Origin of the sequence: Pseudomonas sp. MSSRFD41 (assembly GCF_014230245.1) — a bacterium.
GTDB lineage: Bacteria > Pseudomonadota > Gammaproteobacteria > Pseudomonadales > Pseudomonadaceae > Aquipseudomonas > Aquipseudomonas piscis.
In genome coordinates, this window is sequence record NZ_JACKZK010000013.1 from 57,672 (window position 1) to 114,701 (window position 57,030).

50 protein-coding genes (1 of these 50 cut by a window edge) are annotated in these 57,030 nt (G+C 64.7%); 35 read left to right on the forward strand and 15 right to left on the reverse strand.

Annotated elements, in window-relative coordinates; all coding sequences use genetic code 11:
- The first annotated feature begins 58 nt into the window (after positions 1-58).
- The 9 genes from H7A76_RS19570 to H7A76_RS19610 all read left to right on the forward strand — a co-directional run bounded on the left by H7A76_RS19570 (position 59) and on the right by H7A76_RS19610 (position 14,082).
- Positions 59-679, forward strand: a complete 621-nt coding sequence (locus tag H7A76_RS19570; RefSeq protein WP_185700018.1) for a YjfI family protein — start codon at positions 59-61, stop codon at positions 677-679.
- Between the two features lie 15 nt (positions 680-694).
- Positions 695-1,390 carry a PspA/IM30 family protein gene (locus tag H7A76_RS19575; RefSeq protein WP_185700019.1) on the forward strand — a complete coding sequence of 232 codons (696 nt, stop codon included), beginning with the start codon at positions 695-697 and terminating at the stop codon, positions 1,388-1,390.
- 66 nt (positions 1,391-1,456) lie between these two features.
- Positions 1,457-2,098 carry an OB-fold-containig protein gene (locus tag H7A76_RS19580; RefSeq protein ID WP_185700020.1) on the forward strand — a complete coding sequence of 214 codons (642 nt, stop codon included), beginning with the start codon at positions 1,457-1,459 and terminating at the stop codon, positions 2,096-2,098.
- A gap of 36 nt (positions 2,099-2,134) precedes the next feature.
- Positions 2,135-4,207, forward strand: a complete 2,073-nt coding sequence (locus tag H7A76_RS19585; protein ID WP_185700021.1) for a flotillin family protein — start codon at positions 2,135-2,137, stop codon at positions 4,205-4,207.
- Positions 4,208-4,355: 148 nt separating this feature from the next.
- A complete protein-coding gene (locus tag H7A76_RS19590; RefSeq protein WP_185700022.1) occupies positions 4,356-9,503 on the forward strand; it encodes a DNA repair ATPase in 5,148 nt (1,715 codons plus the stop codon).
- Positions 9,504-9,539: 36 nt separating this feature from the next.
- Positions 9,540-10,229: a phospholipase D-like domain-containing protein gene (locus H7A76_RS19595; protein ID WP_185700023.1), complete on the forward strand. Its 690-nt coding sequence runs from the start codon at positions 9,540-9,542 to the stop codon at positions 10,227-10,229.
- 104 nt (positions 10,230-10,333) lie between these two features.
- Positions 10,334-10,876, forward strand: a complete 543-nt coding sequence (locus H7A76_RS19600; RefSeq protein WP_185700024.1) for a YaeQ family protein — start codon at positions 10,334-10,336, stop codon at positions 10,874-10,876.
- Between the two features lie 60 nt (positions 10,877-10,936).
- Positions 10,937-12,646 (forward strand): single-stranded-DNA-specific exonuclease RecJ, encoded by a 1,710-nt coding sequence (gene recJ / locus H7A76_RS19605; protein ID WP_185700025.1) that lies wholly within the window; start codon positions 10,937-10,939, stop codon positions 12,644-12,646.
- Positions 12,647-12,975: 329 nt separating this feature from the next.
- Positions 12,976-14,082: an NADH:flavin oxidoreductase/NADH oxidase gene (locus tag H7A76_RS19610; RefSeq protein ID WP_185700026.1), complete on the forward strand. Its 1,107-nt coding sequence runs from the start codon at positions 12,976-12,978 to the stop codon at positions 14,080-14,082.
- Positions 14,083-14,148: 66 nt separating this feature from the next.
- On the opposite strand, the gene H7A76_RS19615 is transcribed toward H7A76_RS19610, so the two are convergent.
- Positions 14,149-15,774, reverse strand: coding sequence for a glucan biosynthesis protein D (locus tag H7A76_RS19615; protein WP_185700027.1), 1,626 nt, complete (start codon positions 15,772-15,774; stop codon positions 14,149-14,151).
- Between the two features lie 201 nt (positions 15,775-15,975).
- Between H7A76_RS19615 and H7A76_RS19620 the strand changes: the two genes are divergently transcribed.
- Positions 15,976-16,509: a GNAT family N-acetyltransferase gene (locus H7A76_RS19620; protein WP_185700028.1), complete on the forward strand. Its 534-nt coding sequence runs from the start codon at positions 15,976-15,978 to the stop codon at positions 16,507-16,509.
- Here the strand turns inward: H7A76_RS19620 and H7A76_RS19625 are convergent.
- From H7A76_RS19625 to H7A76_RS19640, 4 genes are all read right to left on the reverse strand, one after another.
- Positions 16,506-17,699: a DUF418 domain-containing protein gene (locus H7A76_RS19625; protein ID WP_185700029.1), complete on the reverse strand. Its 1,194-nt coding sequence runs from the start codon at positions 17,697-17,699 to the stop codon at positions 16,506-16,508. The genes H7A76_RS19620 and H7A76_RS19625 overlap by 4 nt on opposite strands.
- A gap of 2 nt (positions 17,700-17,701) precedes the next feature.
- On the reverse strand, positions 17,702-18,298 hold the full coding sequence (locus H7A76_RS19630; protein WP_185700030.1) for a TetR/AcrR family transcriptional regulator: 597 nt from the start codon (positions 18,296-18,298) through the stop codon (positions 17,702-17,704).
- Positions 18,299-18,432: 134 nt separating this feature from the next.
- Positions 18,433-19,452 carry a hypothetical protein gene (locus H7A76_RS19635; protein ID WP_185700031.1) on the reverse strand — a complete coding sequence of 340 codons (1,020 nt, stop codon included), beginning with the start codon at positions 19,450-19,452 and terminating at the stop codon, positions 18,433-18,435.
- Complete coding sequence (locus H7A76_RS19640; protein WP_260498026.1) at positions 19,442-19,894, reverse strand: hypothetical protein; 453 nt, start codon at positions 19,892-19,894, stop codon at positions 19,442-19,444. Before H7A76_RS19640 ends, H7A76_RS19635 begins: the two co-directional genes overlap by 11 nt.
- Before the next feature lie 232 nt (positions 19,895-20,126).
- Here H7A76_RS19640 and H7A76_RS19645 point away from each other — a divergent pair, with 232 nt between their 5' ends.
- The 14 genes from H7A76_RS19645 to H7A76_RS19710 all read left to right on the forward strand — a co-directional run bounded on the left by H7A76_RS19645 (position 20,127) and on the right by H7A76_RS19710 (position 35,959).
- Complete coding sequence (locus H7A76_RS19645; RefSeq protein ID WP_185700032.1) at positions 20,127-20,852, forward strand: tellurite resistance TerB family protein; 726 nt, start codon at positions 20,127-20,129, stop codon at positions 20,850-20,852.
- Between the two features lie 262 nt (positions 20,853-21,114).
- Positions 21,115-22,677 (forward strand): methyl-accepting chemotaxis protein, encoded by a 1,563-nt coding sequence (locus tag H7A76_RS19650; protein ID WP_409299477.1) that lies wholly within the window; start codon positions 21,115-21,117, stop codon positions 22,675-22,677.
- Positions 22,677-23,213, forward strand: a complete 537-nt coding sequence (locus H7A76_RS19655; RefSeq protein WP_185700034.1) for a chemotaxis protein CheW — start codon at positions 22,677-22,679, stop codon at positions 23,211-23,213. Before H7A76_RS19650 ends, H7A76_RS19655 begins: the two co-directional genes overlap by 1 nt.
- Positions 23,210-24,484 carry a protein-glutamate O-methyltransferase CheR gene (locus H7A76_RS19660; protein WP_185700035.1) on the forward strand — a complete coding sequence of 425 codons (1,275 nt, stop codon included), beginning with the start codon at positions 23,210-23,212 and terminating at the stop codon, positions 24,482-24,484. Before H7A76_RS19655 ends, H7A76_RS19660 begins: the two co-directional genes overlap by 4 nt.
- Complete coding sequence (locus tag H7A76_RS19665; RefSeq protein ID WP_185700036.1) at positions 24,481-25,167, forward strand: chemotaxis protein CheW; 687 nt, start codon at positions 24,481-24,483, stop codon at positions 25,165-25,167. Before H7A76_RS19660 ends, H7A76_RS19665 begins: the two co-directional genes overlap by 4 nt.
- A complete protein-coding gene (locus H7A76_RS19670; RefSeq protein ID WP_185700037.1) occupies positions 25,164-27,500 on the forward strand; it encodes a hybrid sensor histidine kinase/response regulator in 2,337 nt (778 codons plus the stop codon). Before H7A76_RS19665 ends, H7A76_RS19670 begins: the two co-directional genes overlap by 4 nt.
- Entirely contained in the window at positions 27,497-28,507 is a 1,011-nt protein-coding gene (locus H7A76_RS19675) for a chemotaxis response regulator protein-glutamate methylesterase (RefSeq protein WP_185700038.1), read from the forward strand. Before H7A76_RS19670 ends, H7A76_RS19675 begins: the two co-directional genes overlap by 4 nt.
- A 48-nt stretch (positions 28,508-28,555) precedes the next feature.
- Positions 28,556-29,557, forward strand: coding sequence for a PleD family two-component system response regulator (locus tag H7A76_RS19680; protein ID WP_053134414.1), 1,002 nt, complete (start codon positions 28,556-28,558; stop codon positions 29,555-29,557).
- 105 nt (positions 29,558-29,662) lie between these two features.
- Positions 29,663-30,758 (forward strand): peptide chain release factor 2 gene (gene prfB / locus H7A76_RS19685; protein WP_185700039.1). Its coding sequence is split into 2 segments (ribosomal slippage): positions 29,663-29,734 and positions 29,736-30,758, totalling 1,095 coding nucleotides; the frame shifts between segments, so codons are not numbered across the junction.
- Positions 30,759-30,849: 91 nt separating this feature from the next.
- A complete protein-coding gene (gene lysS, locus H7A76_RS19690) occupies positions 30,850-32,352 on the forward strand; it encodes a lysine--tRNA ligase (protein ID WP_185700040.1) in 1,503 nt (500 codons plus the stop codon).
- A 105-nt stretch (positions 32,353-32,457) separates the two neighbouring features.
- Positions 32,458-33,174 carry a TetR family transcriptional regulator gene (locus tag H7A76_RS19695; protein WP_185700041.1) on the forward strand — a complete coding sequence of 239 codons (717 nt, stop codon included), beginning with the start codon at positions 32,458-32,460 and terminating at the stop codon, positions 33,172-33,174.
- 134 nt (positions 33,175-33,308) lie between these two features.
- Positions 33,309-34,586 carry a flavohemoglobin expression-modulating QEGLA motif protein gene (locus H7A76_RS19700; protein ID WP_409299473.1) on the forward strand — a complete coding sequence of 426 codons (1,278 nt, stop codon included), beginning with the start codon at positions 33,309-33,311 and terminating at the stop codon, positions 34,584-34,586.
- 123 nt (positions 34,587-34,709) lie between these two features.
- On the forward strand, positions 34,710-35,636 hold the full coding sequence (locus H7A76_RS19705; protein ID WP_185700042.1) for an alpha/beta hydrolase: 927 nt from the start codon (positions 34,710-34,712) through the stop codon (positions 35,634-35,636).
- Positions 35,633-35,959 carry a hypothetical protein gene (locus H7A76_RS19710; RefSeq protein WP_185700043.1) on the forward strand — a complete coding sequence of 109 codons (327 nt, stop codon included), beginning with the start codon at positions 35,633-35,635 and terminating at the stop codon, positions 35,957-35,959. The genes H7A76_RS19705 and H7A76_RS19710 overlap by 4 nt, the downstream gene beginning before the upstream one ends.
- Positions 35,960-36,061: 102 nt before the next feature.
- Here H7A76_RS19710 and H7A76_RS19715 read toward each other — a convergent pair whose 3' ends face one another.
- From H7A76_RS19715 to H7A76_RS19725, 3 genes are all read right to left on the reverse strand, one after another.
- On the reverse strand, positions 36,062-36,844 hold the full coding sequence (locus H7A76_RS19715; RefSeq protein ID WP_185700044.1) for an OmpA family protein: 783 nt from the start codon (positions 36,842-36,844) through the stop codon (positions 36,062-36,064).
- Positions 36,845-36,893: 49 nt separating this feature from the next.
- Positions 36,894-37,307, reverse strand: a complete 414-nt coding sequence (locus H7A76_RS19720; RefSeq protein WP_058433424.1) for a DUF4398 domain-containing protein — start codon at positions 37,305-37,307, stop codon at positions 36,894-36,896.
- 274 nt (positions 37,308-37,581) lie between these two features.
- Positions 37,582-37,926, reverse strand: a complete 345-nt coding sequence (locus tag H7A76_RS19725) for a pilin assembly protein (protein WP_185700045.1) — start codon at positions 37,924-37,926, stop codon at positions 37,582-37,584.
- A 203-nt stretch (positions 37,927-38,129) separates the two neighbouring features.
- On the opposite strand from H7A76_RS19725, the gene ppc reads away from it, so the two are divergent.
- The 7 genes from ppc to H7A76_RS19760 all read left to right on the forward strand — a co-directional run bounded on the left by ppc (position 38,130) and on the right by H7A76_RS19760 (position 45,379).
- Positions 38,130-40,760, forward strand: coding sequence for a phosphoenolpyruvate carboxylase (ppc, locus tag H7A76_RS19730; protein WP_185700046.1), 2,631 nt, complete (start codon positions 38,130-38,132; stop codon positions 40,758-40,760).
- 289 nt (positions 40,761-41,049) lie between these two features.
- Positions 41,050-41,697 (forward strand): adenylate kinase, encoded by a 648-nt coding sequence (gene adk / locus H7A76_RS19735; RefSeq protein ID WP_185700047.1) that lies wholly within the window; start codon positions 41,050-41,052, stop codon positions 41,695-41,697.
- A gap of 88 nt (positions 41,698-41,785) precedes the next feature.
- On the forward strand, positions 41,786-42,460 hold the full coding sequence (gene tsaB / locus H7A76_RS19740; protein WP_185700048.1) for a tRNA (adenosine(37)-N6)-threonylcarbamoyltransferase complex dimerization subunit type 1 TsaB: 675 nt from the start codon (positions 41,786-41,788) through the stop codon (positions 42,458-42,460).
- 187 nt (positions 42,461-42,647) lie between these two features.
- Positions 42,648-42,947, forward strand: a complete 300-nt coding sequence (locus H7A76_RS19745) for a hypothetical protein (protein WP_185700049.1) — start codon at positions 42,648-42,650, stop codon at positions 42,945-42,947.
- A complete protein-coding gene (locus tag H7A76_RS19750) occupies positions 42,944-43,804 on the forward strand; it encodes a DUF72 domain-containing protein (protein ID WP_185700116.1) in 861 nt (286 codons plus the stop codon). Before H7A76_RS19745 ends, H7A76_RS19750 begins: the two co-directional genes overlap by 4 nt.
- A gap of 29 nt (positions 43,805-43,833) precedes the next feature.
- Positions 43,834-44,667, forward strand: coding sequence for an oxaloacetate decarboxylase (locus H7A76_RS19755; protein ID WP_185700050.1), 834 nt, complete (start codon positions 43,834-43,836; stop codon positions 44,665-44,667).
- Between the two features lie 13 nt (positions 44,668-44,680).
- Entirely contained in the window at positions 44,681-45,379 is a 699-nt protein-coding gene (locus H7A76_RS19760; RefSeq protein ID WP_185700051.1) for an extensin family protein, read from the forward strand.
- A 9-nt stretch (positions 45,380-45,388) separates the two neighbouring features.
- Here H7A76_RS19760 and H7A76_RS19765 read toward each other — a convergent pair whose 3' ends face one another.
- The gene (locus H7A76_RS19765; protein ID WP_185700052.1) at positions 45,389-46,006 is read right to left on the reverse strand and encodes an energy transducer TonB; all 618 of its coding nucleotides are present in this window, start codon (positions 46,004-46,006) and stop codon (positions 45,389-45,391) included.
- A 93-nt stretch (positions 46,007-46,099) separates the two neighbouring features.
- Between H7A76_RS19765 and H7A76_RS19770 the strand changes: the two genes are divergently transcribed.
- On the forward strand, positions 46,100-46,882 hold the full coding sequence (locus tag H7A76_RS19770; RefSeq protein WP_185700053.1) for a class I SAM-dependent methyltransferase: 783 nt from the start codon (positions 46,100-46,102) through the stop codon (positions 46,880-46,882).
- A 15-nt stretch (positions 46,883-46,897) separates the two neighbouring features.
- Here the strand turns inward: H7A76_RS19770 and H7A76_RS19775 are convergent, their stop codons facing one another.
- Entirely contained in the window at positions 46,898-47,542 is a 645-nt protein-coding gene (locus H7A76_RS19775; protein ID WP_185700054.1) for a TetR/AcrR family transcriptional regulator, read from the reverse strand.
- 94 nt (positions 47,543-47,636) lie between these two features.
- On the opposite strand from H7A76_RS19775, the gene H7A76_RS19780 reads away from it, so the two are divergent.
- Complete coding sequence (locus tag H7A76_RS19780) at positions 47,637-48,725, forward strand: efflux RND transporter periplasmic adaptor subunit (protein ID WP_185700055.1); 1,089 nt, start codon at positions 47,637-47,639, stop codon at positions 48,723-48,725.
- A gap of 6 nt (positions 48,726-48,731) precedes the next feature.
- The gene (locus H7A76_RS19785; RefSeq protein WP_185700056.1) at positions 48,732-51,788 is read left to right on the forward strand and encodes an efflux RND transporter permease subunit; all 3,057 of its coding nucleotides are present in this window, start codon (positions 48,732-48,734) and stop codon (positions 51,786-51,788) included.
- Positions 51,789-51,843: 55 nt separating this feature from the next.
- Here the strand turns inward: H7A76_RS19785 and H7A76_RS19790 are convergent, their stop codons facing one another.
- The 3 genes from H7A76_RS19790 to plsB are packed head-to-tail and all read right to left on the reverse strand — an operon-like array spanning position 51,844 to position 55,512.
- Positions 51,844-52,533: a DUF4197 domain-containing protein gene (locus H7A76_RS19790; protein WP_085596164.1), complete on the reverse strand. Its 690-nt coding sequence runs from the start codon at positions 52,531-52,533 to the stop codon at positions 51,844-51,846.
- Between the two features lie 24 nt (positions 52,534-52,557).
- The gene (locus tag H7A76_RS19795; RefSeq protein ID WP_185700057.1) at positions 52,558-52,956 is read right to left on the reverse strand and encodes a YbaY family lipoprotein; all 399 of its coding nucleotides are present in this window, start codon (positions 52,954-52,956) and stop codon (positions 52,558-52,560) included.
- Positions 52,957-53,007: 51 nt separating this feature from the next.
- Positions 53,008-55,512, reverse strand: coding sequence for a glycerol-3-phosphate 1-O-acyltransferase PlsB (gene plsB, locus H7A76_RS19800; protein ID WP_185700058.1), 2,505 nt, complete (start codon positions 55,510-55,512; stop codon positions 53,008-53,010).
- Between the two features lie 388 nt (positions 55,513-55,900).
- Here plsB and H7A76_RS19805 point away from each other — a divergent pair, with 388 nt between their 5' ends.
- A complete protein-coding gene (locus H7A76_RS19805; RefSeq protein ID WP_022642562.1) occupies positions 55,901-56,110 on the forward strand; it encodes a cold-shock protein in 210 nt (69 codons plus the stop codon).
- A 94-nt stretch (positions 56,111-56,204) separates the two neighbouring features.
- Here the strand turns inward: H7A76_RS19805 and H7A76_RS19810 are convergent, their stop codons facing one another.
- Positions 56,205-56,582, reverse strand: coding sequence for a hypothetical protein (locus H7A76_RS19810; protein WP_022642563.1), 378 nt, complete (start codon positions 56,580-56,582; stop codon positions 56,205-56,207).
- Between the two features lie 85 nt (positions 56,583-56,667).
- A protein-coding gene (locus H7A76_RS19815; protein WP_185700059.1) for a putative RNA methyltransferase crosses the window boundary here: on the reverse strand, positions 56,668-57,030 show its 3' end. 447 nt of this gene lie beyond the right edge of the window; 363 of the gene's 810 nt are visible here — the last part of the coding sequence; its start codon lies off the right edge, out of view; it ends in the stop codon at positions 56,668-56,670.

The window sequence follows — 57,030 nt, forward strand, 5'->3', positions numbered from 1 at the left end:
TCAAAAATTACATGTGATGAATTGTGATCATTACATGTGATGTTTTAGTCTGTGCGTCATGGAAAACAAATCCTCAGCCCATTACCAACGTTTGTTCCGCCAGCGCCTGCGTGACCAGGGCCTGGTGAAAAAGGAAGTCTGGATACTGCCGGAGAACGCCAAGGCGTTGCTGGCGGTTGAACGCCAACTGCGCCAGCCCTGCCAGGGGCTGGTTCCTGTGGAAAAGGATGGAGAAATGAGCATGCCGCAGATCTGGAATGCCCGATCGCTGTGCCAGGCCCTGGCGGCCACCGAGTTGTTCACTGGCGGTGAAGCCAGCGTCGAGCTGCTCGAAGGCGCCGAGCCGAGCTTGCACGTGACCATGCGCGAATACGGCGACCTGCCGTTGTTCGTCGCGGTGTCCGGCGAGCAGATCCTGGTGGAAGCACTGCTCTGGCCGCAGAGCGAAGTCACCGACGTAGCCGCGTTCAACGAGGAAGTGCTGCTCAGCCGCCAGCTCTTCCCGCTGTCGAGCATCGGCCTGGAGACTGGCCCCGCAGGCGAGCGTTTCTACATGATGTTCGGCGCCCTGAGCGCCACCTCGATCCTCTCCAATGTGCTCTACGAGATCGAAACCCTGGCCGGCAACGTGATCAGGGCCACCGAGGCCTATGAAGGCTACCTGAAGGCTCAGGCCTGACCTGGAGGAATGCACATGAACGTATGGAGCAAGCTGCTCACTGCCCTGCGCGGTGGCGCCAACGAGGCGGGCGAGGCCCTGGTGGACAGCCAGGCCCTGCGGATTCTCGATCAGGAAATCCGTGACGCCGACCAGGAGCTGCGCAAATCCAAGGAAGCCCTGGCCGAGATCATGGCCCGGCAGAAGCTCGCCGCCGAGCGCGCCGACGCCACCGCGGCCAAGGTCGCCGAATACGAGAGCTATGCGCTCAAGGCCCTGGAAGCAGGCAATGAAAGCCTGGCCCAGGAAGTGGCGCAGAAGATCGCCAACCTGGAAAACGACCTGGTGGTGGAGCGCGAGCAGGCCGACGGGTTCGCCGCCAGCGTCGCCCAGTTGCGCAAGGCCGTGACCCAGGCCGAAGGCAACATTAAGCATTTGAAACAACAGGTCGATACGGTGAAGGCCACCGAAAGCGTGCAGAAGGCCCAGCAGGCCGTGGCCCAGCGCTATGGCGGCTCGCAGAGCAAGTTGCACACTGCGGTGGAGTCGCTGGAGCGGATCAAGCAGAAGCAGGCCGAGCGCGCGGCGAAAATGCAAGCCGCGGCCGAACTGGCCAGCACTGGCAGCCCCGACGATGCCCTGGATGCCAAGCTGCGCGAAGCCGGAATCGTCGCCGGCAGCACCAGTGCCGACAACGTGCTGGCGCGTTTGAAGGACCGTAGCAAGTCCTGATTCATCGTTGTGTGTCAGGGGCGGGGCCGATGGGCCTTGCCCGGCTTTTTCAGGGATAGGAAAGCAATGGAAATCTTCCTGCGGACAGTCTTGTCGTTCCCCACCGTGCTGTTCAGCTTCATGCTCTGCCTGGCGGTGATCTACTGGGCCGTGGTCGCCATGGGTTTGCTCGAGGTGGACCTCCTGGATTTCGAGGCCGACTCGCTGCTCGACGGCGCCCACAGCGCCGAAGGCCTGGCCGGGCTGCTGATCAAGTTCAAGCTCAACGGCGTACCGGTCACCCTGGTGCTGACCCTGCTGATGTTCTTCAGCTGGTTCCTGGCGTATTTCACCGAACTCTACATTTTCAGCCAGCTGCCCCTGGGTTGGCTGCGTTATCCCCTGGGCCTGCTGCTGGCGGTGCTCGCGCTGTTCCTGGCGGCGCCCCTCAGTGCGGCGATCTGCGCTCCGTTGCGCCCGCTGTTTCACAAGATGGAAGCCACCAGCAGCAAGTCTGTGCTGGGGCAGACTGCCGTAGTGCGCAGTGGCCGGGTCACCCTGGAGCATGGCGAAGCCGTGCTCGAGGACGGTGGCGCGGGGCTGATCCTGCGGGTGCGTGCCGATGAGGCACGGGCATTCAAACGCGGCGACCGAGTCGTGTTGCTGGAGTATCTGGAGGCGCAACACGCCTATCGGGTCATTACCGAGGACGAGTTTCGCGGCCTCTGAGCCCGGCCTCCCTCAGAATCAAAGGAGATTGATTGCATGAACTTACCGTCGCTGCTGCCCATCCTGCTCGGGCTCGGCCTTGTCGTCCTGGTGGTCTTCGGCCTGCTGGCCCTGTTCAAGGCCTTCTACATCAAGGTCCCACAGGGCACGGCCCTGATCGTCAACGACATGTCTTCCACGCCCAAGGTGCATTTCACCGGTGCCCTGGTGTACCCGGTGATCCACCTCAAGGAATTCATGCGTATCTCGTTGATCACCCTGGAGGTCGATCGGCGGGCCAAGGACGGGCTGATCTGCCGCGACAACATGCGTGCCGACATCACCGTGGCTTTCTACCTGCGGGTCAACGAAACCCAGGAAGACGTGCTCAAGGTGGCCAAGGCCATCGGCGTCGACCGGGCTTCCGATCGTTCGGCGGTCAATGAGCTGTTCAACGCCAAGTTCTCCGAAGCCCTGAAGACCGTGGGCAAGCAGTTCGACTTCGTCCAGCTGTTCGAGAACCGCCAGGACTTCCGTGATCGGATCATCGAGATCATCGGCAACGACCTCAACGGTTATGTGCTCGAAGACGTGGCCATCGATTACCTGGAGCAAACCGCCAAGCATTCCCTGGACCCGAGCAACATCCTCGACGCCGAGGGTATCCGCAAGATCACCGAGCTGACCGCGACCCAGAACGTCATCACCAACGAGCTGGAGCGCAACCAGGAGCTGGCGATCCAGAAGAAGAACGTCGAGACCCGCGAGGCCTCCCTGGCCCTGGAGCGCCAGCAGGCCGATGCCGAGGCCCGGCAGAAGCGCGAGATCGAGACCATCCGTGCCCGCGAGGAAGCCGAGACCGCCAAGGTCAAGGAAGAAGAGCGGCTGAAGGCCGAGCAGGCGCGGATCCAGTCCCAGCAGGAAATCGACGTGCGCACCGAGAACCACCAGCGTGAAGTCGAAGTGGCCCAGCAGAACCGCCAGCGTGCCGTGGTCATCGAGGTGGAGAAAGTCACCCGCGCCAAGGACCTGGAAGTGGTGGCCCGCGAGCGCGAAGTGGAGCTGCAACGCATCGAGAAGGAAAAGGCCCTGGAAGAACAGCGCAAGAACATCGCCACGGTGATCCGCGAGCGCGTGGCGGTCGAGAAGACCGTGGCCCAGGAAGAAGAGCGCATCAAGGAAGTGCGTGAAGTGTCCGAGGCCGAGCGCGCCAAGCAGGTGGTGGTGATCCAGGCCCAGGCCGAAGCCGAGCAGGACCTGGTGCGCCAGGTCAAGCAGGCCGAGGCCGACGAAACCCGCTCCAAGCACAAGGCGGTGGAAATCAACAACCTGGCCCAGGCCGAGCTGGAAGCCGCGGCCAAGCAGGCCGAGGCCAAGAAGCGCCTGGCCGAAGGCCTGGAAGCCGAACGTGCGGCGCCTGGCCTGGCCGATGCGCGGGTACTGGAAGTCTCCGCCGCGGCCCAGGAGAAAGAAGGCCTGGCCCTGGCCCGGGTGCGTGCCGAGCAGTTGATCGCCGAGGCCCGTGGCGAACAGGAAAAAGGCCTGGCCGACGCCCGGGTGCTGGAAGCCCAGGCTGCCGCCAAGGAAAAGGACGGCCTGGCCGACGCCAAGGTCCTGGAAGAGAAACTCGGTGCCCAGGCCCGTGGCGAAGAACAACTGGGCGCGGCCAAGGCCAAGGCCACCAAGGACCTGGGTTCGGCCGAAGCCGAGGTGCTGCTGCAGCGCCTGAACGCCGAGGCCGAAGGCCTGGGCAAGAAGTTCGGTGCCCTGGATGCCCTCAGCGACAGCGCTCGCCAGCACGAAGAGTTCCGCATGCAACTGGAGAAGAACTTCGAGGAAGCGATGGCCGCCATCGCCGCCAACAAGGACATCGCCAAGGAACAGGCCGAAGTGCTGTCCGCCGCCCTCAGCAAGGCCAAGATCGAGATCGTCGGAGGCGAGGGCGACTTCTTCAACTCCTTCGCCAAGTCGCTGTCGGTGGGCAAGGCCATCGAGGGCGTGGTGGGCAAGAGCCCGGTGGTCCAGGACGTCCTGGCACGCCTGCTCAACGGCAAGACCGCACCGGCCGTAGCCGCCGAGCTGGCTGCCGCCGCCGCGCGCAAGGTCGAGGCACCCTCTGCCGAAGCCTGAAATACCTGAACCCAGCTCCTGATGCACCGGTAGCCGCTGTCTTGGGCAGCGGCTACCGGGTGGGCTCCAGGGGTTGAGTCCGGGTACCGGGAGCCGGGTTCCAGGCTCCCGCTTTTTTGCACACCGCCGTAGATCCAGGAAGGCCACGATGTCGGACGCTCAAGTTGCAACTCCCCCGCAGGACGTATTGGACAAGGCTGTCGCCGAAGGCGGCGCCTACGAGGTGCTGCAAAAGCGCCTGCAGGACCAGGGCCAACGCCTGCGTGCCACCACGGACAGTCTCAACCAGAAGCGTCTCGACGAGTTCGGCAACAGCCGCATGGAAGTGGTCGGGCGGGTGCGCATCCGTACCGAGAACAACTGCATTGCCCGGGACATCGTCCAGGTCGGCGACTGCCTGCTGTTCGGCTACAACGTGTTCATCGGCCTGAAGAAGGAAACCAGCGTCGCCGACGTGTTTTCCCTGTACCGGCTGGTGGAGGAGGGCGAGGGCTACGAAGCCGAGTCCGTGCCCCTGGAAGGCAGCTTCCTGGGAGCCCAGGGCTTCCTCAACGATTTCAACGAGCTGTACACCTATTACAAGAACACCCGCCTGCTGCAGCTGGCGATTCGCGATGGCAAGCTCCTGGCCAGTTTCCAGATCGGCGAGCGAGTCACCGATGTGCGGGTGTTCCGCTGGTCGATCTCGGCGGATGGCCGGGACGTGCGCTACATCGACAACCGGGGTGAGCGAGACATCGCCCTGCCGGCGCCCTTCGACTTCGAATGGAAGAAGGCCACCCGCGAGATGGTGGTCGAGGGTCGTTTCCCGCACCTGAACATCCTCGACACGGTGTTCGTCGAGACCATCGGCGGCGACCTGACCATCAAGGTCGAGAACAATACCGAGTCGGGCCTGGGCATCTACCGCGAAGAAGTACTGGACAAGACCCAGTCCCTGGACGACTCGCAGATCGAGTTCGCCCGCCTGGGCAGCCTGATCCTGCTCAAGGTCCTGCCGTATCGCGAAGAGCAGTGGCGCTACCTGGTGTTCAACAGCCTGACTCGCCAGGTGGAGCGCATCGACGCCATGGGCCTGGCCTGCGTCCAGCTGCCGGAGGACCACGGGATCATCTTCCCCGGTGGCTACTACCTGCAAAGCGGCGAGTACAAGACCTTCGAGCAGTCCATGGACGGCATGCGCTTCAAGCGCTCGGTCCGTTCGCCCAACGGTGAGGATGTGCAGTACATCTTCTACCACCCGGAGCAGGGGCGCTCGGTACTGCTGACCTACAACATGATCAACCGCCAGCTGCAGAACCCGCTGTTCGGCCATGGTTATGCGCGCCTGGAAGACGGGCGCATGGTGATCTTCGCCGCCGAGGGCGACGAGCCGACCCGGGTCCATCCGATGCAGGTCTGGCAGACCCCGTTCTTTACCGAGGAATACGCCGCGCGGCAACCGGCCCGCAGCGGCTTCCTGGGACGCATCGGCAACGCCGAGCTGGTGCGCAGCGTTTCCGACCTCTATGACCTGTGCCGCGAGATCGACACCCCGGCGGTCTCGGTCCAGCGCTACTCGCTGCTGTGCCAGAACACCCGGCGCCTGTTCGACGTGTACCACTGGCTGGGCAGCGCCGAGCTCGATGGCCTGGCGCCGCTGCTGCGCGAAGTGGCCGCCACCTCGGAACTGGTGCTGGACGAATACGAGAAGGTCGAGAGCATCCGGCGCCAGTCGGAACAGGCCATGGTAGCCGCCGAGGCCAAGCACAAAGCCCTGCTCGATGGCTTGCTGGTGGACAGCTGGGACCAGGTGCAGAGCTTCGTCGATGCCCTGAACGGCATCACCGCCCAGCGCGGGCTACTGCTGACCATCCGCGACTATCGCTACATCGACGTGGCCCGCATCGACGCCATGGAGGCCGAGCTGCTCAAGGCCCAGGAGCGTACCGCCGCTGGCACCGCGACCTTCCTGGCCAGCGAACAGGCCCTGCTGCCCTTGGTCAGCCAGCTGGAAAACCTCGATGCCCAGGCCCAGAAGGCCGAGACCGTGGCCCAGCTCGGCGAGCCCCTGGGCGCCCTGCAAGCCATGGCCGGCGACCTGGACATGCTCTCCAGCCTGATGGCTTCGCTGCAGATCGACGATGCCACCCAGCGCACCCGGATCATCGAATCCATTTCGCAGATCTACGCCCGGCTGAACCAGGCCAAGGCCCGCGCCGAACAGCGGCGCAAGGGCCTGGGCTCGACCGAGACCGTGGCGCAGTTCGGTGCCCAGTTCAAACTCTTCAGCCAGGGCATCACCAACGCCCTGGCCCAGGCCCAGGACCCCGAGCGTTGCGACGAGCAACTGTCACGGTTGCTGGTGCAACTGGAGGAGCTGGAAAGCCGCTTCGGCGACCACGAGCAGTTCCTCGGCGACATCCTCGGCAAGCGCGAGGAGTTGCTGGAGACCTTCGAGGCCCACAAGCAGTCGCTGCTCGATGAGCGCCAGCGCAAGGCCCAGGGCCTGCTGGACGCGGCGCGGCGGATTCTCGACAGCCTGGGCCGGCGCACCGCCCGCTTCACCCAGGCCGAGGAGCTCAACGCGTTCTTCGCCGCCGACCCGCTGATCCTCAAGTTGCGGGAGTTGGCCGAGCGCTTGCGCGAGCTCAAGGACAGCGTCAAGGCCGATGACGTCGAGGCGCGCCTCAAGGGTGCCCGGGACCAGGCCGTGCGCGCCCTGCGAGACAAGACCGAGCTGTTCGAGGAAGGCGGCAATGTCATCAAGCTGGGGCCGCGCCATCGTTTCAGCGTCAACACCCAGGAGCTGGACCTGACCCTGATGCCCCGGGGCGACGAGCTCTACCTGCACCTGACCGGCACCGATTTCCTCGAACCCCTGCAAGACCCCGAGCTGGACGCCCTGCGCGACTTCTGGCAGGTGGCCCTGGAGTCGGAATCGCCACAGTTGTATCGCGCCGAATACCTGGCCGGACAGGTGCTGGACGCAGCGGACCGTGGCCAGGACGGCCTGAGCCTGGAACTCCTCAAGCCGCTGCTGGCCCACCCAGAGGAGCTGGCCCGGGTGATCCGCGACTTCGCGGCGCCACGCTACAAGGAAGGCTACGAGAAGGGCATCCACGACCACGACGCGGCGGCGATCCTCCTGCAATTGCTGCCCCTGCGCGACAGTGCCGGACTGTTGGCCCATGGCCCGGCGGCCCGGGCCTTTGCCGCGCTCTACTGGGAGCGCCAGCAGGCCGAGCCGCAACCCCGGCAATGGGTGGAGCGTGCCCGTACCAGCCGGCACATCCAGCAGCTGTTCGGCCGGCGCGAGGGGTTGCTGCAATTGCAGGCGGAAATCCTCGTGGCCCTCGAAGACTGGCACCGGATGCAGGGCTTCGCCGTGGCCCCCGAGCTGTTGCCCGAGGCCGCCGAGTACCTGGTGCAAGAGTTGGCGGCGGACCGTGTGGAGTTCACCTTCAGCAAATATGCCCGGCAATTGCAGGAGGCCCTGGCCCTGCGCCTGCAAGGCGCGCGGATGTGGGACGACTACCAGCAGGCCCTGGCGCGCCTGGTCGAGCGCCCCGCAGCGCAGTGGGCGTTGACCGGCAACTGGCTGGCGGCCTTGTGCGCCGAGGGCGAGTTCGCCCCGCTGGCCGGCTACGTGCCCGAGGCCGTGGCGCTGTCGCTGCTGGGCGAGGGCTTTGCCCGACGGTTCACCGAGGTCGACCTGCGTTTTACCGTGGACAACCTGATGGGCGAGCACCCACGCATCGAGGAGCGCAGCCTGGCGCTGACGGTGGACGGTTTCTTTGCCCGCCTGCGCGCTCATCGCGAAACCTTCCTGCCAGGCCTGCAGCGTTACCAGAACCTGCGCCAGGGCATCATCGCTGGTGAACGTGCGGCCCTGCGCTTGAGCGAGTTCAAGCCTCGGCCACTGAGTTCGTTCGTGCGCAACAAGCTGATCAACGACGTCTACCTGGGCTTCATCGGTGACAACCTGGCCAAGCAGATGGGCACCGTGGGCGAGAACAAGCGCACCGACCTGATGGGCCTGTTGATGCTGATTTCGCCACCGGGCTACGGCAAGACCACCCTGATGGAGTATGTGGCCCACCGCCTGGGCCTGATCTTCATGAAGATCAATGGCCCGGCCCTGGGCCACCAGGTGCGCTCTCTGGACCCGGCCCAGGCGCCGGACGCCACTTCGCGCCAGGAGCTGGAGAAGCTCAACCTGGCCCTGGAGATGGGCAACAACGTGATGCTCTATGTCGACGACATCCAGCACACCCATCCCGAGTTCCTGCAGAAATTCATCTCGCTGTGCGACGGCACCCGGCGCATCGAAGGCGTATGGAAGGGCGGGACCAAGACCTACGACATGCGCGGCAAGAAGTTCTGCGTGGTGATGTCGGGCAACCCGTACACCGAGTCCGGCGAGGTGTTCAAGATCCCCGACATGCTGGCCAACCGGGCCGACATCTATAACTTGGGCGACACCCTGGGCGGCATGCAGGAGGCCTTCGCCCTGAGCTACATCGAGAACGGCCTGACCTCCAACCCGGTGCTGGCGCCGCTGGCCACTCGCGACATGGCCGACGTCTACCGTTTCGTCGCCAAGGCCGAGGGCAAGGCCTTCTCCAGCAACGAACTGAGCCACAGCTACAGCGGTGCCGAGATCAACGAGATCACCACCACCCTGCAACGCCTGATGCAGGTGCGCGACGTGGTGCTGCGGGTCAACCAGCAGTACATCGCCAGCGCCGCCCAGGCCGACCAGTACCGCACCGAGCCGCCGTTCAAGCTGCAAGGCAGCTACCGCAACATGAACAAGATGGCGGAAAAGATCTCGGCGGTGATGAACGATGCCGAACTCCTGCAACTGATCGCCGACCACTACCAGGGCGAATCCCAGCTGCTGACCACCGGCGCCGAGGAGAACCTGCTCAAGCTCGCCGAGCTGCGCGGCAACCAGACCCCGGAGCAGGGCGAGCGCTGGACGCAGATCAAGCGCGACTTCGTGCGCAATCGCTCCATGGGCGGCAGCGACAGCGATGTCGGCACCCGCGTGGTGGCCCAGCTCAACGACCTGGTGGAAGGCGTGCGCGGCCTGGCCCGGCCCACGGAGCAGCACAGGGTGCGCGAGGTGCTGGAGAATCTCTCTGAGCAGTTGCAGAGCAGCTTCCTGCCGCTGGTCCAGGTGATGCACAAGAAGATCGATGTCGATCTGCACAGCCATCAGCGCATCGGCGATATCGCCCAGCGCCTCGATGAGCTGAGCCGCATGCTCAGCCACGGTGATGTGCCCACCCTCAAGGACCCCCAACCGTAGGAGCCGGCTTGCCGGCGAACACCCAAGGATCAGCACATGGATTTTGCCCACCTGGACCAGCAACTGCGCGACAGCCTGCAGGACCTGAAACTGAGTAACGAAGAACGGGACGAGCTGCGCCAGCTGGGCAGCGAATTGGGCAGCGACCAGGTGCGCTACCTGCGCAACCGGGCCTTTGATCTGGTGCGCGAACTGGCGCTGGCAGACAGCGCCAACGTGCTGCCGGCGCTGAAATGGCTGGAGCAAGTAGTCAAGACCCTGGACACCCACAGCGCCCCGGTACGTGACATGGCCAGCGCCCACTTCAGCCCCGGCGAGGATTGCCGGCGCAAGATCCGCGAGCTGTGCCGCCAGGCCCGCGCCTCGGTGGATATCTGCGTGTTCACCATTTCCGATGACCAACTGAGCGACGAGATTCGCGCCTGCCACCAGCGCGGCGTGGCGGTGCGGGTGATCAGCGACAGTGAAAAGCAGTTCGATGTCGGCAGCGATATCGCCGCGCTACGGGAAGCCGGAGTGCCGGTGCGCATCGACGACACGCCGTTCCACATGCACCACAAGTTCGCCCTGTTCGATGGCCGCACCTTGCTCAATGGCAGCTTCAACTGGACCCGCAGCGCCACCACCGGCAATGAGGAAAACCTGCTGGTGATCGACCACCCGCAACTGGTGGCCAGCTACCTCAAGGAGTTCAACGAGCTCTGGGAGCGCTACGCGCCTCGTTGAAGGCGGGCCAATGGGAATTGGTCGCCGAGCCGGTCAGCGGTCGGGCAGGGCGGCGGGTTTCGGGTTAGACTTGCCGCCTTTTCGCATACTCAAGAAGCCCGCACATGGCCCAGCCGTCCACCACCTATAAATTCGAACTGAACCTCACCGACCTCGACCGCGGGGTCTACGAAAGCGTCAAGCAGACCATCGCCCGCCACCCTTCGGAAACCGAAGAGCGCATGACCGTGCGTCTGCTGGCCTACGCCCTCTGGTACAACGAGCAGCTGTCGTTCGGGCGCGGCCTGTCGGAAGTGGATGAGCCGGCCCTGTGGGAAAAAAGCCTGGACGACCGCGTGCTGCACTGGATCGAAGTCGGCCAGCCGGATGCCGAGCGCCTGACCTGGTGCTCGCGCCGTACCGAGCGCACCAGCCTGCTGGCCTACGGCAGTCTGCGGGTGTGGCAGACCCGGGTGGTGGATGCGGTGAAGAACCTGAAGAACCTCAACATCGCCGGTGTGCCCCAGGACGTGCTGGAGACCCTGGCCAAGGACATGCCACGGGTGATCAAGTGGGATGTGATGATCAGCGAAGGCACCCTCTTCGTCACCGACGATCGCGGCCAGCATGAAGTGCAGCTGGAATGGTTGCTGGGCGAGCGCGGCTAAGCCTTCGCTCCCCCCGTTCCTGATCGATCCACCGTATCCAAGAGAAGCTGTCGTTAGCCCATGCGTATCGAACCCCGTGAATTGCCCGCCGTCCTGCCCTTTCTCGGCGACCTGCCGCCGTTGCTGACCCGCCTCTACGCCGCCCGTGGCGTGCAGACGGTGGATGAGCTGGACAAGAGCCTGGCACGGCTGATCCCGTTCCAGCAGCTCAAGGGCATCGACGCCGCGGTGGACCTGCTGGTGACCGCCCTGGATCAGCGCCAGCGCATCCTCATCGTCGGCGACTTCGATGCCGACGGCGCCACCGCCAGCACCGTCGGCCTGCTGGGCCTGCGCCTGCTGGGCGCGGCCCATGTCGACTACCTGGTGCCCAACCGCTTCGAATACGGCTACGGCCTGACTCCGGAAATCGTCGCGGTGGCCCTGCAGCGCCAGCCGCAGTTGCTGATCACCGTGGACAACGGCATCTCCAGCGTCGATGGCGTGGCCGCAGCCAAGGCCGCCGGGCTCAAGGTGCTGGTCACCGACCACCACTTGCCGGGCCCGGAACTGCCGGCGGCGGACGCCATCGTCAACCCCAACCAGCCGGGCTGCGAGTTTCCCAGCAAGGCCCTGGCCGGGGTCGGGGTGATCTTCTATGTGCTGATGGCGCTGCGTGCGCGCCTGCGCAGCCTGGGCCGCTACGAGAGCCGGCCGCAACCGAATATCGGCGAGCTGCTGGACCTGGTGGCCCTGGGCAGCGTGGCGGATGTGGTGCCGCTGGATGCCAACAACCGCATCCTGGTGCACCAGGGCCTGGAGCGGATTCGCGCCGGTCGCGCCCGGCCGGGGCTCAAGGCGATCCTGGAAGTGGCCAAGCGCGACCATTCGCGCATCACCTCCACCGACCTGGGGTTCATCCTCGGGCCTCGGCTGAACGCCGCCGGGCGCTTGGACGACATGAGCCTGGGCATCGAGTGCCTGCTCAGCGACGATGCGTCGGCGGCGCGGGCCATGGCCGCCCAGCTCGATGAGCTGAACCAGGACCGCAAGTCCATCGAGCAGGGCATGCAGCGCGAAGCCCTGGCCCAGCTCAAGGAGCTGCCGGTGGAATCGATGCCGTTCGGCCTGTGCCTGTTCGATGCCGATTGGCACCAGGGAGTGATCGGGATCCTCGCCTCGCGCCTGAAGGAGCGTTACCACCGGCCAACCATCGCTTTTGCCGACGCTGGCGACGGCATGCTCAAGGGCTCTGCGCGTTCGGTGCCGGGCTTCCATATCCGTGACGCCCTGGACGCGGTGGCCGCCCGTCATCCACACCTGATCAGCAAGTTCGGTGGCCACGCCATGGCCGCCGGCCTGTCGCTGCCGGAGCAGAACTTCCCGGCCTTCGCCGAGGCTTTCGATGAGGAGGTGCGGCGCCAGCTCAACGAGGAAGACCTTACCGGGCGCCTGCTGTCGGACGGCACCCTGGCCGTGGAGGAGTTCCACCTGGAACTGGCCCGCGCCCTGCGCCACGCCGGGCCTTGGGGCCAGCACTTTCCCGAGCCGATGTTCCATGGGGTGTTCGAGCTGGTGGAGCAGCGCATCGTCGGCGAACGCCACCTGAAGGTGGTGTTGCGCAGCGAATGCGGCTCGCTGAAGCTGGACGGCATCGCCTTCGGCATCGACCGCGAGGTCTGGCCCAACCCGACCATCCGCTGGGTGGAGCTGGCCTACAAGCTCGACCTCAACGAGTTCCGTGGCCAGGAAACCGTGCAACTGATGATCGCCCACATCGAGCCGCGCTGACGCGCCCTGTAGCCGCTGCCGAGCCTGCGAGGTTGCGACCGGTCGCGCAGCGGCCGCCGATCGCCCGATGCCCGCTGCGCGGTCATGCGCAGCCTGCGGCAGCGGCTACACGAAGCGATGCGCGGCCAGCGCCAGGGTTTTTCGTCCCGCTAGCGATCAGGAACCCTGCTTCGGCCAATGTTGTCGTCTAGGCTGTTAGGACTGTCTGATTGGCCTTGTGACGTTTTGTCCTTTTCTCTTCCCGCGGGGGCGGGCGCTTCGATTTCGCAGTCACTCGTCGACCGTTCAAACAGATCCCTGGAGCCTGACCACTGACCGAGAGGTGCCCCATGAGTCTGCTGCTTGAACCCTATACCCTGCGTCAACTGACCTTGATCAACCGCATTGCCGTGTCGCCCATGTGCCAGTACTCGTCGGTGGACGGGCTGGCCAATGACTGGCACCTGGTGCACCTGGGCAGCCGTGCCGTGGGCGGCGCCGGGCTGGTCTTCACCGAGGCCACGGCGGTCACCGCCGACGGCCGGATCACCGCCCAGGACCTGGGGCTGTGGAACGACGAGCAGATCGAACCCTTGCGCCGCATCACCCGTTTCATCAGCGCCCAGGGGGCCGTCGCCGGCATCCAGCTGGCCCACGCCGGGCGCAGGGCCAGCACCCACCGGCCCTGGCTCGGCAAGTCCGGCAGCGTCAAGCCCGAGGACGGCGGCTGGGTCCCGGTAGGGCCGTCGCGGATCGCCTTCGACCCCCAGCACACGCCACCGACGCCACTGGACGAGCACCAGATCGCCGATGTCGTCCAGGCCTTCGTCGCCGCGGCCCAGCGCGCCCTGGAGGCCGGCTTCAAGGTGGTGGAGGTGCACGCCGCCCACGGTTATCTGCTGCACCAGTTCCTCTCGCCCCTGAGCAACCAGCGCCAGGACCGCTACGGTGGTTCGTTCGAGAACCGTATCCGCCTGGTATTGGAGGTGACCGAGGCGGTACGCCGGGTCTGGCCGCAGGAGCTGCCGCTGTTCGTGCGGGTCTCGGCCACCGACTGGGTGGAAGACGGCTGGAACCCCGACGAAACCGTGGAGCTGGCCAGGCGTCTCAAGGAGCTGGGGGTGGACCTGATCGACGTGTCGTCCGGTGGTACGGCGGCCAATGCCGAGATCCCCACCGGCCCCGGTTACCAGACGCGCTTCGCCGAGCGCGTGCGCAAGGAGTCGGGGATCGCCACCGGCACCGTGGGCATGATCACCGAGCCGGCCCAGGCCGAGCACATCCTGCGTACCTGCCAGGCGGATATCATCCTGCTGGCCCGGGAGCTGCTGCGCGATCCCTACTGGCCGCTGCATGCCGACGACGATTTGGGCGGGCGCAACGCCACCTGGCCGGCGCAGTACCAGCGGGCGACCCACAGGGACCAGCCGATCCACGAATCGGACCTGCGGGACTGAGCGTTTGCAGGCAAGAAAAACCGGCCAGTCAAGGAAGTGGTAGGGGATCACCTCGCCGTTGGGGCATCAGGGGTACTTGCGTTTCTCCGGCGCCGGCGGGAAGTACTGGTACAGCCAGGTCTCGCTCAGGGTGCGGTCGTTGGTGCGGATGAACAGCCGCAGTTCCACCGGGTCCACGCTGTCGTTGGTGGGGTACCAGTCGAAGAGGATGCGGTAGCCCTTGATCTCGTCCAGCACCAGTACGCTGAAGTCCTTGACCTGGCCGTTGGAGGCGGTGACCACCGGCTCGATGCCGGTGCCCGCCGGCAGGCGATCGAGGCCGCCGCCGGTGAAGTCCACGGCGAAGCGCCGCGCCCAGACAGGCGGATAGTGTTCGCCCGGGGCCCAGCCCTCGACGAAGCCGCCCATGCCCGAACGGGTGGCGTGGACCCGCGCCAGGGGCGTGCCCACCGGCGGCAGGGCGCTCCAGTAGAGCTTGTAGCCGTAGTTCAGCGAGTCGCCGGCGGCCACCGGTTTCTTCGGCGTCCAGAAGGCCACGATGTTGTCCATGGTCTCGCCGGTGGTGGGGATCTCCAGCAGGTCGACGCTGCCTTCGCCCCAGGCGGTGGTGGGTTCGACCCACAGGCTCGGGCGACGGCTGTACCAGTCCACGGTGTCCTGGTAGCTGGCGAAGTCATGGTCGGTCTGCACCAGGCCGAAGCCTTTCGGGTCCTTGTCGGCGAAGGCGTTGAACTGCAGGGTCGCCGGGTTGTTCAGCGGCCGGCAGATCCATTCGCCGTTGCCGCGCCACATGGCCAGGCGGTCGGAGTCGTGGATCTGCGGGTGGATGGTGTCGCACATGCGCCGCTCGTGGGTGCCGCAGCTGAACATGCTGGTCATCGGCGCGATGCCCAGTTGCTCGATGGCGGTACGCGCATTGACGTGGGCATCGACCTCCATCACCACGCGCTCGGCCTGGCAGTCGATGTCGAAGCGGTAAGCACCGGTGGCGCTCGGCGAATCCAGCAGGGCATGGACCACGAAGCGGGTGCTGTCCTTGTCCGGGGTCTCGAACCAGAACTGGGTGAAGTCGGGGAACTCCTCGCGATGCTTGGCGTAGGTATCGATGGCCAGGCCCCGGGCCGAGAGGCCGTACTGGCCGGTGGCGTCCACCGCGCGGAAGTAGCTGGCGCCGAGGAACGACACCACGTCGTGTCTATCCAGCTCCGGCGCCTTGAACAGCTTGAACCCGGCGAAACCCAGGTCACCCTTGAGCTGCGAGGTATCGACGCGGGTGTTCTGGTAGTTGAACAGCGGCGGCCGGAAGTGCACCTCCCGCGACAGGCGGGTCTTGGGGTCGACGCTGTGCATGCGCACCGGCTGGCGAAAGCCCATGCCCACATGGAAGAACTGCACGTCGAGCTGGCCGTTCAGGTCATTCCACAGCGAGTGCCTGGCGTCGTACTGGATGGCGTTGAAGTCCTGCGGGGTCATCTGCGCCAAGGTCGGCGGCAGCACCTGCTTGGTGTCCACGTACGGCTTGGCGGCCAGTTGCTTGGCCTGGGCCTTGAGGCGCTCGAAGTCGAATGCCTGTGCCTCGCCATCGGCGGCGCCAGTGCCGGCCCAGGCTCGGGTAGCCAGGAGGCCGCTGGCCGAAAGGCCGGTATAGGCCGCCAGGGCCATGGACGCTTTGAGGAGATTCCTACGATGCATGGGTAAGCCTTGTACAGGGAAAGATCCGCAGCCGTTCTTGGCCGCTCGGGGGGATCGCGTGGATGAGGTCCGGCCATGCCGTTGGCCGAACCCGTCTGACCTTAAACAGATGCCGCGTAGAATAATCGGTTCGCCTGGGGCAGAAAAATGATTAGCTTGTGTCCATAGGTAACGACTTAACCAGCCCTAGGAAATTGCCCCATGCTGTGCCTGCGACCACTTGTCGAAGACGACATCGCCTTGCTCAAGACCATCGACCGTGCCGAACTCATCGATGAGTTCTACCGCCTGGAGGATGGAAGGCTGGTGCGTTATGCCCAGCATGAAGTGGTGACCGGTTGGCCAGCCGGGGAAGCCGAGCATGACGAAGTGATCTTGCAGCAGTGTTACCAGCGTGGCGGCTGGCTGCATGGGGCCTTCGACGACACCCGGCTGGTGGCGGCGGCGGTGGTGGACTGCCTGCCCATCGCCAGTGCCGGGCTGCAGCTGCGCCAGCTCAAGTTCCTGCATGTGAGCCAGGGTTGGCGCGGGCTTGGCCTGGGCCGACAATTGTTCGCCCTGGCCCGGGAGCAGGCCCTGGCCATGGGCGGCCAGGGCTTGTACGTGTCGGCCACGCCGTCGCGGCATACCGTGGATTTCTACCAGGGCCTGGGTTGCCAGTTGCTGGACGTCCCGGATCCGGAGCTGTTGCGCCTGGAGCCCGAGGACATTCACCTGTACCTGCGCCTGGCCTAAATCTGCCTGGGTTTGCCCCAGCTCGGCCAGGCGCCGATGGTCACCGCGCGCAGCAGCCATTCGCAGGGGCCGTACTGGTGATGGCGCAGCCACAGGGCGCTGAGCTGCATCTGCACCAGGTAGATGGCGATCACCACCGGCGGCAAGGCCAGCGGTGGCAAATGGTTGATCAACCCCAGCCCGTAACCGGTGAACAGCAGGCAGAGGATCAGCGATTGCAACAGGTAGTTACTCAGGGACATGCGCCCCAGGGGCGCCAGGCGCCGGCACAGGCGCTGGCCAAGGGATGAGTCGAAGGCCTTGAGCAGTAGCATGGCGTAGCTGGCCGAGAGCAAGGGCGCGGTCAACTGGCTGAGGCCATAGCCGATCAATTCCAGGCCACCACCCGGGGCATAAGCGGCCCAGTAGCCGTAGAGCAGGGCGCCGCCCAGGCCCAGGGGCAGGGTGAACGCCAGCAGCCATGGCAACCTGGGCCCGAAGCGATAGGGCGCCACCAGCAGCTCCTTGCGTCCGGCCACGTAGCCCAGCAGGAACATCGCCAGGGTGCTGGGGCCTTGCAGCAGCCACAGGGCCGAGGCGGTGTCCGACAGGTGCGAAGCGTTGTAGGCCAGGGTGTCCAGGGCACTGCCGCCCAGGGCCAGGTCCTTGAGCAGCGATTCACCGTCGGCCTTGCCTGTGTAGAGGCCGATCTCCAGCAGTTCGGCGCCCAGCAGCAGGAACATCAGCGCGCTGGCGATCACCAGCAGCAGCGCCAGCCTTGCGGCCCATTTGGCCGATAGCCCGCGCAGCGCCAGCAGGATCAAACCGAGCCAGGCATACAGCGAGAGGATCTCGCCATAGAACAGCAGCGCGCCGTGCACCAGGCCGATGACCAACAGGGCCAGTTGCCGGCGCAACATGCGTGGCACGAAGGACGCCCCCGAGCGTTCGGCGGAGCTCATCTGCAAGGTGAAACTGTAGCCGAACAGGAAGGAGAACAGCAGGTAGAACTTGGCCTCGAAGAGGACCGACACCAGCCAGCGCACCAGGTGATCGAGGGCGCTGGAATAGGCCGGGTTGCTGGTCGGCGCAGCGTAGTAGGGGTCGGCGAAGGACCAGATGTTCACTGCCAGGATGCCCAGCAGGGCGAATCCGCGCAGGGCGTCCACGTGCTGCAGGCGGGTCGGTGCCAGGCTTTCGGGTTGGGCCATGTTCAGTCTCCTTGCAGCAGATGTAGGGCCAGTTGCCTCAAGACCGGAGCCTGGGCCTGGGGAGAGAACTGTGGGTCGACGGCGATGCGGGTGAACAGCCCGTCGATCAGCGCGGCCAGCCAGGTGGCGGCCTGCTCGGCGCACAGTTGGGGCCGGGTCAGGCCTTGTGCGCTGGCCTGGCGTACCAGCGCCGCCAGGCCGTCGCGCAGCACCAGGTCGTTGTGCCGGGCGTGCCATGCGATGTCCAGGTCGCGATGGCTGAGGGCGGCGATTTCCAGGGCCAGGCCGGTGTAGTGCGGATCTTCGGCCAGTTGGCAGACGTGCTGGAGAAACCCCAGCAGGGCCGAAAGCGGTGCCTGCTCCAGCAACAACTGGTCCATGGCCTGCTGGATTTCCTGGCCTTCACGGGTGATCAACGCCAATAGCAGCGCTTGCTTGCTGGGGAAGTAGTGAAACAGGTTGCCGGCACTCATATCGGCCCGCAGGCAGATGTCCGCGGTGCGGGTGGCGGCATAGCCGCTTTCGGCGAAGCAGCGGGCAGCGGCATCGAGCAGCACGTTGCACCGGGCTTCTCGTTGCGCAAGGTTGGCGGGACGCATTCAATGGGCCTTTTAGTTAATTGAGCGGCCACTCAATTAACTCCGGCGCGCAGGTACCGGGCAATGCAATTCTTGTTAAAAAGCGTCAACGAGGCCCGGGACCGGCATCGGCCTGATCCCGGTTTCGAGGTCGTTCAGCCTTGCTGCCGGGCCGGCTCCGACAGGCACTGGACTGGCTGCTTGGGCAGTTGACCCTGGCTGGTGCTCCAGGTCAGGGGCGAGAGGCTGGGCAGGTAGTCGCGTTGCAGCGCTTGCTGGTAGCAGGCCACGGCCCGGTCCGGGTCCCTGGTGCCCCAGCGTCCGCTGGCCAGTGCGCTGCCGAGGGTGTTGTAGAGAACGCCTGCATCCAGCTTGCGCAGTGCCTGCATGACCACCGCTTCGGCCTTGATAGGGTCCTGGCAGCCTTCTTCCGGGCCATTGGCGTGCGGGTCGCAGTAGTACATGGACAGCATCAAGGCGGCCTCGGCGTCGCTCTGGGCGTAGGGCAGCAGCAACTCCTCCGGCTCCCCTGGCTTGAGTTCCGGGGCCATGCCCGAGTATCCCAGGCTCACCGCTTGTACGGCGGCATTGGCGGAACCGTGGCGGGCGGCATCCAGCAAGATGCGCTGGCCCAGTTCGAAGAAATAAGCGGTCAGCGGATACTGCTCGCGAGCACCGTAGTCCAGGAACAGCTCGGCCTTGCGTACCTGGCGCTGGACCTCGGTCTCGCCTGGCGGTGCCTTCTGGTCCAGCAGGTCGCCCATGGACCATTGCTCCACCCGGACCAGTTGCCAGCAGCTGTCCTTCTCGAAGACGAAGGCCTGGAGCACATCGCCCTGGGCGTCGTGCACCACCAGGGTCTGGTCTTCCCAGAAAGTCCGCAGGTCGCTCCGGGCCTGGGCCTGGGGGGCGAGCAGGGTCGGTTGCGGACGCTTGGCGCCGTACAGCTTGTGTCGGGTGGTGATTGCCCGGCCTCGTTCGTCATAGACCACGCGTTGCTCGACCATGGGCGAGCGGCTGAACGCTTGTTGCAACTCGGGGCTGCTGGCAAAGGCCTGGGCGAAGGTCGGCAGGTCCGCGGATGGGCATGCCACCGGTTCGGCGCGAAGGCCTTGGGCGGCGCAGGCGAGCACCAGGACCAGGGCGGCCAGGCCGTACTTGCGATCAATGGGCATGGGCCAGCTCCAGGCGCTCGAAGCGTTGGCACAGCCTTTGTGTCAGCCAGACGGCCAGCAGTGGCGGCACTGCGCTCAAGAAGCAGTAGACAGAGCCGCGTACCGGATTCTCGGGAAATAGTGCCCAGATATTGAACAGCACCAGGGCGGCCACCAGGCCCAGCTTGAACTTCCGATTGGGCAGCAGGGCCAGCAGGGCACTGACCAGGATCAGCAGGAAAAACGAGAATTGCGCCATCGGTTCCACCACCGCTGGATTGACCAGCTTGCGATACAGCGGGATGCCCCAGGCGTGGGCCAGGTAGAACAGCAGTACCGGCAGCGAGTGGACCGCCAGGCCGATGCCGATGCGGATGACTTGATCGCGGTTGCCGTGGTCGTGGTTCAGACGACGGGCTCGCTGGCGTTCCAGCGAGGCCTTGATGGGGGTATGACGGGACATGGCACGTCCTTACTGCCGGAGGTGTCTAGGAGGGCCGGTCATGGGCACCGGGGGTTCATGGCGGCGGATAGTGCCGCAACTCCAGGCGCTAATCCAGCGCGGCAAAGCGCTGCTGGCAAGACTGGGTGGACGCAACATCCAGAAGCATTATCGTCCCCTGGGACCGGGCACTTCTCTCTAGGCTTGCAGCCTCAGATGTCGACGTACACTCGTTTTTCCTGGGAGGTGGCAGATGAATACCCGTGGCTTGCTCGACCAACTCTTGAAATCGGGCCAGGAGCTTTTGCAGAACAAGGCAGGGGCGGTCCCGCAAGCCAAGCCCCAGGGCGATCCGGTGGGCCTGGGCGCCTTGCTTGGCGGCAAGACCGGCAACCTGGGCGGCTTGCTTTCCGGGGCTGGTGGCGGTGCGCTGGCCGCTGGGGCCATGGGCTTGTTGCTAGGCAACAAGAAGGCCCGCAACTTCGGCGGCAAGGCGCTGGCCTATGGTGGCCTGGCCGCGCTCGGGGTGCTGGCCTACAAGGCCTACGGCAACTGGCAGGCACAACAGGCTGGCGCACCGGGCAATGAGCCGCAGACCCTCGATCGCCTGCCGGCGCAGCAGGCCGAACAGCACAGCCAGGCGATCCTCAAGGCCCTGGTGGCGGCGGCCAAGGCCGATGGCCATGTGGATGAGCGCGAGCGGACGCTGATCGAAGGCGAGTTCAGCAAGCTGGACGATGATCCGCAGTTGCAGCGCTGGCTGCACGCCGAACTGAACAAACCGCTGGACCCGGCGGATGTGGCGCGGGCCGCCAGTACTGCGGAAATGGCCGCCGAGATGTACCTGGCCAGCCTGCTGTTGGTGGATGACCAGCACTTCATGGAAAAGGCCTACCTGGAGGAGCTGGCGCGCCAACTGCAGTTGGCACCGGGGCTCAAGGCCGAACTGGAACGGCAGGCACGCCAAGACGTGGCCTGAGGCAACGAACGGCCACGGATGGCGGTTTTGCCGAAGGAATTGCCGAAGTGCCCGTGCAGGGCGGGTGGGCCTGTGCAATATCGCTATCCAGGGCGGCTGAGCCCATTGAGCAAAAGTCCTGCCTGTGTCGTTAAACCACCCATAAACCCGGATCGTCCTCGGCTATACTCCCTCCATTTTTGAATGGGTTCGAGGGCTGGCTGTGAAGAACTGGACGTTGCGCCAACGCATTTTGGCGAGCTTTGCGGTGATCATCACCATCATGCTGCTGATGGTCGTCGTCTCGTACTCGCGGCTGTTGAAGATCGAGGCCGGAGAGGAGCGCATGCGTTCCGATGCCATCCCGGGGGTCTATTTCAGTTCGATGATCCGTGGCTCGTGGGTCGACAGCTACTTGCGTACCCAGGCCATTCTCGGCCTGGACGAGGGCAAGGGGGTCACGGCGCAGGACGAGGCCGACTTCAAGGGTTTCGAACAGCGCCTGCAGAAGTACATGGCCAGCTATAAGGAAACCCTTCGTGGAGAGAGCGACCTAAGGGAGTTCAACGAGTTCGAAACGCACCATCAGAACCTCCTCGCTATCCTCGTCAACATTCTGGACCTGCATCGGCGTAACCAGAATGCCGAAGCCATCCGCCTGTTCAATGAACAAATGACCCCCACCTGGGTTGCCGGCCGGATGAAGCTCAACGAAATCATCGAAGAGAACAAGGGCGTGGCCGATTCGGCCGCCGCGCAGATCGATGACGCGGTGCTTGCCGCCAAGGTCAGCATGGGGGGTTCGCTGCTGGTGGCGATCCTGGCGGCCGGCCTGTGCGGCCTGTTGCTGATGCGGGCGATCATGTCGCCGATGAAGCGTATCGTCGACATCCTGGAAATCATGCGCACCGGCGACCTGAGCGGTCGCTTGAACCTGGAGCGCAAGGACGAGTTCGGCGCGGTGGAAACCGGCTTCAACGACATGATGAGCGAACTGGCGAGCCTGGTATCCCAGGCACAGCGCTCGTCGGTGCAGGTCACCACCTCGGTGACCGAGATCGCCGCCACGTCCAAGCAGCAGCAGGCCACGGCCACCGAGACCGCTGCCACCACCACCGAGATCGGCGCCACCTCGCGGGAAATCGCCGCTACTTCGCGGGACCTGGTGCGCACCATGACCGAAGTCTCCAGTGCCGCCGACCAGGCCTCGGTGCTCGCCGGCTCGGGCCAGCAGGGGCTGGCGCGGATGGAAGACACCATGCATTCGGTGATGGGCGCGGCGGATCTGGTGAATGCCAAGCTGGCGATCCTCAACGAGAAGGCCGGCAACATCAACCAAGTGGTGGTGACCATCGTCAAGGTTGCCGACCAGACCAACCTGCTGTCGCTCAACGCCGCTATCGAAGCGGAGAAAGCCGGCGAGTACGGGCGCGGTTTTGCCGTGGTGGCCACGGAAGTGCGGCGCCTGGCGGACCAGACGGCGGTCGCGACCTATGACATCGAGCAGATGGTTCGCGAGATCCAGTCGGCGGTGTCGGCAGGCGTCATGGGCATGGACAAGTTCTCCGAGGAGGTCCGTCGCGGCATGGCCGAAGTGCAGCAGGTGGGCGAGCAGCTGTCGCAGATCATCCACCAGGTTCAGGCCCTGGCGCCTCGGGTACTGATGGTCAACGAAGGCATGCAGGCCCAAGCCACCGGCGCCGAGCAGATCAACCACGCGCTGGTGCAGTTGGGCGATGCCAGCAGCCAGACCGTCGAGTCCCTGCGCCAGGCCAGCTTCGCCATCGATGAGCTGAGCCAGGTGGCCGTGGGACTGCGTGGCGGCGTTTCGCGTTTCAAAGTCTGATGGACGAACTCGCGCACAAGCGCCATGGCGCTGCCGGGGCCAAGAGCGTCCTGTTCCTGGTCTTTCGCATCGGCGATGAGCGCTATGCGCTGCGCGCCCTGGACGTGGTGGAGGTGTTGCCGCGCCTGCAGCTCAAGCCGATTGCCCAGTCCCCGGCCTGGGTGGCCGGGGTTTTCGCTTACCGCGGCGTGGTGGTCCCGGTCGTCGACCTGTGCCAGCTGACCTTCGGCCGTCCGGCACAACAGCGCACCAGCACGCGGCTGGTGCTGGTGCACTATCACGGCGCTGCCGGGCAACCGGCCCGGGTACTGGGGCTGTTGCTGGAGCAGGCCAACGACACCTTGCGCTGCGACCCGGCGCGGTTCCAGCCCTATGGCCTGGACAACTCCCAGGCACCCTACCTGGGACCGGTGCTGGAGGATGAGCAGGGCCTGCTGCAGTGGGTGCGGGTCGACGACCTGCTGGGAGCGCCGGTCCGCGACCTGCTGTTTCCCAATCCGCCGCTGGACCCGGCCGCGCTCGAGGAGCCTCGATGAGCGGCGAACAGCGGTTCTTCGATTTCCTCAAGGAGCGCATCGGCCTGGACGTCGCTTCGGTGGGGCCGGCGATCATCGAGCGGGCGCTGCGTCAGCGCTGCAATGCCTTGTATATCCATGGCAGCGACGAGTACTGGCAGCGGCTGCAGGGCTCGCGGGAAGAACAGCAGGCCCTGATCGAGGCGGTGATCGTTCCCGAGACCTGGTTCTTCCGTTATCCGGAATCCTTCTCCACCCTGGTCAAGCTGGCCGCTGCACGCCTGGCCCAGCTCAAGGGCCTGCGTGGCCTGCGCTTGTTGAGCCTGCCCTGTTCCACTGGCGAGGAGCCCTATTCGATCGCCATGGCCCTGCTGGATGGCGGCCTGGCGCCCCATCAGTTCAAGATCGACGGCCTGGACGTCAGTCCGTTGTCGGTGGAGCGCGCCAAGAGCGCGGTCTACGGCAAGAATTCCTTCCGCGGTCACGACATTGGCTTTCGTGAGCGACATTTCGTCGCCGAGGGCGAGCGCTATCGCCTGAGCGAGCGGGTTCGCGAGCAGGTGCGTCTGCAAGTGGGCAATGTAATGGACCCCGGGTTGCTGGCTTCCGAGCCAGCCTTCGACTTCGTCTTTTGCCGCAACCTGCTGATCTATTTCGACCAGCCGACCCAGCGCCAGGTGTTCGAGGTGCTCAAGCGCCTGACCCATGAGGAGGGCGTGTTGTTCATCGGTCCGGCCGAGGGCAGCCTGCTGGGTCGCCTGGGCATGCGCTCGATCGGCATTCCCCAGTCCTTCGCCTTCAGGCGTCACAACGAACCCGAACCGGTGCCGATGCTGGCGCAACCGATGCCGCCGCCGCTGCCGATCCCGCCTCGCCATATCGTGCCGCCGGCGCCACGCCAGCGTCCTTTCGCCAGCCGCTTGGCAGCGTTGCCGACGGAGGAGCCCGTGCCGCCCGCCAGCGGTGCCGCCAGCCTGCTGGCCAGCATCGCCACGCTGGCCAACGAGGGCAGGAGCGCCGAGGCCCGCGCTGCCTGCGAGCGCTACCTGCGCCAGCATGAGCCGGCGGCCCAGGTGTTCTACTGGCTGGGCCTGCTCAGCGATGTCTGCGGCAACGCCATGGAGGCCCAGGGTTTCTACCGCAAGGCTTTGTACCTGGAGCCGCAGCACCCCGAGGCCCTGGCCCACCTGGCGGCGTTGCTGGCCTCCCAGGGCGATGCGGCTGCCGCCCAACGATTGCAGGAGCGCGCCGCCCGCAGCGCACGCACCGCCGACAGTGAGTTGAAACGATGAGCCATCCCTATTCGTTGGACGTGACCCGTGAAGATGCGCAGGTCATCGATGACTGTTGGAATCGCATCGGTATCCATGGCGACAAGTCCTGTGCACTGCTGGCCGAGCACATCCATTGCCGCAACTGTGCGGTGTACTCGGCTGCCGCCACGCGCCTGCTGGACCGTTATTCGCTGCGCCAGCAAGACCGCGAACGCTCGGTGGCCGAGGAAACCGACAGCGATGTGGCCAGCTGTTCGTTGTTGATGTTCCGTCTTGGCGAGGAATGGCTGGGGTTGCCTACCCGCTGTCTGTTGGAAGTGGCGCCGCAGCAGGCGATCCATTCCCTGCCGCACCAGCGCTCACGAGCTTTGCTGGGGGTAGCCAATGTCCGCGGGGCATTGGTGGCCTGCCTGTCGTTGACCGAGTTGCTGGGGCTCGACAGCACGCCTGCGACAGCCTCCAGTGCCCGGGTGATGCCGCGGATGCTGATCATCGGCGCCGCAGGCGGCCCCGTGGTGGCTCCGGTGGATGAGGTGCTTGGTATCCATGCCATCGAGGAGCACATCCTCGACAACGCTTCGGCCTCCGGTGACCAGGCCAGTGCCAAATACACTCGTGGCGTGTTGCAATGGCAAGGGCGCAGCGTGCGCTTGCTGAATGAAGAGCAATTGCTCTCGGCCGTGACCCGGAGCCTGACATGACACCTGACCAAATGCGTGACGCCTCGTTGCTGGAACTGTTCAGCCTGGAGGCCGAGGCCCAGACCCAGGTGCTCAGCGCCGGGCTGCTGGCCCTGGAGCGCAACCCGACCCAGGCCGACCAGCTGGAGGCTTGCATGCGCGCGGCCCATTCCCTCAAGGGCGCGGCCCGGATCGTCGGGGTCGATGCCGGTGTCAGCGTTGCCCATGTCATGGAGGATTGCCTGGTCAGTGCCCAGGAAGGGCGCCTTTATCTGCAACCCGAGCACATCGATGCCTTGCTCCAGGGCACCGACCTGCTGATGCGCATCGCCACTCCGGGCGGTGCCGAGCTCGTGGCCCCGGATATCCAGGCCTATGTGGCGCTGATGGAGCGCTTGTTGACCCAGGGACCTGGCGCGCCGCAGCGGGCAGCGCCTGGGGTGCCGGCGCCTGTTGCGGCGGGCATGCCGGAGCTACTGCTCGAGCCCAGGCCGCAGATGCCGGAGCCGGCGCTGGCCGACCCCGAGCCTTACGCGCAGGCGTCCGACGAGCCTGCCGCGGAGCCGGTCCCGGGCCTGCGCCGTGGCCGAAGGGTTACCGATGGCGGTGAGCGGGTGCTGCGGGTCACCGCCGAGCGCCTCAACAGCCTGCTGGATCTGTCCAGCAAGTCCTTGGTGGAAACCCAGCGGCTCAAGCCATACCTGGCCACCCTGCAGCGTCTCAAGCGGATCCAGAGCAACAGCCTGGCGGCTCTGGAGAATCTCAACTTGCATCTGAAGGAGCATGCCCTGGGCCTTGAGGCCCAGGAGGCCCTGGCGGATGCGCGGCGGTTGTTGGCCGAGTCCCAGCAACTGCTGGCGGAAAAGACCGCCGAGCTCGATGAGTTCGGCTGGCAGGCCAGCCAGCGCGCCCAGGTGCTCTACGACACGGCCCTGGCCTGCCGGATGAGGCCCTTCGCCGATGTGCTGGGCGGCCAGGCCCGCATGGTCCGGGACCTGGGGCGCAGCCTGGGCAAGCAGGTGCGCCTGGAGATCGAGGGTGAAAAGACCCAGGTCGACCGCGACGTGCTGGAAAAACTCGAGGCACCTTTGACCCATCTGTTGCGCAATGCCGTCGACCACGGCATCGAGCTGCCCGAGCAGCGCTTGCTGGCGGGCAAGCCGGCCGAAGGGGTGATTCGCCTGCGGGCCTCGCACCAGGCGGGGTTGCTGGTGCTGGAGTTGAACGACGATGGGCATGGCGTGGACCTGGAGCGGTTGCGCCTGAGCATCGTCGAGCGTCATCTATCGCCGGCCGAGACTGCCGCCCAGCTCAGCGAGGAGGAACTGTTGACCTTCCTGTTCCTGCCGGGTTTCAGCCTGCGGGACAAGGTCACGGAAGTTTCCGGCCGGGGTGTCGGCCTGGATGCGGTGCAGCACATGGTGCGCCAATTGCGCGGGGCGGTGGTGCTGGAACAGGTTACCGGCCAGGGCAGCCGCTTCCACCTTGAAGTGCCGTTGACCTTGTCGGTGGTACGCAGCCTGGTAGTGGAAGTGGGGGGCGAAGCCTATGCCTTCCCGCTGGCCCATATCGAGCGCATGCGCGATCTGGAGCCGGAGGACATCGTCCAGGTGGAGGGGCGCCAGCATTTCTGGCACGAGGGCCGGCATGTCGGCCTGGTGGCGGCCAGTCAGCTGTTGCAGCGGCCGGCGGCCCAGGATGGCGCTGCGACCTTGAAGGTGGTGGTGATCCGCGAGCGCGAGGCCATGTACGGCATCGCCGTGGAGCGCTTCATCGGCGAGCGGACCCTGGTGGTGCTGCCGCTGGACGAGCGCCTGGGAAAGATCCAGGACATTTCCGCCGGTGCCTTGCTGGATGACGGCCGGGTGGCGTTGATCGTCGATGTCGAGGACATGCTGCGCTCGGTGGACAAGCTGCTCGACACCGGTCGCCTGGAGCGCATCGCCCGGCATCATCAGCAGCATGCCCAGGCTGCGCGCAAGCGCATCCTGGTGGTCGACGACTCGCTGACGGTGCGCGAATTGCAGCGCAAGCTGCTGATCAATCGCGGCTATGACGTGGCCGTGGCCGTAGACGGCATGGACGGCTGGAACGCCCTGCGCTCGGAGAACTTCGACCTGCTGATCACCGACATCGACATGCCGCGGATGGATGGGATCGAGTTGGTCACGCTGCTGCGTCGCGATAATCGCTTGCAGTCGTTGCCGGTGATGGTGGTGTCCTACAAGGATCGTGAGGAAGACCGGCGTCGTGGGCTGGATGCCGGTGCCGACTATTATCTAGCCAAGGCCAGTTTCCATGACGACGCCCTGCTGGATGCGGTGGTGGAACTGATTGGAGGTGCGCGGGCATGAAGATAGCGATAGTCAATGACATGCCCATGGCGGTGGAGGCGCTGCGCCGGGCGCTGGCCTTCGACCCCAGCCACGAGGTGGTGTGGGTCGCCACCAACGGCGCGGAAGCGGTGCAGTACTGCGCCGAGCTGACTCCGGACCTGATCCTGATGGACCTGATCATGCCGGTGATGGATGGGGTCGAGGCCACGCGGCGGATCATGGCCGAGTCGCCCTGCGCCATCGTGATCGTCACCGTCGACCGCCAGCAGAACGTGCACCGGGTGTTCGAGGCCATGGGCCATGGTGCCCTGGATGTGGTCGATACGCCGGCGTTGGGGGCGGGCAACGCCCAGCAGGCGGCGGCGCCGTTGCTGCGCAAGATCCTCAATATCGGCTGGCTGATCGGCCAGAGCGGCAGCCGCGTGCGCTCCGCGCCGCACCCCCTGCGCAACGGCGTGGCGCGCCGGAGCCTGGTGGCCATCGGTTCCTCCGCCGGCGGGCCGGCAGCCCTGGAGGTGTTGCTCAAAGGCTTGCCAAAGGACTTTCCGGCCGCCATCGTGCTGGTCCAGCATGTCGACCAGGTGTTCGCCGCAGGCATGGCCGAGTGGCTCAGCAGTGCATCGGGATTGCCAGTGCGCCTGGCCCGGGAGGGGGAACCGCCACTGAGCGGTACGGTACTGTTGGCGGGCACCAATCATCACATCCGCCTGTTGAAGAACGGCACGCTGGCCTATACCGCCGAGCCGGTGAACGAGATCTATCGACCCTCCATCGACGTATTTTTTGAAAGTGTCGCCAGTTATTGGAACGGCGATGCGGTGGGCGTGTTGCTGACGGGCATGGGCCGGGATGGTGCCCAGGGCTTGAAGCTGATGCGCGATCAGGGTTATCTGACCATCGCCCAGGACCAGAACAGTAGTGCGGTGTATGGCATGCCCAAGGCGGCCGCTGCCATCGGCGCCGCCGCAGAAATTCGCCCACTGGACAAGATCGCTCCACGTTTGCTGGAGATATTCGCCAAATGACTGATAAACGCAGCTGTCCTGGCCGGGTAGCATTTCAGGTGACCACCCATGAATGATTTACAGCTCGACGAATTCAAGACCGACGAAAACGCCGCCATGGTGTTGCTGGTCGATGACCAGGCCATGATCGGCGAGGCGGTTCGGCGTGGGTTGGCGAATGAGGAAAACATCGACTTCCACTTCTGCGCCGATCCGCACCAGGCCATTGCCCAGGCGATCCGCATCAAGCCCACGGTGATCCTCCAGGACCTGGTGATGCCGGGCCTGGACGGCCTGACCCTGGTGCGCGAGTACCGCAACCACCCGGCAACGCAGAACATCCCGATCATCGTCCTGTCCACCAAGGAAGACCCGCTGATCAAGAGCGCGGCCTTCGCCGCCGGGGCCAACGACTACCTGGTCAAGCTGCCGGACAACATCGAGCTGGTGGCGCGCATCCGCTACCACTCGCGCTCCTACATGACCCTGTTGCAGCGGGACGCCGCCTACCGGGCGCTGCGGGTCAGCCAGCAGCAGTTGCTGGATACCAACCTGGTGCTGCAGCGCCTGATGAACTCCGATGGCCTGACCGGGCTGTCCAACCGCCGGCACTTCGACGAGTACCTGGAGCTGGAATGGCGCCGGGCCATGCGTGAGCAGACCCAACTGTCGCTGCTGATGATCGACGTCGACTATTTCAAGACCTACAACGATACCTTCGGCCACCTGGAGGGCGACGAAGCCCTGCGCAAGGTGGCCGCGGCGATCCGCGAGGCCAGCAGCCGGCCATCCGACCTGCCGGCGCGCTACGGCGGCGAGGAGTTCGTGCTGGTGCTGCCCAATACCTCGCCGGGTGGCGCGCGCCTGGTAGCCGAAAAGCTGCGCCAGACCGTCGAGGCCCTGAAGATCCCCCATATCGCGCCGGTGGAAGGGGCCAGCCTGACCATCAGCATCGGCCTGTCGACCATGACCCCGCAGCCCAACAGCCACTGCCGGCAGTTGATTTCGGCGGCGGACAAGGGCTTGTACCTGGCCAAGAACAATGGGCGCAATCAGGTGGGGATCGAGTGAAAAAAGCCGGATCGGCCGCCTTGAGGCGCCAAGCGGGCTGCCGCCATTCTGTGATTCCGTTATAATCGCCGGCTTTCAAAAGTTCGCCAACGAGTGCTGCCATCCATGGAAATCAACCCGATCCTGAACACCATCAAGGACCTGACCGAGCGTTCCCAGTCCATTCGGGGGTATCTTTGACTACGATCACAAGCATGACCGCCTGATCGAAGTCAACCGCGAGCTGGAAGACCCCAACGTCTGGAACAAGCCCGAGTACGCCCAGGCCTTGGGACGCGAGCGCTCCATGCTGGCACAGGTCGTCGAGACCCTGGACAAGCTGTCCGGTGGCCTGGCCGACTGCAAGGACTTGCTCGACATGGCCGTCGAAGAGAATGACGAAGGCGCCGTGAGCGACGTCGAGACCGAGCTGCAGGGCCTGGAAGAAGCGCTGGCCCAGCTTGAGTTCCGTCGCATGTTCAGTGGCGAGATGGACATGAACAACGCCTACCTGGACATCCAGGCCGGCTCCGGCGGCACCGAGGCCCAGGACTGGGCCAACATCCTGCTGCGCATGTACCTGCGTTGGGCCGACAAGCGCGGCTTCGATGCCACCATCATGGAACTGTCCGAGGGTGATGTCGCCGGTATCAAGGGCGCCACCGTGCACATCAAGGGCGAGTACGCCTTCGGCTGGCTGCGTACCGAGATCGGCGTGCACCGCCTGGTGCGCAAGAGCCCGTTCGACTCCGGCGCGCGCCGCCACACTTCGTTCTCGGCGGTATTCGTCTCGCCCGAGATCGACGACAAGGTCGAGATCGAGATCAACCCGTCCGACCTGCGCATCGATACCTATCGCTCCTCCGGCGCCGGCGGCCAGCACGTGAACACCACCGACTCGGCGGTACGGATCACCCACGTACCGACCAACACCGTGGTCAGCTGCCAGAACGAACGCTCCCAGCACGCCAACAAGGACACCGCCATGAAGATGTTGCGGGCCAAGTTGTACGAGCTGGAGATGCAGAAGCGCAATGCCGCCTCGCAAGCCCTGGAAGACAGCAAGTCGGACATCGGCTGGGGCCACCAGATCCGTTCCTACGTACTGGATGACTCACGCATCAAGGACCTGCGTACCGGCGTCGAGCGCAGCGACTGCCAGAAGGTCCTGGACGGCGACCTCGACCAGTACCTGGAAGCGAGCCTCAAGCAGGGGCTGTAAACCGCACACCACCGCCGCGATACCGGCCATTGCCGGTATCGTGCGCCCTGCCCGACAGGGGCAATGAACACCTGATGGAAAGAATGACGACATGAGCGACCTCAAGACCGAAGCGCAAGACCTGCAACAGGAAGAAAACGCCCTGATCGCCCTGCGCAAGGAAAAACTTGCCGCGGAGCGTGCCAAAGGCAATGCCTTCCCCAACGACTTCCGTCGCGACAGCTACTGCAACGACCTGCAGAAACAGTACGCGGACAAGACCAAGGAAGAGCTGGAAGCAGCGGCGATCCCGGTCAAGGTGGCAGGTCGCATCATGCTCAACCGTGGCTCGTTCATGGTCATCCAGGACATGACCGGCCGCATCCAGGTCTACGTCAACCGCAAGACCCTGGCGGAAGAAACCCTGGCCGCCGTCAAGACCTGGGACCTGGGCGACATCATCAGCGCCGAAGGCACCCTGGCCCGTTCCGGCAAGGGCGACCTGTACGTCGAGATGACCAACGTGCGCCTGCTGACCAAGTCGCTGCGCCCGCTGCCGGACAAGCACCATGGCCTGACCGACACCGAGCAGCGCTACCGCCAGCGCTACGTCGACCTGATGGTCAACGAGGAAACCCGCCACACCTTCCGCGTGCGTTCGCAAGTGATCTCGCACATCCGCAAGTTCCTCATCGAGCGCGACTTCCTCGAAGTCGAGACGCCGATGCTGCAGACCATCCCGGGCGGCGCCGCGGCCAAGCCGTTCGAAACCCACCACAACGCCCTGGACATGGCCATGTTCCTGCGTATCGCGCCGGAGCTGTACCTCAAGCGCCTGGTGGTGGGTGGCTTCGAGAAAGTGTTCGAGATCAACCGCAACTTCCGTAACGAAGGCGTCTCGACTCGTCACAACCCCGAGTTCACCATGCTCGAGTTCTACCAGGCCTATGCCGACTACCGCGACAACATGGACCTCACCGAGGAACTGTTCCGCGAGCTGGCGCAGCTGGTCCTGGGTAGCACCGACGTGCCGTACGGCGACAAGGTGTTCCACTTCGGCGAACCGTTCGCCCGCCTGTCGGTGTTCGATTCGATCCTCAAGTACAACCCCGAGCTGACTGCTGCCGACCTGCAGGACGTCGACCGCGCCCGCGAGATCGCCAAAAAGGCCGGCGCCAAGGTGCTGGGCCACGAAGGCCTGGGCAAGCTGCAGGTGATGATTTTCGAAGAGCTGGTGGAGCACAAGCTGGAGCAGCCGCACTTCATCACCGAGTACCCGTTCGAAGTGTCGCCGCTGGCCCGTCGCAACGACGAAAACCCGGCTGTTACCGACCGTTTCGAGCTGTTCATCGGTGGCCGCGAGATCGCCAACGCCTACTCCGAGCTCAACGATGCCGAGGACCAGGCCGAGCGCTTCCTGGCCCAGGTGGCCGAGAAGGACGCCGGTGACGACGAAGCCATGCACTACGATGCCGACTTCGTCCGCGCCCTGGAATACGGCATGCCGCCGACCGCTGGTGAAGGCATCGGCATCGACCGCCTGGTGATGTTGCTGACCAACTCGCCGTCGATCCGCGACGTGATCCTGTTCCCGCACATGCGGCCGCAAGCCTAAGATGTCGTGAACAAGAAGCCGCCTTCACCAGGCGGCTTTTTATTGTCTGGTTGGAACTGACGTACCGCTTTTGATTCTGTGTGACTGATAAGGGGAATACCTGTCGTGAACCGTGCAATTGCTCAAGAAGGTGCAGCTGGCATCGCCACCGCGGTGGCTGAAAGTGTTCAGTACCAAGGCCGCAAGGCCAGCCGCCAGGGCAGTGAACAACGCCGACAGGAGATCCTCGATGCCGCCATGCGCATCGTCGTGCGTGATGGCGTGCGGGCCGTGCGCCATCGCGCGGTAGCCGCCGAGGCCGGTGTGCCGCTATCGGCCACCACTTATTACTTCAAGGATATCGATGACCTGCTCACCGATACCTTCGCCCAATATGTCGAACGCAGCGCGGCATTCATGGCCAAGCTGTGGGCCAACAATGAAGGGCTGCTGCGGGAAATGGTCGCCTATGGCGACGGCAGCCCGGCGTGCCGCTCGCAACTGGCCGACGATATCGCGCGGATGACCGCCGACTATGTGCAGCGCCAGCTCAGTACCCGCCGCGAGCACCTGATGGCCGAGCAGGCATTCCGCCAGGAAGCGCTGCTCAATCCGCGCCTGGCGCAATTGGTGCGCTCGCACCAGCAGATCTTGCTACAGGGCACGTGCCAGTTCTTCCAGGTCCTGGGGTCGCGCGAGCCACAGCAGGATGCCAAGGTGTTGACGTCTATAATCGGCCGAATGGAATATCAGGGCCTGCTCAACGATGCCGAGCCCCTGGCCGAAGAGGAAATGCTCGGCATCCTGACCCGCTACATGCATCTGGTGCTGGCCTCCGTATGAGGTAGCAGTCCCGGCCGGGAACGGATCGACCGGGCACCAGGTCAATTCAGGACCGACGAGGTCTTCGTCGCAGCGGTGCGCGTTCAGCGGGCCGCCAGTAACAGCTTCGAGCGATTCAACAGAGGGAATTTCCGGTGGACGATTACCAGCAGACGATACGCACCTTGTCCGATCGCATAGTGCTGGCGCAGACACCGATCCGCGTACTGGACGCAGTGAAGTGGGACGAGAGCATCCGCAAAGGTTTTCTCAAGGCCAAGGGCAAGGAAATGCCGGCGGTGGACCGCGCCTATTACGAAGGCCGCCCGCTGTCCTTCGACTCCGGCGCGGTGAAGCTGGAATTCCAGAACATCGAGCGCGACATCACTCGCCAACTGGGCCAGTTCAACCCGGTGGGGCAGATCATGCGCCGCATGTGCAAGGAATACCGCATGGTGGTGCGCATGCTCGAGGCCCGGGGCACCGGTGACTTCGGCCTGATCTCCCAGGAGCTGTACGGCGCCGCCTCGGATGCCTTCCATGCCGGCGACCCGACCCTGGCGGACCTCGGCCTGATGATGTCCGACTACCTGAACAACATCGACGGCCGTGGCGACCTCAAGGACGAGCCCAAGACCCTGAGCGCCAAGGACGCGGTGAGCCTGCTGCAGGGCCGGCTGAACAAGGTCTTCGGCGAGGCCGAGGAAACCATCCGGGTCTTCGAGTCCGACGGTATCGTCGCCGATGCGGCGGCGGGCGCCGACTACATCAAGATCCGCAGCGATGCGATGTTCAACGACCGCGACGTAAGGGCGCTGGAAGTCCACGAAGGGCTGGTGCACGTAGGCACCACCCTGAACGGCCTGAACCAGCCGATCTGCACCTTCCTGGCCAAGGGCCCGCCCTCGTCGACGGTGACCCAGGAGGGGCTGGCGATCCTCATGGAAATCATCACCTTCGCCTCCTACCCCAGCCGCCTGCGCAAGCTGACCAACCGTACCCGGGCCATCCACATGGTGGAGGAGGGGGCGGATTTTCTGCAGGTGTTCGAGTTCTTCCGCGAACAGGGTTTCGAGATGGCCGAGAGCTATGGCAACGCCAGCCGGGTGTTCCGTGGTTCGGTGCCCACAGGGCTGCCTTTCACCAAGGACTTGTCCTATCTCAAGGGCTTCATCATGGTTTACAACTACATTCAGCTCGCCGTGCGCAAGGGCAAGCTGGAGCAGGTGCCACTGCTGTTCTGCGGCAAGACCACCCTGGAAGACATGCGTACCTTGCGCCAGCTGGTGGACGAAGGGATGGTGGTGGCGCCCAAGTACCTGCCCGAGCAGTTCCGCGACATGAACGCCCTGTCGGCATGGATGTGCTTCTCCAACTTCCTCAACCACCTGAGCCTGGACCGGATCGAGGCCGACTACTCCAACATCCTTTGATTGCAGCCGGGGGGCGCACATGGACGTATCCACAGATATCCGCAGCCGCCACGGGTTGCTTCAGCAGGCGCTGCCATCGATGCCGGATTGCGCCTCGGCGCAATACCGAGCGGGGAATCGCGGGTGAGCCGACTATTCAAGTGTTGCGCGGTACTTGCCCTGTTGCTGGGCCTGCACGGTTGCAGTTCGCTGCTGTTCTATCCCGAGCCGGGCCTGCCCTTCACCCCCGAGCGGGCCAAGCTCGAATACCGTGACGTCACCCTGACCACCGCCGACGGCCTCAAGCTCCATGCCTGGTGGTTGCCGGCCAAGGCCGGGGTGCCGGTCAAGGGCACGGTGCTGCACCTGCATGGCAATGGCGGCAACCTGGCCTGGCACCTGGGCGGCAGCTGGTGGCTGCCGGAACAGGGTTACCAAGTGTTGTTGCTGGACTATCGCGGCTACGGCTTGTCCGAGGGCGAACCCACCCTGCCGGCGATCTACCAGGACCTGGACAGCGCCTTCGCCTGGCTGGACCAGGCCCCCGAGGTCCAGGGCAAGCCACTGGTGGTCCTCGGCCAGAGCCTGGGCGGTGCGCTGGCCATCCACTACCTGGTGGAGCATCCCGAACGCCAGGCCCGGCTCAAGGCCATCGTTTTCGACGGCGTGCCGGCCAGTTATCGTGATGTCGGGCGCTACGCCCTGAGCACTTCCTGGTTGACCTGGCCCTTGCAGGTGCCGCTGTCCTGGCTGGTCCCGGATGGCGATAGCGCGATCCATTCCATGGCGCGCCTGACCGGGGTGCCGAAACTGATCTACCACAGCCTCGACGACCCGCTCGTCCCCCTGTCCAATGGCATCCGCCTGTATCAAGCTGCGCCGCCGCCGCGAGTCCTGCAACTGACCCGCGGCGACCATGTGCAGACTTTCGCCGATCCGACCTGGCGCAGCGTGATGCTGCGCTACCTCGACGATCCGCGGCATTTCGACGGGTTGCGCCGCCTGGGGGAAATCCCCAACTACCCGACGCCCCCCAATTCAGCAGTTGAACCTCCAGAGAGTCCGCAATGAGTGAAGAACGTAACGTCCTGCCAATGATCATCACCGGTATCTGCAGCATCATCGGTACCGTGGCCTGCCTGTGGTACTACGGCTACCTGCATTTCGCCAAGCCGGAGGATGCGTTGCTGCTCAACGACTTCACCATGCTCAAGACCATTCCCGGGGAGGACTACAAGATTTCCCTCAAGCCGGCAGCGCAGGTGGCCCAATGCGTGGATGGCGTGCTGGTGCTGTTCGATACCCAGCAGAAGGGCCTGACCGGTGTGTTGGTCGACAATAAGAAGCAGGCGGTGCGCTGCATGGGCCAGGAAACCCCGCAACTGGTGCAGTGAGCCCCCAGGCCCCGGGCCTGTTTCAACCAGGCATGAAAAAACGCCGCGGACCCAGGTCCGCGGCGTTTTGTTTTCCCGGCCCGTCTAGGCCGGGGGCCAGCATCAGCGGATCGTGGAGCGAGGAGCCACTGGCTGGTTGTCGTTGGAAATGGTCACTTCCACGCGGCGGTTCATGGCCCGGCCGGAAACGCTGCCGTTATCGGCTACCGGATATTCCTTGCCATAACCCTGGGAGACGATGCGCGCTGGGTCGATACCCATGCGGATCAGGGCCATCTGTACCGAGCCGGCGCGGCGCTCGGACAGCGACTGGTTGTAGGAGTCGCTGCCGGTGCTGTCGGTGTAGCCCTCGACGATCACCTTGCGGTCCGGATTCTGCTGGAGGAACTGGGCCAGCTTGTTGATGTTGGCCAGGCCGGCGGGCTTGAGGTCCGACTTGTTGAGGGCAAACAACACGTCGCCGAAGGTCACCAGGGTGCCGCGATCGGTCTGCTTGGCGTTGAGGCTGGCCTGCAGCTGCTTGATCTGCGCGTCGCGGGCATCGAGGATGGCGCGGGCACGCTGGTCGCCAGCGTCCTTGAGCTTGATCTCGGCGGTACGCAGGGCAATGGTTTCCTTGGCTACTTCAACCCGCTGATTGGTCAGGTAGGCCAATTGGTCGACTTTCTTCTCGTTCTCCTTGTCCAGGTAGGCTTTGTCGGCCTTGTTCATCCAGTCGGCGGCGTCCTTGGTTTCCAGGGCGGCGAGCTTGCTGGCCTGTGGGTTGGCTTGCAGGGCCGAGAAGTTGGTCCGGGCGTTTTCCAGGTTGGCGTTAGGCGGGGTGGAGCAGGCCGCCAGGGCTACGCTCATGGCCAGCAGGGCAGGGATCATCAGTTGTTTGCGCATAGTGTTCGTCCTTTCAATCGATTACGAGTACGTGGGAATCGGCGGCGGCTTACTGCACGCTGCGCATACCTTCCTGACGCAGTTCCTGAACGCCTTTCTGGGAGTCCTTCAGCGCCTGCTCGGCCTTGGCGGCCTGGGCCTTGCGCTCGGCGACCCGGGCGTCCCACTCGGCCTGTTCAGCCAGGCGCCGAGCCTCGTCGTAGTTCTTGTCGTGCATGGCGATTTCCGCTTGCTTGAACTTGTCCTGTGCCGCCTTCATTTCCACTGCGGCGAATTCGGTGCCGCCCGCGGTCACTGCGCTATTGACCGCGGATTGGGTAACCGCGTACTGCTCGGAAGGCGGATTCCCGGCACAACCGGCCAGTACCATGCTGCTACCGAGGGCCAGCGCGGCCAGTTTCAGTCCGCGCAGAGAGGTGAACGAGGATTTGGCAGTGCTGATCTTCATGGTTTTCAACTCCATTGGGTAACTCCTGGGAAACATCAAAATCCACCCCGGTCCTGGCGCCGTGACGCTGAGTGACTACAAGCGCTGATGGCAAAATTTGAAACGGCCGTTCCAGTGATGGCTAATGGGTGTGACCTGAGGCGTTTTTGAATAGTTCAGCGAAAGCTGGCGATTGGCCAAAAAAAATTCGGCGCCCCGCAAACCCCCGGAAACCGGGAACTTTTGCCGCTTGCAGAGGTACTCCCGGCCGCTTGCGCAGCCGGGAACGGGTGGTCGGAACAAGGGCGATTCAGTGCTTGGGTTTGTCCAACTGGCTCGACATCAGGTGCAGATGCTGGCGCGACAGCGCCAGGAAGCGCGGAGTAGGGCCGACGTCCTCATACAGTGGATCGCCTTCCTCGTCGGTGGCCACCACATGTTGGCCCTGGATATAGGGGAAGCTCGCCTCGAGCTCTTCCAGGGCGGCCCCGATCAGTTCGCCCAAAAGCTCCTCGGTCTGGCGCTTGGGGTACATCTCGGACAGGGCGGCCAGGCGCGCGGCGGCCTCCATGTCCAGGTGGATCCGGTAGCTGGTCCGGGTCAGGCGGCCCTTGGCGTTCTCTTCCCAATATTGCGCGAGTTCACGGATTTTCATGATGACCTCGATGACACCTGCTCGTGGCAGGGCGGTGGGTTGACCGGGCGGTGCCGGTGAGCGGCCGTTGTGCGGCCTATCCTTGAGACTAGCTTCATCGTCGAAGGTCGGTGCCCGGCTCGTCCCATGCTTGCTAAGGAGCGCATGCAGGCGGCACTCTTGAGCCTTCCGTGCTGCCTCATAGTCTGCTGGAGAACACCTCGATGACCGATATTGATGCGCGCCTGCGCGAAGACGTCCACCTCCTGGGGGAGTTGCTGGGCAACACCATCCGCGATCAGTACGGGGAGGGGTTTCTCGACAAGATCGAGCAGATTCGCAAGGCGGCCAAGGCCGATCGCCGCAGCTCCACCGGAGCCGAGCTGAGCGCCAGTCTCGATCCCTTGGCCGAGGATGAACTGTTGCCGGTAGCCCGGGCCTTCAACCAGTTCCTCAACCTGGCCAACATCGCCGAGCAGTACCAGTTGATCCACCGGCGTGACGAGGCGCAACCGGCGCCGTTCGAGGCCCGGGTCTTGCCGCAGTTGCTGGAGCGCCTGCGGGCCGAGGGGCATTCGGCCGATGCCCTGGCCCGTCAGCTGGGACGCCTGGAAATCGAACTGGTACTGACTGCGCACCCCACGGAAGTGGCGCGCCGCACCCTGATCCAGAAATACGACGCCATCGCCGGGCAACTGGCCGCCCAGGACCATCGCGACCTGACCAGCGCCGAGCGCGCGCAGATCCAGGAGCGTTTGCAACGCCTGATCGCCGAGGCCTGGCACACCGAGGAAATCCGCCGCACCCGCCCCACCCCGGTGGACGAGGCCAAGTGGGGGTTCGCGGTGATCGAGCATTCGCTGTGGCAGGCCATTCCCAATTACCTGCGCAAGGCCGACAAGGCCTTGTTCGACGCCACTGGGCTGCGCCTGCCGCTGGAATCGGCGCCGATCCGCTTTGCCTCGTGGATGGGCGGTGACCGCGATGGCAACCCCAATGTCACGGCTGCGGTGACCCGTGAGGTGCTGTTGCTGGCGCGCTGGATGGCCGCCGACCTGTACCTGCGGGACGTCGATCACCTGGCCGCCGAGCTGTCCATGCAGCAGGCCAGCGCCGCTTTGCTGGCCAAGGCAGGGGATAGCGCCGAACCCTACCGGGCCTTGCTCAAGCAGCTGCGCGAACGCTTGCGGGCGACCCGCAACTGGGCCCATGCGGCACTCGGGGCGGCGGTGCCGGCCGGTCCTGAGGTATTGCAGCACAACCGCGAGCTGCTGGAGCCGCTGCAACTGTGCTACCAGTCGCTGCACGAGTGCGGCATGGGCGTGATCGCCGATGGCCCGCTGCTCGATTGCCTGCGCCGGGCGGTGACCTTCGGCCTGTTCCTGGTACGGCTGGACGTGCGCCAGGATTCTGCCCGGCACACCGCAGCCATGACCGAGATCACCGATTACCTGGGCCTGGGCCGCTATGAGGATTGGAGCGAGGAAGACCGCATCACCTTCCTGATGCGCGAGCTGGGCAGCCGGCGTCCGCTGTTGCCAGGCTACTTCAAGCCCTCGGCGGACACCGCCGAGGTGCTGGCTACGTGTCGCGAGATCGCCGTGGCCCCGGCGGCGTCGCTTGGGTCCTATGTGATCTCCATGGCTGGCGCCGCCTCCGACGTGCTGGCGGTGCAGCTTTTGCTCAAGGAGTCCGGGGTATTGCGGCCGATGCGCGTGGTGCCGCTGTTCGAAACCCTGGCGGACCTGGACAACGCCGGCCCGGTGATGGAGAAGCTGCTGCACCTGCCGGGCTATCGCGCACGCTTGCAGGGCCCGCAGGAAGTGATGATCGGCTACTCCGACTCGGCCAAGGACGCCGGCACCACGGCTGCGGCCTGGGCCCAGTACCGGGCCCAGGAGCGGCTGGTGGATATCTGCCGTGAACAGCAGGTGGAACTGCTGTTGTTTCACGGTCGCGGCGGCACCGTGGGGCGTGGCGGCGGCCCGGCCCACGCGGCGATCCTGTCGCAGCCCCCGGGATCGGTGGCGGGGCGTTTCCGTACCACCGAGCAGGGCGAGATGATTCGCTTCAAGTTCGGCCTGCCGGATATTGCCGAGCAGAACCTCAACCTCTACCTGGCGGCGGTCCTGGAGGCCACTTTGCTGCCGCCGCCACCGCCCGAGCCGGCCTGGCGCCACCTGATGGACGAGTTGGCCAGCGACGGGGTCCAGGCCTATCGGGCGGTGGTGCGGGACAACCCGCAGTTCGTCGAGTATTTCCGCCAGTCCACCCCGGAGCAGGAATTGGGGCGCCTGCCCCTGGGCAGTCGGCCGGCCAAGCGCCGGGCCGGGGGCATCGAAAGCCTGCGGGCGATCCCGTGGATCTTCGGCTGGACCCAGACCCGCCTGATGCTGCCAGCCTGGCTGGGCTGGGAAACGGCGCTGAGCAAGGCGCTGGCCCGGGGCGAAGGGGAACTGCTGGGACAGATGCGTGAGCAATGGCCGTTCTTCCGCACCCGTATCGACATGCTGGAGATGGTCCTGGCCAAGGCCGATGCCGAGATTGCCCGGTCTTATGACGAGCGCCTGGTGGAGCCGGAGCTGCGGCCATTGGGTGCACATTTACGCGACCTATTGTCGCAGGCGTGCGCGGTGGTCCTGGGGCTGACCGGGCAGTCGCAACTGCTGGCCCACAGTCCCGAGACCCTGGAGTTCATTCGCCTGCGCAACACCTATCTCGACCCGTTGCACCTGTTGCAGGCCGAACTGCTGGCCCGCTCACGCAAGCAGGAGGCGCCCCAAGGAAGCCCCGTGGAACAGGCGTTGTTGGTCTCCGTGGCGGGTATCGCCGCCGGCTTGCGCAATACAGGTTGAGGCCGGTGGGGAGCGTCGGGCGGAATTGGCACAGCCCCGATTGGGATAAATACTGAGTGTCGCTCAGATCTATCTGGCGACACTTTGTTACGGGGTTGCGACTTGTCATACCTCGCCAACAGGGCACGAAAAGGCCGGGTTCCTCCGACTTTCGACTGCTTGTGTGCGCTGTGTCGGCTGTGTATCTTGATCAGCCTTTGGCCGTTTGGGCGGCTTTAACCTGATTTTTGAGATTGGCCCGACGAGGCGAATCCGAGCGTTTCTAAATAAAAAATTGAGGAGCACATCGATGCGCGTAATTCTGCTGGGAGCTCCCGGGGCCGGTAAAGGTACTCAGGCAAAGTTCATCACCGAGAAGTTCGGCATTCCACAGATCTCCACCGGCGACATGCTGCGTGCTGCGGTCAAGGCAGGCACCGAGCTGGGCCTGAAGGCCAAGAGCGTGATGGACAGCGGCGGCCTGGTTTCCGATGACCTGATCATCAACCTGGTCAAGGAACGCATCAGCCAGCCTGACTGCGCCAACGGCTTCCTGTTCGATGGCTTCCCGCGCACCATTCCTCAGGCCGAAGCTTTGGTGAAGGCCGGTGTCGAACTGGACCACGTGGTGGAAATCGCCGTCGACGACGAAGAGATCGTCCAGCGCATCGCCGGTCGCCGTGTGCACGAGGCTTCGGGCCGTGTGTATCACACCGTCTACAACCCGCCGAAGATCGCTGGCAAGGACGACATCACCGGTGAAGACCTGGTGCAGCGCAAGGACGACACCGAGGAAACCGTGCGCCATCGCCTGTCGGTCTACCACTCCCAGACCAAGCCGCTGGTTGAGTTCTACCAGCAGTTGGCCGCGTCCCAGGGCAAGCCCCAATACAGCCATATCCCTGGCGTGGGCTCGGTGGAAGTGATCACCGCCAAGGTGCTCGAAGCCCTGAGCTGAACAACCTTATCGTTTGATCGCACAACGGCCCGCTTGCGGGCCGTTGCTGTTTATAATGCGCCACTTTTTTTATGCGATGGAATCCCCGATGAGCACCTTGCTGGCCCTGGACACCGCGACTGAAGCCTGCTCCGTTGCTTTGCTGCATGACGGCAAGGTCACGAGCCATTACGAGGTGATTCCGCGCCTGCATGCGCAGAAGTTGTTGCCGATGATCAAGGAACTGCTGGACAACGCCGGGACGACCTTGCAGGCGGTGGACGCCATTGCCTTCGGTCGTGGCCCTGGTGCCTTCACTGGAGTGCGGATCGCCATCGGCGTGGTGCAGGGCCTGGCCTTTGCCCTGGACCGCCCGGTACTGCCGGTGTCCAACCTGGCGGTCCTGGCCCAGCGGGCCTTGCGCGAGCACGGCGCGACCCAGGTCGCGGCAGCCATCGATGCGCGCATGGATGAAGTCTATTGGGGCTGCTACCGGGAAGTCGCCGGGGAGATGCGCCTGGTGGGCAATGAGGCGGTCCTGCCTCCCGAGGCTGCCGCCTTGCCCGAGGGCAGTACCGGCGACTGGTTCGGTGCCGGTACCGGGTGGGGTTACGGCGAGCGCATTGCGCTCAGCCTCAGTGGCCAGGACGCGGGCATGCTACCCCATGCCGAAGACCTGCTGGCGCTCGCGCGGTTCGCCTGGGAGCGCGGCGAGTCGATCCGTGCCGACGATGCCCAGCCGGTCTACCTGCGGGACAAGGTAGCCACGCCCAAGGCTCGTTGAATAAGCCCGTGCCGATGGGCGGATGGAATGGGTAACCTCCACGACCAACGCCAATCGTCCGGTTTTTGACGCGAATCCTGCCCGGATTCAAACCTTTTGGCTTTTCTGTGTTCTAGTTATCACTCGGGCATTTGCTAAGTCGAAGCAGTGCCGCTAAATTGCCATCATCGACCCCGGGCTTTCCAGTATGCGTATAGACGGCATCTCCTCGCACTCCTACCCCATCAAGCGCAAGCCTCGCAAAGGTCGGGCGCAGGTAGACGAGTCCCTGGACGATATCGATGCCATCGAGGTCCAACCCGAGCCCGCGGCCCAGGGCCGTTCCCAGTCAGCCTCCCGTACCAGCAATCTTCCCGCCCGTCCCCAGGACATGATCTTCCAGCGTGCCATGAAAAGAAGCGTGGCCAATGCCCTGGCCAGTTACCTGACCACCGCCGGTTTCGTCGATTGGGACATGGAAGTGGTGGGGCTCGACCTGCACATCTGATGTTGCCTTATTTTCTCGGCTGTCCTTCCTGGAGTGAAAACGCCTGGCGCGAGTACCTGTACCCGGAGGATGCACGACCCAGCGATTTCCTCGGCCTGTACTGCCAGGTGTTCAACGCCGTCGAGGGTAATACCACCTTCTATGCCCGGCCCGCGCCAGCCACGGTGGAGCGCTGGGCGCAGATCATGCCCGGGCACTTTCGTTTCACCGCCAAGTTCCCGGGCGATATCAGCCATGGCGGCGATCTGCGCGAACAGCTACCGGCCGCCGAGAGTTTCATTCAGTTGCTCAGCCCGCTGGGTGAGCGGGTGTCGCCGTTGTGGCTGCAGTTGCCGGCCACCTTCGCGCCACAGCGCCTGGGCGAACTGGTGGAATTCATCGATGGCCTGCAGCGACCGCTGGCGGTGGAGGTCCGGCACCCGGAGTTCTTCGCCAAGGGCGATGCCGAGCGGATGCTCAACCGCTTGCTGCTCGAACGCGGTGTCGAGCGTATCTGCCTCGATCCACGAGCCCTGTTCAGCTGCACTTCGACGGCACCCGCGGTGCTGCATGCGCAGTCGAAGAAACCCAAGGTGCCGCCGCGACCTGCGGCATTCACCCAGTTTCCCCAGGTGCGTTTCATTGGCCATCCCGAGCTTGCGGCCAACGATTCGTTCCTGGTGCCCTGGCTCGACAAGGTCGCCGGCTGGATCGAAGAAGGGCGTACGCCCTATGTTTTCCTGCACACCTCCGACAACCGCATGGCCGCTGAACTGGCCCGGCGTTTTCATGCGCGCCTGATGCAACGTTTGCCTGGTTTGCCCGCCTTGCCTGAGTTATACAGGGAACCCGCCGCGGAGCAGCTTGGTTTGCTCTGAGGTGCTTTCACAGCCTTTAGGAGCGAGTAATGGACCACGCGCAAACCCTTCGTGCCAATGCTTTCAAGGCCCTGCATGAGCGTGCCGGAGCTTTTGTCATTCCCAACCCCTGGGATGCCGGTTCCGCCAGGCTGCTGGCCGGCCTGGGTTTCGAGGCCCTGGCCACCACCAGTGCCGGCTATGCGTTTTCCCTCGCGCGCCCGGATGCCGAAGGCGCCTTGAGCCTGGCAGATACCCTGGCCAATGTGCGCGGCATCGTCGGCGCCAGCGAGTTGCCGGTAGCCGTGGACCTGGAAAACGGTTTTGCCGACAACCCCCGGGAGTGCGCCCAGGCCCTGTTGCAAGCGGCTGCCTGCGGCGCGGTGGGTGGCTCGATCGAGGACGCCACCGGCCGTGCCGAGGATCCCATCTACGATTTCCAGTTGGCGGTGGAGCGCATCGAGGCTTGTGTCGCGGCAGTGCGTAGCCTGCCGTTTGCCTTCACCCTGACTGCCCGGGCGGAAAACCAGTTGCACGGTTGCAATGACCTGGCGGACACCATCCGCCGCCTGCAGGCCTACGCCGAGGCCGGTGCCGACGTGCTCTACGCCCCGGCGCTGCGCAGTGCGCAGGAGATCAGCCAAGTGGTGCGGGCGGTGGCGCCCAAGCCGGTGAACGTGCTGATGTCCGGCGGCCTGGACCTGAGCGTGGGGCAACTGGCGGAGTTGGGCGTGAAGCGCATCAGTGTCGGTTCGGCCCTGGCCCGGGCGGCCTATGGCGCGTTCTACCAGGCGGCACAGGAGATCCGTGATCAGGGCCGCTTCGATTTCGCCGAGCGGGCGATTCCCTTCGGACAGATCAATCAATTGTTCAAGCAGTCGTAAAAAGGGAATTGGCGTGAGGGCAAGGAAGGTTGCGGGCGCCCTGGTGTTGCTGGGTGCCCTGTTGCTGATTGGCGTTCGGCTGGGCTGGCTGCCGCTGGCAGATGCCTGGAATCCCTGGGCTCCGCTGGACGTGCGGGCCGAGCCCAATCTGTTGACCCGTTTCAAGCTGGCCCGGCTACGAGATAATCCACAACTGTGCGACCAGGCCCTCGCGACCTCGGGCTTGCGCACCAGTCGCCAACCCGACAGCCGTGCCGATGTGGACTGTCCCTTGAGCAATACCGTGCGAGTGCAGGGTGGCGATATCGCCCTGAGCAGCAGCTTCCTCGCCAGTTGTCCGCTGGCCGTGGCCTTTGCCCTGTACCAGCGCCATGGCTTGCAGCCGGCGGCGCAGCAGGTGTTTGGCCAGCGGGTGGCGCGCGTCGATCACCTGGGCAGTTTTGCCTGTCGCAATATGTACCACCGCAAGACTGGCTGGCGCAGCGAGCATGCCAGTGCCAATGCCCTGGATATCGCCGGCTTTCGCCTGAGTGACGGACGCAACATCAGCGTGCTCAGGGATTGGCCGAAGGACAGTGCCGAGGGACGGTTTTTGCGCCTGGCCCGGGAGGGTGCCTGCGACGCTTTCAACGTGGTGCTGGGGCCGGATTTCAACAGCGCCCATCGCAACCATTTCCACCTGGACCTGGGGCCGCTCTGGCGTTGTCGCTAAGGGGCAGGATCAGGCGGCGATGCGCAGGTTCTGCAGGATCAGCGGACGGGCCCAGCCCATGTCGAAGTCCATCTGCCGTTGCTGCTCGATAAGTTCTTGCGGCGGGAATGGCTCGGCCGGCTTTTCCAGCAAGTCCATCTCGAATTCGGCGATCGGTAGGTGCAGCGGGCGCGGTTCCGGGGCCGGGCCGGGCTCTGGCAGGGGCTGGCCGGCATTGAGCACGATCGGGCGTACCCAGCCGCTCTCGAAATCTTGCTGGCGTTGCTGGGCGATGATTTCTTCCGGCGGGAAGGGCGGGGCCGGCTTGTCCAGCAGATCCATCTCGAACTCGGCGATGGGCAGGAACAGTGGCTCGGGCGGACGGACTTCGGTGTCCTGGACCTCGCAACCGCGCTGGTTGACGATCTGCGCCAGTATCTCGCTGCCGCCGGCAGGTTCCACCGGGCCATCGACGGCCACCTTGGGCATGGCTTCAACGCCGGCGCCATCACCTCTTTGCTCGGCCAGGGCCTGGGCAAAGAAGTCCTGCCACAGGTGGCTGACGCCACTGAGTGCCTGGGAGTTGCGCAGGCCATAGTCGCCATGGGGCGAGATATAACCTATCGATGTGCGTTGAATGTCTGACATTGCTCTCGGTCGACGCTGAGCTCTGGCAAAATGGCCGATAGTCCTGTTATCGGCAGTTTTTGCCGATCATTAATTTTTTGAGCGTGGTTTCAGATGAGTGAGCAACCTGCGGCCTGCCGCATCAACGTCGAGGCCCTGGATGCCGGGTTCGAGTCCGAGGCCCGGCAGTGGGCCGAGCGCCTGGGCCTGCCGTTGCAGGTCGAGGATGCCGAGTTCGCCCTGCAGGTGGGCGAACACGGGCTGCAACTGCAGCAATTGGGGCCTGAGGCTCCAGGGCCGGTACGGGTGGATTTCGTCGAAGGCGGCGCGGCCCATCGGCGCTTGTACGGCGGCGGCAGCGGCCAGATGATCGCCAAGGCCGCGGGCGTGGCCCAGGGCGTGCGGCCACGGGTGCTGGATGCCACGGCGGGCCTGGGCAAGGATGCTTTCGTGCTGGCGACCCTGGGCTGCCAGATGAGCCTGATCGAGCGCCAGCCGCTGATTGGCGCTCTGCTGGAGGATGGCCTGGCCCGTGCGGCGCAGGATGCCGAGGTGGCGCCCATCGTTGCGCGGATGCAGCTGCTCAAGGGCAATTCCATCGAGCTGATGCGCAACTGGCAAGGCGAACCGCCCCAGGTGATCTACCTCGACCCGATGTTCCCCCACCGCGAGAAAAGCGCCCTGGTGAAAAAGGAAATGCGCCTGTTCCGGCCTCTGGTGGGCGACGACAACGACGCACCGGCATTGCTGGAGGCTGCCCTGGCCTTGGCCAGCCACCGGGTGGTGGTCAAGCGTCCGCGCAAGGCGCCATGCATCGATGGGCCCAAGCCCAGCCATGGCCTGGAAGGCAAGTCCAGTCGCTACGACATCTACCCCAAGAAGGCTCTCAAGGCCTGAGCCGTGGCGGCGAGATCAGTCCGGTCCCGGGCGATAGGCGCGCATGAACAGCCCCACCACTTCCCGTACGTGTTCCTCTGCGGCGGCCCCTGTCAGGGGCTTGCCGCAGCCATAGAGGAGGCGGAAATTCGCCCCGCCCTTGAGCATGCAGAAGAAATGCTCGGCGGCGTTGCGCGGCTTATCGATGTACAGGGTGCCTTGCTGATGGATCTTGCCCAATAGCCGCTCCATGCCCTGCAAGACACGTTCGGGGCCGGCTTCGAAGAACACCTGCGAGAGCTTGGGGTCCTGGCTGCCCAGGGTCATGATCAGGCGGTGCAGGTTGACCGACTCGTCGCTGTTGACCAATTGGTGAAAGCCCCGGCCAATAGCCAGCAGCAGGCTTTGCACCGAGGTGCCCGGCGTCAGCTCGTAGATCAGGGTGGGTAATTGTTCCTCGCACTTGGCCACCACGGCGGCGGAAAACAGCGTCTCCTTATCGTTGAAGTGGCTGTATACCGTGAGCTTGGAAACCCCGGCTTCAGCGGCGACCGCATCCATGCTGGTGTTGGCGTAGCCATTGCTCAAGAACAGGTTCTTGGCTGCTTCGAGAATGGCTTGACGTTTTGCCAGATCCTTGGGCCTGCCTGGCCCAACGTTTGCGGCGTGATTGTCGGACATTTTTTCGTTGTTAATACTGGACTGGTGAGTTTGCTATTAATAACATACTGGCCAGTATAAATATTCCAAGCCCCATTAGCGAAAGGTCGCCGCCATGTTGCGCTATGCCCTGCCAGTCAGCCTGGCTTTTTTTCTGTCTGCTTGTGGGCACGAAGAGCCCGTCCAGATCGGCGTCCGGCCGGCCATGGTGGTACAGCCAGAGCCTTCGGCACGGGCTTTGGACAGCTATCCCGGCGAAGTCCGGGCCCGTTACGAACCGGACCTGGCGTTCCGTATCGGCGGCAAGGTCAGCCGACGGCTGGTAGAGGAGGGCGAGCGAGTCAAGGCCGACCAGCCGCTGGCCGAGCTCGACCCCCAGGATGTGCGCCTGCAACTGGAGGCCACCCGGGCCCAGGTCACCGCCGCCAGCGCCAACCTCAACCTGGTGCGTGCCGAGCGCGATCGCTACAAGGCCCTGCTGGACCGGCAGATGGTCAGCCATTCGCAGTACGACAACGCCGAGAACCTCTATCGTGCCGGCGAAGCACGGCTGAAGCAGATCAAGGCTGAGTTCGATGTCGCCAGTAACCAGGCCGGCTACGCCGTGCTGCGGGCGCCCCAGAATGGCGTGGTAGCCAAGCGGGCAGTGGAAGTGGGGCAAGTCGTGGCTGCCGGGCAGACGGTCTTCACCCTGGCCACCGATGGCGAGCGGGAGGTGCTGATCAGCGTACCGGAACAGAACTTCGGTCGTTTCAAGGTCGGCCAGCCAGTGTCGGTGGAACTCTGGACCCAGCCGGGACAGCGTTTTGCCGGACATATCCGCGAGTTGTCGCCAGCCGCCGATCCACGCTCGCGGACCTTCGCCGCGCGCATTGCCTTCAATGCTGGCAAGGTCCCGGCGGAACTGGGCCAGAGTGCCCGGGTGTTCGTCCAGAACGGCGAGCAAGTGGCGCTGTCGGTCCCGCTGTCGGCCTTGACCGCCGAAGGCGGGGCCACCTACGTCTGGCGGATCGACGCCAATAACACCCTGCACAAGACCCCGGTGCGGGTTGGCGCCTTCAACGAAAAGACCGTGCCGGTGCTCGAGGGCCTGAGCCCATCCGACTGGGTGGTGGCGGCAGGCGTGCATGTGCTCCACGAGGGCCTGCAAGTGCGCCCTGTGGATCGCTCCAACCGTGTGGTCAACCTGGCGGCCAAGGAGTAATCCCCGATGGGTTTCAACCTTTCCGCCTGGGCGTTGCGCAATCGCCAGATCGTCCTGTTCCTGATGCTGCTGCTGGCCATTGTCGGGGCGTTGTCCTACACCAAGCTGGGCCAGAGCGAAGATCCACCCTTCACCTTCAAGGCCATGGTGATCCGCACCAATTGGCCGGGGGCCACGGCCCAGGAAGTGTCGCGCCAGGTCACTGAGCGCATCGAGAAGAAGCTGATGGAGACCGGCGAGTACGACCGTATCGTGTCCTTCTCGCGGCCCGGTGAATCCCAGGTGACCTTCATCGCCCGGGACTCGATGCACTCCAACCAGATTCCCGAACTCTGGTACCAGGTTCGCAAGAAGATCAGCGATATCCGCCACACCCTGCCGCCAGGCATCCAGGGGCCGTTCTTCAACGATGAGTTCGGCACCACCTTCGGCAACATCTACGCGCTGACCGGGCAGGGTTTCGACTACGCGGTGCTCAAGGACTACGCCGACCGCATCCAGATCCAGCTGCAACGGGTCAAGGACGTGGGCAAGGTCGAGCTGCTGGGCTTGCAGGACGAAAAGATCTGGATCGAACTGTCCAACGTCAAGCTGGCGACCCTGGGCCTGCCCCTGGCGGCGGTGCAGCAGGCCCTGGAGGAGCAGAACGCGGTATCCACCGCAGGGTTCTTCGAGACTTCCAGCGAGCGCGTGCAATTGCGCGTGTCCGGTAATTTCCAGACCGTGGAGCAGATCCGCAGCTTCCCGATCCGTGTGGCCGGACGCACCTTCCGCATCGGCGATGTCGCCGATGTCCGTCGTGGCTTCAACGATCCGCCCGCGCCGCGCATGCGCTTCATGGGCGAAGACGCCATCGGCCTGGCCGTGGCGATGAAGGAGGGCGGTGACATCCTGGTGCTGGGCAAGGCCCTGGAGGGCGAGTTCGCGCGGTTGCAGAAAACCCTGCCGGCGGGCATGGAGCTGCGCAAGGTCTCCGACCAGCCGGCGGCGGTGAAGACCGGGGTCGGCGAGTTCGTCCGGGTACTGGCCGAGGCGCTGATCATCGTACTGCTGGTGAGCTTTTTTTCCCTGGGTATCCGCACCGGGATGGTGGTGGCCCTGGCCATTCCCCTGGTGCTGGCGATGACCTTCGCCACCATGTATTACCTGGGCATCGGCTTGCACAAGATTTCCCTCGGCGCCCTGGTCCTGGCCCTCGGCCTGCTGGTGGACGACGCGATCATCGCGGTGGAGATGATGGCGATCAAGATGGAGCAGGGGTTCGACCGGATCAAGGCCGCGAGCTATGCCTGGACCAGTACCGCGTTCCCGATGCTGACCGGCACCCTGATCACCGCGGCGGGTTTCTTGCCGATCGCCACGGCCCAGTCGGGCACGGGTGAGTACACCCGTTCGATCTTCCAGGTGGTGACCATCGCCCTGGTGACTTCGTGGATCGCCGCGGTGGTGTTCGTGCCGTACCTGGGCGAGAAGCTGCTGCCGGATCTGGCCAAGCTCCATGCCGCCAAGCACGGCGCCGAATCCAATCCCCACGGCACGCCGTTCTACCAGCGGGTACGCCGGGTGGTGGGCTGGTGCGTGGAGCGGCGCAAGACGGTGATCGTCCTGACCATCCTGGCGTTCGTCGGCTCGGTGCTGTTGTTCCGCTTCGTCCCGCAGCAGTTCTTCCCGGCTTCGGGCCGCCTGGAACTGATGGTCGACCTGAAACTGGCCGAAGGCGCCTCCCTGAGCAATACCGCCGAAGAGGTCAAGCGCCTGGAAGCGATGCTCAAGGATCACCCGGGCATCGACAATTACGTGGCCTACGTCGGCACCGGTTCACCGCGCTTCTACCTGCCCCTGGACCAGCAGCTGCCGGCCACCAGCTTTGCCCAGTTCGTGGTCCTGGCCAAGAGCATCGAGGATCGCGAGAGCCTGCGCAGCTGGTTGCTCGATACCCTCAATCAACAGTTCCCGGCCTTGCGTTCGCGGGTCACGCGCCTGGAGAACGGCCCGCCGGTAGGTTATCCGGTGCAGTTCCGGGTCACTGGCGAACACATCGAGCAGGTGCGTGCCCTGGCCCGCAAGGTGGCGACCAAGGTGCGCGAGAACCCCCATGTGGCCAACGTCCACCTGGACTGGGAAGAGCCGAGCAAGGTGGTCTACCTGAACATCGACCAGGATCGTGCCAGGGCCCTGGGCGTGAGCACCGCCAACCTGTCGAAGTTCCTCCAGAGCTCGCTGATCGGCTCCACCGTCAGCCAGTACCGCGAGGACAACGAGCTGATCGAGATCCTCCTGCGCGGCACCCGCGAGGAGCGTACCGAACTGTCGCTGTTGCCGAGCCTGGCGGTGCCGACCGATAACGGCCAGAGCGTGTCGCTATCCCAGGTCGCGACTGTGGAGTACGGCTTCGAGGAAGGCGTGATCTGGCATCGCAACCGCCTGCCAACGGTAACCGTGCGGGGCGATATCTATGGCAAGGAGCAGCCGGCGACCCTGGTTCAGCAGATCCTGCCGACCCTGGAGCCGGTACGTGCCGAGTTGCCCGATGGCTACTTGCTGGAGGTCGGCGGCACCGTCGAGGACTCCGCCCGCGGCCAGAACTCGGTGAAAGCTGGCGTGCCACTGTTCATCGTGGTGGTGCTGACCCTGCTGATGGTCCAGCTGCGCAGCTTCTCGCGCACGGTCATGGTGTTCCTCACCGCTCCGCTGGGGCTGATCGGCGTGACCCTGTTCCTCCTGGTGTTCCGCCAACCCTTCGGCTTCGTGGCGATGCTGGGCACCATCGCCCTGTCGGGGATGATCATGCGTAACTCGGTGATCCTGGTGGACCAGATCGAGCAGGACATCAGGGCCGGACAGAAACCCTGGGATGCGATTATCGAGGCCACGGTGCGGCGCTTCCGGCCTATCGTGCTGACCGCCCTGGCGGCGGTGCTGGCGATGATCCCACTGTCGCGCAGCGTGTTCTTCGGGCCAATGGCGGTGGCGATCATGGGCGGGCTGATTGTCGCTACGGCGCTGACCTTGCTGTTCCTGCCGGCACTCTATGCGGCATGGTTCAGGATCAAGAAGGACTGAGGCGATTGCGCGACGCAGGAGCCGGGCGACCGGCTCCTGCGGGTGAGGGCAGGGCCTACAGGGTGCCGAAGACTTTCTTGGCCAGGCTGGTGGCCGCGGCGCCCGGGTTCTGGCGAATGGTTTCTTCCTGCTTGCCGATCATCTCGAACAGGCCGTTGAGCGCCTGCTCGGTCACGTAACCCTCGATATTGGCGCTCTTGGCATCCAGCACGCCAAGGGTCGCAGCCTGTCCGGCGAAGGAGTTGTACTGCTTGGCCAGGCCGACCTGGTCGGTGGCCTGCTTGACGATCGGCAGGAACTTGGCGCGGATCTGCTCACGACTGCTCTTGTCCAGGTATTGGGTGGCTGAATCCTTGCCACCGGCCAGGATGCCCTTGGCATCGGCCACGGTCATCTTCTTCACGGCATCCACCAGCAGCGCCTGGGCTTGCGGGACTGCCGCCTCGGCGGCCTTGTTCATGCTGGTTTCCAGCTGTTCGACCTGCTCGCCCATGCCGAACTGCTTCATCTTCTTGGCGACCTTGCCCAGGTTGCCCGGCAGCTCGATGCGTACGTCCGGGTTGTTGCTGAAGCCGCCGGGGGTGCCCAGCTGCTTGACGGCGATTTGCGCACCCTGGGTCAGGGCATCCTTGAGACCGCCGCTGGCATCGCCCTGGGACAGGTCGCTCAGGGACAGGGCCAGGGCACTGGCGGAGATCATCAGGCCAGCGCACAGGCTGGTGAAACGGAGCGAGGTACGGAGCATGGCGGCTTCCTTGTGCAGTGGGGGTTAACGGACAGCGTCGACACGGAGCTTGAACGGCTGCGGATCGCTGCCGTCGAGTTTGACTCCGTTGTGTTCGGTGGTGATGAAGATCAGCTGGCCATCGACTTCGATGCGCGCACTGAGCGAATAGGTGTGGCCAGGCTTGACCTGCGCCGGGTCGTAGTCGAGATGGAAGGGCAGCGGCACCTGGCCCTTGACGGGCCCGCGTTGCTCGGCCAGGAGCACCGCCGGCGCATCGGCCAGGGACACGTCCTGCAGGCTCACGCTCAGGGTGGCGGTCGCTGGCAGGGCGACGCGTTGCAGATAGAAGACTTCACCTTCGAGGCTGGCCTTGGTCGCAGGCGCGGTGGATTGGCAAGCACCGAGCAGCGCCGCGGCGGCCAGCAGTATGAGCTTCTTCATGGCGGATCTCCGTATCTGGGGCGCCGCGCAAGCCGCGGCGCCCTTGAGAATCTACTCGCTTTGCGCCGCCGTCGCGACTTGCTCGGCGGCGTCTTCGCTGCGGTGCAGGGCGACCTGGCGGATCGACAGGCGAATCTCCGCCGGCAGCACGCGCTTGGCAGCGCCCTCGGCCAGCTCCCCCAGCAGTTCGTGGTAGCTCAGCTTGCCGGCGTCGTCGCGGTGCAGCACGCCCTGGTCCAGCAGGGTCTGGATGAAATGGCGGAACAGGCTCTTGTCGAAGAACTCCGGGGCATTGAGGCCATGCAGGATCGACAGGCGCTGGGCCATGACGGTGCAGAGGTCTTCCAGCTCTTCGGCGCTGATGCTGTTCTGGCCGCTGTTGAGCAACAGCGAAATGGCCATGTAGAAGCGCTGCAGGGTCTGGGCGATGCTCTTGGACAGCAGGGTCAGCAGGACGAAGTGGCGCGAGCTGGGCGCCGGGCGCTGGTACATCTCTTTCTCGAAGCGCAGCAGGCCTTGCTCGACGAAGGCTTGCAGCCACTGGTCCACTACCGCGTCCAGTTCTTCCAGGGGCCAGCGGATGAACAGCTCGGCCTGCAGGTACGGATACAGGGCGCGGGTGTAGCGCAGGATCTGCTCGCGGCTCATGCGCGAGGCGCTCTGGAAGAAACTCGCCAGCAGGGCCGGCAAGGCGAAGATGTGCAACACGTTGTTGCGGTAGTAGGTCATCAGGACGGCGTTCTGCTCGTCCAGGTAGAGGATCTTGCCCAGGGCATCGCTCTGCTCGGCCAGCAGGTCCATGTCCTTGACGTGCTGGATCAGCGCCCGGCCATCGCCTTCCGGCAAGGTGGTGTGGGGCGAGTAGGGCACGCTGCGCAGCAGGGCCAGGTACAGGTCCAGCACCCGGGCCATGGCGCGGTCGTCCAGGGCCAGGCGGCTGGTGGAGAGCAGGGCCAGGGCCACCAGGTTCACCGGGTTGATCGCGGCGGCTTCGTTAAGGTGCTGCGCGACCCGTTCGCCCAGGCGGTTGGTGGTTTCGTTGAGCCAGGCCGGACGGAACTGCGGGCCCAGTTCCTGCGTGCGCCAGCCCGGTTGCTCCTGGTCGAGGAACTCTGCCAGCTTGATCGGTTCGCCGAAGTTCACCGCCACTTGGCCGAAGCGCTGCTTGAGCGCGCCGATGACCTTGAAGATGTCGAAGATCGACTCCTTCTTCTTGCTCGCGCCACGCAGCTCGCCCAGGTAGGTGCGGCCTTCCAGCACCCGCTCGTAGCCGATGTACACCGGCACGAAGACGATGGGCATGCGCGAGGAGCGCAGGAAGCTGCGCAAGGTGATGGCCAGCATGCCGGTCTTGGGTTGCAGCATCCGTCCGGTGCGCGAGCGCCCGCCCTCGACGAAGTACTCCACGGGAAAGCCCTTGGTGAACAGGGTGTGCAGGTACTCGTTGAACACCGAGGTGTAGAGCGGGTTGCCCTTGAAAGTGCGGCGCATGAAGAAGGCCCCGCCGCGGCGCAGCAGGCCGCCGATCAGCGGCATGTTGAGGTTGATCCCGGCGGCGATGTGGGGCGGGGTCAGGCCATTGCGGAACAGCAGGTAGGACAGCAACAGGTAGTCGATATGGCTGCGATGGCAGGGCACGTAGATGACTTCGTGGCCCTGGGCGATCTTCTGCACGCCTTCGAGGTGGTTGACCTTGATCCCGTCGTAGATCTTGTTCCAGAACCAGCTCAGCACCACTTCCAGGAAGCGGATCGCGGTGTAGGTGTAGTCCGAGGCGATCTCGTTGCCATAGCGCAGGGCCTGGGCCTTGGCCTTTTCCGGGGAGATCTTCTCGCGCTCGGCTTCATCCAGGATCGCCTGCTTGACCAGGGGCTGGTTGAGCAGGCCCTTGACCAGGTTGCGCCGGTGGGAAATGTCCGGGCCGATGACGGCGGCCTTGAGGTTGCGAAAGTGCACCCGCAGGATGCGCTGGGCCATGCGCACGGTGCGCTCGTGGCCCTTGTTGTGCTCGATCAGCTCGCGCAGGTGGATCGGTGCCGAGAACTGCACCCGGGTCTTGCGTCCCAGGATCATGATGCTCAGCAGGCGACGCAGGCGTCCGGTGACCGCCCAGCTGTCGGCGAACAGCAGCTTCCAGGGGCTGGACTCGCTGTCCGGGGACTGGCCCCAGAACACGCTGACCGGGATGATCTGCGCATCTTCGGTGGCGTTCTGGGCCAGGGCGCTGACCAGGCGGGTCAGGGTCGGTGGGGCGCCGCGCTTGTCCTGGCGGCCGAGCCAGTCCGGTTCCGGGGTCAGGTAGAAGAATGCCGCGGGTTCCAGCAGGTTGCCCACCGACACCGGCAGTACCGGGCGTGGCAGGCCGGCCTTGGTGCACTCGGTGTCCACCACCGCCAGGTCGCTCAGGGACGGGTTTTGCAGGACGTAGAACACCGGTCGGCTGCGGTCCAGGTCAAGAGTGAAGGACGACTGGTTGATGGTTTCCGAGCGTACCCAGAGATACAGCAGGCGGCGCAAGGTGCCAAACACGAGACGGCGGATCGGGGAGCGGGTCATACGGTTTCTACGTGAGTGAATAAAAAACCAAGCGCAAGCCTGGGGGGAGGAGCCGTGGTCGCTGGGACAGGTCGCGACGGCAGCTCGCTTGTTGCGGAAAAAGGTGCGAGAAGTACGGTTTGTTCGCTCCCGCCCGGTGGTCGGCGACGTCGTCCGGCAACGCGGCTCTTTACCTGGCAGTAGTGGGCGCTAGTGTGCCGGATTCGTCGAAAATCGGCAAAAACGCCACCAAACAAGATTGAGTTGAGAGTTTTTCCACCTGTCATATACTCGGCCAACTCTCCCGCAGTCGTATCGCTTCCACTCATAGAGAAGCAGGCCCAGGGAAAGTTCTCCAGGTTTGGCGGCAGAGCGCCGAGCCAATAATAAAAAATTGAGGGATGGATTCATGACTACTCGTGAGACCGGCAGCGTGAAGTGGTTCAACGACGCCAAGGGCTACGGCTTTATCCAGCGTGAAGGTGGAGCGGACGTGTTCGTTCACTACCGGGCGATCCGTGGCGAAGGCCACCGTTCCCTGACTGAAGGCCAGCAGGTGGAGTACGCCGTGGTCGAAGGCCAGAAAGGCCTACAGGCCGAGGACGTCGTCGGCTTGTAAGGGCTCTGCCCGGCCGGAGCGAAGCGTGCTCGCGATAAACGCTGTCGCGAGCAAGCCTCGCTCCGGCCGTCATTGGCGTCAGGCGCAAGCGCAATCAGGCGGTGCGCCAGGTAATCTCTTCCTCACCGTCGGTGCTGATGCGAATCCAGCGATCGGCGGACTCTTCACCTTCTTCTTCGACCCAGCTACCCGGTGCGCAGCGCACCTCGACGTTGAGCGCGGCGAACGCGGCGCGGGCGCAGGCGATGTCGTCGTCCCAGGGCGTCTGGTCGCTTTCCAGGTAGAGGCTGTTCCATTTGCCCACGGCCTTGGGCAGCCAGGTCACCGGCACCTGGCCGGCAGTGCATTTGTAGGTCTGGCCCTTCTGTACCCATTGGCTGCAAGGACCCAGCACGGCGCCGAGCCAGGCGGCGATGGCCTTGTGGTCGACGTCGGCGTCTTTCAGGTAAATCTCGATATCGGGCTGGCGCATGGATGTCCTCATTGCCGGTCTGAAAAATCCATTCGCGGATTTATCCGACCCCGGGCCCATGCCCGGGGTCGTGGTTGAAGTGGGGTCACTGCAGTACGAAATAATCGTAGCGCATCGATACGCTGACCTCGAACGGCTGCTCTTGCTCGATCACCGCGGCCCGGCGCTCGGCGCTGGCACGCCAGCCATGGGGCGTCATGGCCAGCAGGTTGGCGCGATCTTGCGGGCGATCCAGGCGCAGCTTGAATTCCAGGACCTCGCTATGGTCCAGGGCCATGCCCTGTGGCACCAGGGCCAGGTGCTTGTCGTCGGTGTATTCCCGGACCTCGTCGTACAGGCGTTCGCGCAGCTCCATCAGGTGGCCGCTGGTAGGCCCGACCTTCATCAGGCCGCCGCCAGGGCTCAACAGGCGCTTGGCTTCCTGCCAGTCCAGGGGGCTGAAGACGCT

Coding starts and splice junctions, on each gene's coding strand:
- H7A76_RS19570 (WP_185700018.1), top strand. CDS start 59: ATGGAAAACAAATCCTCAGCCCATTACCAACGTTTGTTCCGCCAGCGC.
- H7A76_RS19575 (WP_185700019.1), top strand. CDS start 695: ATGAACGTATGGAGCAAGCTGCTCACTGCCCTGCGCGGTGGCGCCAAC.
- H7A76_RS19580 (WP_185700020.1), top strand. CDS start 1,457: ATGGAAATCTTCCTGCGGACAGTCTTGTCGTTCCCCACCGTGCTGTTC.
- H7A76_RS19585 (WP_185700021.1), top strand. CDS start 2,135: ATGAACTTACCGTCGCTGCTGCCCATCCTGCTCGGGCTCGGCCTTGTC.
- H7A76_RS19590 (WP_185700022.1), top strand. CDS start 4,356: ATGTCGGACGCTCAAGTTGCAACTCCCCCGCAGGACGTATTGGACAAG.
- H7A76_RS19595 (WP_185700023.1), top strand. CDS start 9,540: ATGGATTTTGCCCACCTGGACCAGCAACTGCGCGACAGCCTGCAGGAC.
- H7A76_RS19600 (WP_185700024.1), top strand. CDS start 10,334: ATGGCCCAGCCGTCCACCACCTATAAATTCGAACTGAACCTCACCGAC.
- recJ (WP_185700025.1), top strand. CDS start 10,937: ATGCGTATCGAACCCCGTGAATTGCCCGCCGTCCTGCCCTTTCTCGGC.
- H7A76_RS19610 (WP_185700026.1), top strand. CDS start 12,976: ATGAGTCTGCTGCTTGAACCCTATACCCTGCGTCAACTGACCTTGATC.
- H7A76_RS19615 (WP_185700027.1), bottom strand. CDS start 15,774: ATGCATCGTAGGAATCTCCTCAAAGCGTCCATGGCCCTGGCGGCCTAT.
- H7A76_RS19620 (WP_185700028.1), top strand. CDS start 15,976: ATGCTGTGCCTGCGACCACTTGTCGAAGACGACATCGCCTTGCTCAAG.
- H7A76_RS19625 (WP_185700029.1), bottom strand. CDS start 17,699: ATGGCCCAACCCGAAAGCCTGGCACCGACCCGCCTGCAGCACGTGGAC.
- H7A76_RS19630 (WP_185700030.1), bottom strand. CDS start 18,298: ATGCGTCCCGCCAACCTTGCGCAACGAGAAGCCCGGTGCAACGTGCTG.
- H7A76_RS19635 (WP_185700031.1), bottom strand. CDS start 19,452: ATGCCCATTGATCGCAAGTACGGCCTGGCCGCCCTGGTCCTGGTGCTC.
- H7A76_RS19640 (WP_260498026.1), bottom strand. CDS start 19,894: ATGTCCCGTCATACCCCCATCAAGGCCTCGCTGGAACGCCAGCGAGCC.
- H7A76_RS19645 (WP_185700032.1), top strand. CDS start 20,127: ATGAATACCCGTGGCTTGCTCGACCAACTCTTGAAATCGGGCCAGGAG.
- H7A76_RS19650 (WP_409299477.1), top strand. CDS start 21,115: ATGCTGCTGATGGTCGTCGTCTCGTACTCGCGGCTGTTGAAGATCGAG.
- H7A76_RS19655 (WP_185700034.1), top strand. CDS start 22,677: ATGGACGAACTCGCGCACAAGCGCCATGGCGCTGCCGGGGCCAAGAGC.
- H7A76_RS19660 (WP_185700035.1), top strand. CDS start 23,210: ATGAGCGGCGAACAGCGGTTCTTCGATTTCCTCAAGGAGCGCATCGGC.
- H7A76_RS19665 (WP_185700036.1), top strand. CDS start 24,481: ATGAGCCATCCCTATTCGTTGGACGTGACCCGTGAAGATGCGCAGGTC.
- H7A76_RS19670 (WP_185700037.1), top strand. CDS start 25,164: ATGACACCTGACCAAATGCGTGACGCCTCGTTGCTGGAACTGTTCAGC.
- H7A76_RS19675 (WP_185700038.1), top strand. CDS start 27,497: ATGAAGATAGCGATAGTCAATGACATGCCCATGGCGGTGGAGGCGCTG.
- H7A76_RS19680 (WP_053134414.1), top strand. CDS start 28,556: ATGAATGATTTACAGCTCGACGAATTCAAGACCGACGAAAACGCCGCC.
- lysS (WP_185700040.1), top strand. CDS start 30,850: ATGAGCGACCTCAAGACCGAAGCGCAAGACCTGCAACAGGAAGAAAAC.
- H7A76_RS19710 (WP_185700043.1), top strand. CDS start 35,633: ATGAGTGAAGAACGTAACGTCCTGCCAATGATCATCACCGGTATCTGC.
- H7A76_RS19715 (WP_185700044.1), bottom strand. CDS start 36,844: ATGCGCAAACAACTGATGATCCCTGCCCTGCTGGCCATGAGCGTAGCC.
- H7A76_RS19720 (WP_058433424.1), bottom strand. CDS start 37,307: ATGGAGTTGAAAACCATGAAGATCAGCACTGCCAAATCCTCGTTCACC.
- H7A76_RS19725 (WP_185700045.1), bottom strand. CDS start 37,926: ATGAAAATCCGTGAACTCGCGCAATATTGGGAAGAGAACGCCAAGGGC.
- ppc (WP_185700046.1), top strand. CDS start 38,130: ATGACCGATATTGATGCGCGCCTGCGCGAAGACGTCCACCTCCTGGGG.
- adk (WP_185700047.1), top strand. CDS start 41,050: ATGCGCGTAATTCTGCTGGGAGCTCCCGGGGCCGGTAAAGGTACTCAG.
- tsaB (WP_185700048.1), top strand. CDS start 41,786: ATGAGCACCTTGCTGGCCCTGGACACCGCGACTGAAGCCTGCTCCGTT.
- H7A76_RS19745 (WP_185700049.1), top strand. CDS start 42,648: ATGCGTATAGACGGCATCTCCTCGCACTCCTACCCCATCAAGCGCAAG.
- H7A76_RS19755 (WP_185700050.1), top strand. CDS start 43,834: ATGGACCACGCGCAAACCCTTCGTGCCAATGCTTTCAAGGCCCTGCAT.
- H7A76_RS19765 (WP_185700052.1), bottom strand. CDS start 46,006: ATGTCAGACATTCAACGCACATCGATAGGTTATATCTCGCCCCATGGC.
- H7A76_RS19770 (WP_185700053.1), top strand. CDS start 46,100: ATGAGTGAGCAACCTGCGGCCTGCCGCATCAACGTCGAGGCCCTGGAT.
- H7A76_RS19775 (WP_185700054.1), bottom strand. CDS start 47,542: ATGTCCGACAATCACGCCGCAAACGTTGGGCCAGGCAGGCCCAAGGAT.
- H7A76_RS19780 (WP_185700055.1), top strand. CDS start 47,637: ATGTTGCGCTATGCCCTGCCAGTCAGCCTGGCTTTTTTTCTGTCTGCT.
- H7A76_RS19785 (WP_185700056.1), top strand. CDS start 48,732: ATGGGTTTCAACCTTTCCGCCTGGGCGTTGCGCAATCGCCAGATCGTC.
- H7A76_RS19790 (WP_085596164.1), bottom strand. CDS start 52,533: ATGCTCCGTACCTCGCTCCGTTTCACCAGCCTGTGCGCTGGCCTGATG.
- H7A76_RS19795 (WP_185700057.1), bottom strand. CDS start 52,956: ATGAAGAAGCTCATACTGCTGGCCGCCGCGGCGCTGCTCGGTGCTTGC.
- plsB (WP_185700058.1), bottom strand. CDS start 55,512: ATGACCCGCTCCCCGATCCGCCGTCTCGTGTTTGGCACCTTGCGCCGC.
- H7A76_RS19805 (WP_022642562.1), top strand. CDS start 55,901: ATGACTACTCGTGAGACCGGCAGCGTGAAGTGGTTCAACGACGCCAAG.
- H7A76_RS19810 (WP_022642563.1), bottom strand. CDS start 56,582: ATGCGCCAGCCCGATATCGAGATTTACCTGAAAGACGCCGACGTCGAC.